Source organism: Achromobacter sp. 77, from assembly GCF_020541125.1.
Taxonomy (GTDB): domain Bacteria; phylum Pseudomonadota; class Gammaproteobacteria; order Burkholderiales; family Burkholderiaceae_B; genus Achromobacter; species Achromobacter mucicolens.
Window position 1 is genome coordinate 1,809,124 of the sequence record NZ_CP059848.1, and the last position, 57,671, is coordinate 1,866,794.

The 57,671-nt window shown below is 64.2% G+C and carries 44 protein-coding genes, 2 tRNA genes and 3 rRNA genes (2 of these 49 only partly in view); 26 read left to right on the forward strand and 23 right to left on the reverse strand.

From position 1 onward, the window contains the following. A protein-coding gene (locus tag H4P35_RS08375) for a diguanylate cyclase (RefSeq protein WP_255616273.1) crosses the window boundary here: on the forward strand, positions 1–772 show its 3' portion. The gene continues 551 nt to the left of window position 1, outside the view; the window shows 772 of its 1,323 coding nt (coding positions 552–1,323); the start codon falls outside the window, past its left edge; the stop codon is at positions 770–772. An 81-nt stretch (positions 773–853) separates the two neighbouring features. Here the strand turns inward: H4P35_RS08375 and H4P35_RS08380 are convergent, their stop codons facing one another. Further along, a complete protein-coding gene (locus H4P35_RS08380) occupies positions 854–1,555 on the reverse strand; it encodes a DUF3053 domain-containing protein (RefSeq protein WP_056320219.1) in 702 nt (233 codons plus the stop codon). Positions 1,556–1,949: 394 nt separating this feature from the next. After that, positions 1,950–3,413: a ribonuclease G gene (gene rng / locus H4P35_RS08385; protein WP_226849450.1), complete on the reverse strand. Its 1,464-nt coding sequence runs from the start codon at positions 3,411–3,413 to the stop codon at positions 1,950–1,952. Positions 3,414–4,304: 891 nt separating this feature from the next. Between rng and H4P35_RS08390 the strand changes: the two genes are divergently transcribed. The 5 genes from H4P35_RS08390 to rrf all read left to right on the forward strand — a co-directional run bounded on the left by H4P35_RS08390 (position 4,305) and on the right by rrf (position 9,642). Beyond that, a 16S ribosomal RNA gene (locus H4P35_RS08390) occupies positions 4,305–5,835 on the forward strand. 132 nt (positions 5,836–5,967) lie between these two features. After that, positions 5,968–6,044 (forward strand) — tRNA-Ile (locus tag H4P35_RS08395). A 24-nt stretch (positions 6,045–6,068) separates the two neighbouring features. After that, positions 6,069–6,144, forward strand: a tRNA-Ala gene (locus H4P35_RS08400). A 297-nt stretch (positions 6,145–6,441) separates the two neighbouring features. After that, a 23S ribosomal RNA gene (locus H4P35_RS08405) occupies positions 6,442–9,326 on the forward strand. A 203-nt stretch (positions 9,327–9,529) separates the two neighbouring features. After that, a 5S ribosomal RNA gene (gene rrf / locus H4P35_RS08410) occupies positions 9,530–9,642 on the forward strand. Together the 16S, 23S and 5S rRNA genes with 2 tRNA genes alongside form the textbook arrangement of a ribosomal RNA operon. A 242-nt stretch (positions 9,643–9,884) precedes the next feature. Here the strand turns inward: rrf and H4P35_RS08415 are convergent. Both H4P35_RS08415 and H4P35_RS08420 read right to left on the reverse strand, forming a co-directional pair. Continuing rightward, positions 9,885–11,255, reverse strand: coding sequence for a sigma-54 dependent transcriptional regulator (locus H4P35_RS08415; protein ID WP_152385447.1), 1,371 nt, complete (start codon positions 11,253–11,255; stop codon positions 9,885–9,887). A 50-nt stretch (positions 11,256–11,305) separates the two neighbouring features. Then, positions 11,306–13,240, reverse strand: coding sequence for an ATP-binding protein (locus tag H4P35_RS08420; RefSeq protein ID WP_226848605.1), 1,935 nt, complete (start codon positions 13,238–13,240; stop codon positions 11,306–11,308). A gap of 294 nt (positions 13,241–13,534) precedes the next feature. Here H4P35_RS08420 and H4P35_RS08425 point away from each other — a divergent pair, with 294 nt between their 5' ends. Beyond that, on the forward strand, positions 13,535–14,875 hold the full coding sequence (locus tag H4P35_RS08425; RefSeq protein WP_180100777.1) for a dicarboxylate/amino acid:cation symporter: 1,341 nt from the start codon (positions 13,535–13,537) through the stop codon (positions 14,873–14,875). A gap of 133 nt (positions 14,876–15,008) precedes the next feature. Here H4P35_RS08425 and H4P35_RS08430 read toward each other — a convergent pair whose 3' ends face one another. From H4P35_RS08430 to H4P35_RS08460, 7 genes are all read right to left on the reverse strand, one after another. Continuing rightward, positions 15,009–15,635, reverse strand: coding sequence for a nucleoside triphosphate pyrophosphatase (locus tag H4P35_RS08430; RefSeq protein WP_152383891.1), 627 nt, complete (start codon positions 15,633–15,635; stop codon positions 15,009–15,011). A 31-nt stretch (positions 15,636–15,666) separates the two neighbouring features. Then, on the reverse strand, positions 15,667–16,137 hold the full coding sequence (gene rlmH, locus H4P35_RS08435; RefSeq protein WP_180100776.1) for a 23S rRNA (pseudouridine(1915)-N(3))-methyltransferase RlmH: 471 nt from the start codon (positions 16,135–16,137) through the stop codon (positions 15,667–15,669). 7 nt (positions 16,138–16,144) lie between these two features. Then, positions 16,145–16,555 (reverse strand): ribosome silencing factor, encoded by a 411-nt coding sequence (rsfS, locus tag H4P35_RS08440; RefSeq protein ID WP_056315579.1) that lies wholly within the window; start codon positions 16,553–16,555, stop codon positions 16,145–16,147. 64 nt (positions 16,556–16,619) lie between these two features. Further along, complete coding sequence (nadD, locus tag H4P35_RS08445) at positions 16,620–17,207, reverse strand: nicotinate (nicotinamide) nucleotide adenylyltransferase (protein ID WP_056315582.1); 588 nt, start codon at positions 17,205–17,207, stop codon at positions 16,620–16,622. Next, the gene (gene hemF, locus H4P35_RS08450; RefSeq protein WP_128827914.1) at positions 17,204–18,115 is read right to left on the reverse strand and encodes an oxygen-dependent coproporphyrinogen oxidase; all 912 of its coding nucleotides are present in this window, start codon (positions 18,113–18,115) and stop codon (positions 17,204–17,206) included. The genes nadD and hemF overlap by 4 nt, the downstream gene beginning before the upstream one ends. Before the next feature lie 12 nt (positions 18,116–18,127). Next, positions 18,128–19,435, reverse strand: coding sequence for a phosphoribosylamine--glycine ligase (gene purD, locus H4P35_RS08455; RefSeq protein WP_056315584.1), 1,308 nt, complete (start codon positions 19,433–19,435; stop codon positions 18,128–18,130). Positions 19,436–19,498: 63 nt separating this feature from the next. Next, a complete protein-coding gene (locus H4P35_RS08460; RefSeq protein WP_056315585.1) occupies positions 19,499–20,230 on the reverse strand; it encodes a YebC/PmpR family DNA-binding transcriptional regulator in 732 nt (243 codons plus the stop codon). Positions 20,231–20,389: 159 nt separating this feature from the next. On the opposite strand from H4P35_RS08460, the gene H4P35_RS08465 reads away from it, so the two are divergent. The 3 genes from H4P35_RS08465 to H4P35_RS08475 all read left to right on the forward strand — a co-directional run bounded on the left by H4P35_RS08465 (position 20,390) and on the right by H4P35_RS08475 (position 24,119). Next, complete coding sequence (locus tag H4P35_RS08465; RefSeq protein ID WP_056315589.1) at positions 20,390–21,928, forward strand: helicase HerA-like C-terminal domain-containing protein; 1,539 nt, start codon at positions 20,390–20,392, stop codon at positions 21,926–21,928. Between the two features lie 130 nt (positions 21,929–22,058). Then, a complete protein-coding gene (locus H4P35_RS08470) occupies positions 22,059–23,126 on the forward strand; it encodes a tartrate dehydrogenase (RefSeq protein WP_226848606.1) in 1,068 nt (355 codons plus the stop codon). Between the two features lie 33 nt (positions 23,127–23,159). Beyond that, a complete protein-coding gene (locus H4P35_RS08475; protein ID WP_152383894.1) occupies positions 23,160–24,119 on the forward strand; it encodes a hypothetical protein in 960 nt (319 codons plus the stop codon). Between the two features lie 64 nt (positions 24,120–24,183). Here the strand turns inward: H4P35_RS08475 and H4P35_RS08480 are convergent, their stop codons facing one another. The 5 genes from H4P35_RS08480 to H4P35_RS08500 form a co-directional block, all read right to left on the reverse strand. After that, entirely contained in the window at positions 24,184–25,797 is a 1,614-nt protein-coding gene (locus H4P35_RS08480; RefSeq protein ID WP_226848607.1) for a DHA2 family efflux MFS transporter permease subunit, read from the reverse strand. Next, positions 25,794–26,987 carry an efflux RND transporter periplasmic adaptor subunit gene (locus H4P35_RS08485; protein ID WP_226848608.1) on the reverse strand — a complete coding sequence of 398 codons (1,194 nt, stop codon included), beginning with the start codon at positions 26,985–26,987 and terminating at the stop codon, positions 25,794–25,796. The genes H4P35_RS08480 and H4P35_RS08485 overlap by 4 nt, the downstream gene beginning before the upstream one ends. Positions 26,988–27,008: 21 nt before the next feature. Beyond that, complete coding sequence (locus H4P35_RS08490) at positions 27,009–28,424, reverse strand: efflux transporter outer membrane subunit (RefSeq protein ID WP_226848609.1); 1,416 nt, start codon at positions 28,422–28,424, stop codon at positions 27,009–27,011. A gap of 94 nt (positions 28,425–28,518) precedes the next feature. Next, positions 28,519–29,043, reverse strand: coding sequence for a MarR family winged helix-turn-helix transcriptional regulator (locus H4P35_RS08495; RefSeq protein ID WP_180100771.1), 525 nt, complete (start codon positions 29,041–29,043; stop codon positions 28,519–28,521). 31 nt (positions 29,044–29,074) lie between these two features. Further along, a complete protein-coding gene (locus H4P35_RS08500) occupies positions 29,075–29,962 on the reverse strand; it encodes a DMT family transporter (protein WP_180100770.1) in 888 nt (295 codons plus the stop codon). A gap of 69 nt (positions 29,963–30,031) precedes the next feature. Between H4P35_RS08500 and H4P35_RS08505 the strand changes: the two genes are divergently transcribed. Beyond that, on the forward strand, positions 30,032–31,009 hold the full coding sequence (locus tag H4P35_RS08505; RefSeq protein WP_226848610.1) for a DMT family transporter: 978 nt from the start codon (positions 30,032–30,034) through the stop codon (positions 31,007–31,009). A gap of 50 nt (positions 31,010–31,059) precedes the next feature. After that, on the forward strand, positions 31,060–32,049 hold the full coding sequence (locus H4P35_RS08510) for a quinone oxidoreductase (protein WP_056315608.1): 990 nt from the start codon (positions 31,060–31,062) through the stop codon (positions 32,047–32,049). Positions 32,050–32,160: 111 nt separating this feature from the next. Here H4P35_RS08510 and H4P35_RS08515 read toward each other — a convergent pair whose 3' ends face one another. Together H4P35_RS08515 and glnE are read right to left on the reverse strand one after the other, a co-directional pair. After that, positions 32,161–32,835, reverse strand: a complete 675-nt coding sequence (locus tag H4P35_RS08515) for an epoxyqueuosine reductase QueH (protein ID WP_142049734.1) — start codon at positions 32,833–32,835, stop codon at positions 32,161–32,163. A 48-nt stretch (positions 32,836–32,883) separates the two neighbouring features. Then, the gene (gene glnE / locus H4P35_RS08520) at positions 32,884–35,661 is read right to left on the reverse strand and encodes a bifunctional [glutamate--ammonia ligase]-adenylyl-L-tyrosine phosphorylase/[glutamate--ammonia-ligase] adenylyltransferase (RefSeq protein ID WP_226848611.1); all 2,778 of its coding nucleotides are present in this window, start codon (positions 35,659–35,661) and stop codon (positions 32,884–32,886) included. 103 nt (positions 35,662–35,764) lie between these two features. Here glnE and H4P35_RS08525 point away from each other — a divergent pair, with 103 nt between their 5' ends. Beyond that, positions 35,765–39,400 (forward strand): YhdP family protein, encoded by a 3,636-nt coding sequence (locus H4P35_RS08525; protein ID WP_226848612.1) that lies wholly within the window; start codon positions 35,765–35,767, stop codon positions 39,398–39,400. An 83-nt stretch (positions 39,401–39,483) separates the two neighbouring features. On the opposite strand, the gene rho is transcribed toward H4P35_RS08525, so the two are convergent. Continuing rightward, the gene (gene rho / locus H4P35_RS08530) at positions 39,484–40,743 is read right to left on the reverse strand and encodes a transcription termination factor Rho (protein WP_043541410.1); all 1,260 of its coding nucleotides are present in this window, start codon (positions 40,741–40,743) and stop codon (positions 39,484–39,486) included. 117 nt (positions 40,744–40,860) lie between these two features. Next, positions 40,861–41,187, reverse strand: a complete 327-nt coding sequence (gene trxA / locus H4P35_RS08535) for a thioredoxin TrxA (RefSeq protein WP_056315616.1) — start codon at positions 41,185–41,187, stop codon at positions 40,861–40,863. A gap of 324 nt (positions 41,188–41,511) precedes the next feature. On the opposite strand from trxA, the gene H4P35_RS08540 reads away from it, so the two are divergent. From H4P35_RS08540 to H4P35_RS08555, 4 genes are all read left to right on the forward strand, one after another. Beyond that, positions 41,512–43,473, forward strand: a complete 1,962-nt coding sequence (locus H4P35_RS08540; RefSeq protein ID WP_226848613.1) for a DNA topoisomerase IV subunit B — start codon at positions 41,512–41,514, stop codon at positions 43,471–43,473. Next, the gene (locus tag H4P35_RS08545) at positions 43,473–44,072 is read left to right on the forward strand and encodes a YcxB family protein (RefSeq protein ID WP_062842054.1); all 600 of its coding nucleotides are present in this window, start codon (positions 43,473–43,475) and stop codon (positions 44,070–44,072) included. Before H4P35_RS08540 ends, H4P35_RS08545 begins: the two co-directional genes overlap by 1 nt. Positions 44,073–44,117: 45 nt before the next feature. After that, positions 44,118–46,448, forward strand: coding sequence for a DNA topoisomerase IV subunit A (gene parC / locus H4P35_RS08550; RefSeq protein WP_226848614.1), 2,331 nt, complete (start codon positions 44,118–44,120; stop codon positions 46,446–46,448). A 79-nt stretch (positions 46,449–46,527) separates the two neighbouring features. Beyond that, on the forward strand, positions 46,528–47,730 hold the full coding sequence (locus tag H4P35_RS08555) for a DUF418 domain-containing protein (protein WP_226848616.1): 1,203 nt from the start codon (positions 46,528–46,530) through the stop codon (positions 47,728–47,730). 49 nt (positions 47,731–47,779) lie between these two features. Here H4P35_RS08555 and H4P35_RS08560 read toward each other — a convergent pair whose 3' ends face one another. After that, positions 47,780–49,120, reverse strand: coding sequence for an aspartate aminotransferase family protein (locus tag H4P35_RS08560; protein ID WP_226848618.1), 1,341 nt, complete (start codon positions 49,118–49,120; stop codon positions 47,780–47,782). A gap of 17 nt (positions 49,121–49,137) precedes the next feature. Then, positions 49,138–50,100 (reverse strand): MurR/RpiR family transcriptional regulator, encoded by a 963-nt coding sequence (locus tag H4P35_RS08565; protein WP_226848620.1) that lies wholly within the window; start codon positions 50,098–50,100, stop codon positions 49,138–49,140. Between the two features lie 275 nt (positions 50,101–50,375). Between H4P35_RS08565 and H4P35_RS08570 the strand changes: the two genes are divergently transcribed. The 6 genes from H4P35_RS08570 to H4P35_RS08595 all read left to right on the forward strand — a co-directional run bounded on the left by H4P35_RS08570 (position 50,376) and on the right by H4P35_RS08595 (position 55,243). Beyond that, the gene (locus tag H4P35_RS08570; protein WP_062842049.1) at positions 50,376–50,924 is read left to right on the forward strand and encodes a MarR family winged helix-turn-helix transcriptional regulator; all 549 of its coding nucleotides are present in this window, start codon (positions 50,376–50,378) and stop codon (positions 50,922–50,924) included. Then, positions 50,921–51,481 carry a diaminobutyrate acetyltransferase gene (ectA, locus tag H4P35_RS08575; protein WP_056315633.1) on the forward strand — a complete coding sequence of 187 codons (561 nt, stop codon included), beginning with the start codon at positions 50,921–50,923 and terminating at the stop codon, positions 51,479–51,481. Before H4P35_RS08570 ends, ectA begins: the two co-directional genes overlap by 4 nt. Before the next feature lie 123 nt (positions 51,482–51,604). Continuing rightward, the gene (ectB, locus tag H4P35_RS08580; RefSeq protein ID WP_128827927.1) at positions 51,605–52,912 is read left to right on the forward strand and encodes a diaminobutyrate--2-oxoglutarate transaminase; all 1,308 of its coding nucleotides are present in this window, start codon (positions 51,605–51,607) and stop codon (positions 52,910–52,912) included. Beyond that, entirely contained in the window at positions 52,909–53,307 is a 399-nt protein-coding gene (locus H4P35_RS08585) for an ectoine synthase (RefSeq protein ID WP_008165124.1), read from the forward strand. The genes ectB and H4P35_RS08585 overlap by 4 nt, the downstream gene beginning before the upstream one ends. Before the next feature lie 14 nt (positions 53,308–53,321). Beyond that, positions 53,322–54,248, forward strand: coding sequence for an ectoine hydroxylase (gene thpD, locus H4P35_RS08590; protein WP_056315639.1), 927 nt, complete (start codon positions 53,322–53,324; stop codon positions 54,246–54,248). Between the two features lie 122 nt (positions 54,249–54,370). Then, positions 54,371–55,243 carry an MOSC domain-containing protein gene (locus H4P35_RS08595; RefSeq protein ID WP_226848622.1) on the forward strand — a complete coding sequence of 291 codons (873 nt, stop codon included), beginning with the start codon at positions 54,371–54,373 and terminating at the stop codon, positions 55,241–55,243. Between the two features lie 59 nt (positions 55,244–55,302). Here H4P35_RS08595 and sugE read toward each other — a convergent pair whose 3' ends face one another. Continuing rightward, positions 55,303–55,620, reverse strand: coding sequence for a quaternary ammonium compound efflux SMR transporter SugE (sugE, locus tag H4P35_RS08600; RefSeq protein WP_056315644.1), 318 nt, complete (start codon positions 55,618–55,620; stop codon positions 55,303–55,305). Between the two features lie 207 nt (positions 55,621–55,827). On the opposite strand from sugE, the gene panD reads away from it, so the two are divergent. The 3 genes from panD to H4P35_RS08615 form a co-directional block, all read left to right on the forward strand. Beyond that, a complete protein-coding gene (gene panD / locus H4P35_RS08605; RefSeq protein ID WP_226848624.1) occupies positions 55,828–56,196 on the forward strand; it encodes an aspartate 1-decarboxylase in 369 nt (122 codons plus the stop codon). Between the two features lie 70 nt (positions 56,197–56,266). Further along, positions 56,267–57,313, forward strand: coding sequence for a CDP-6-deoxy-delta-3,4-glucoseen reductase (locus H4P35_RS08610; protein ID WP_226848626.1), 1,047 nt, complete (start codon positions 56,267–56,269; stop codon positions 57,311–57,313). A gap of 127 nt (positions 57,314–57,440) precedes the next feature. Next, positions 57,441–57,671, forward strand: the 5' end (the start) of a protein-coding gene (locus tag H4P35_RS08615; RefSeq protein ID WP_152383911.1) for a D-amino acid dehydrogenase. It continues 1,026 nt past the right edge of the window; 231 of the gene's 1,257 nt are visible here — the first part of the coding sequence; its start codon is at positions 57,441–57,443; its stop codon lies beyond the right edge, outside the window.

Here is a 57,671-nt window from a genome sequence, read left to right on the forward strand (position 1 = left end):
ATACCTGATTGGCCGCGAGGGCGCATTTGTCGGCGTGCTGTCGCCCGATGGCGTCAATCGTCTGTATGCGTTCGACGCCATCGAGCGCACGCCGCTGGTGATCGACGTGGCGTTGGCCGTCGACGATCTGCTCGAACCCTGGGTGCGCCGCGCCGCCCTGATCGTGCCCGTGACCTTGGCGCTCTTTGCATCGGTGATGGCGCAGATCCTCCTCTTTCGGCGCGAGATGCGCTGGCGGCAGGCGTTCGAGGCGCAATTGGCGCGTCAGGCCCAGACGGACGGACTCACCGGTATCGCCAACCGGCGCACCTTTGACGAGGTACTCGATCGGGAATGGGCGGCCGCGCGTCGCGATCGCGCGCCGCTGTCGCTGCTGTTCCTGGATGCCGACCGCTTCAAGCTTTACAACGACCGCTATGGCCACCAGGAAGGCGACGCACTGCTCAAGATGCTGGCGCTTGCGCTTCAGAACAAGGCTCGCCGGCCTCGCGATCTGGCAGCCAGATACGGCGGCGAAGAGTTCGTGGTGCTGCTGCCCGACACGCGCCGCGAACAGGCGCTGGTCATCGCCGAAAGTATCCGGCGCGCGGTCCAGGACCTGGCCATTCCGCACGAAGACAACGAAGGCGGTATCGTCACCGTCAGCGTCGGCGTGGCCACGGTCGTGCCGCTAGGCGACGACGTCTCGGCCGCCCTTGTGGAAGCCGCCGATGCGGCCGTTTACCAGGCCAAGGCCGCGGGCCGCAATCGCGTCGCGTCGGCGCCAGCCTGATTATCGACATGGCAAGAAAAACCCCGCCGCACCTTTCGGTGACGGCGGGGCGATGCGTGGCGCAGCGTGCTTGAGCGGTGCTTAACGGCCCATGATCACGGCCTGCAGGCGCGTCTGTGCCTGCTGCACATTTTTGGCCTGCGCGTTCATCTCTTGCAGCAGCTTGTTCAGCTCGGCTTGCACGGCAGGATCGGTCACCGTCACGCTGTTGCCCGAGATCTCGATCTTCGATTTGTTCGCTTCCACGTAGTCGGCGATCTTCAGGGTGACGTCGTAGGTGGCGTTGATCTGCGGCAGCACGTCGCCAAAGGTGTCGGCCGGCAGGGTGATGGTCTTCTCGTAGGCCTTGTCGTAAACGGCCTTCAGGTCCTCAGGCTGCTTGAGCTGGGCGTGAGCCGCGTCGGCCTTGGCGCGATGCTCCTTCAGCGCCGCGTTCATGTCGTTCAGACCGGCACGCACGGACTTCAGGTCCTCGCGGCGCGTGACGATATCGTTCACCGAGCGCACCTGACCCTTCTGCAGGATCCCCGACAGCGGCTTGACCGACGCATCCATGCCGGCATTGAAGTCGGTGATGATGGCGTAGTGGGCCGCGTAGTCGCCGAAGGACTTCTTTTCTTCCTCCGTCAGCTTCGGCACACGCACGCCCGGCTTGTCCACGATGCGCGTCTGCAGGAACTGCGTGAACGCCGCGCGCTGCTCGGGCTCCTTGTCGCCGCAGGCTGCCAGCATCAGCGGCAGGGCCGCGACCAGTACCAGGAACGGACGGAATAGGGACTTCATTGCAATGACCTCCGAATGACTAAGGGAAAAGCGCCGAGGCGGTAACCGACCCGGCAAAGCGCCCGCAGCTTATCGATAACCCTTACTTGTCGCCATCCGTTTCAGAAATCATTTCAAACGAATTGTTAAGTCACAAAATCCACACATATCGAGTTGAAGCCCGTTCGCGATTCGGGTATAGCCTCTCGTCCTCGCATGCGCGCAGAATGCGGACCTGATGAAGAGCGGCCGCCAGCGCGGTTGTCAGCTCAAACGAGCGCATTAACTGGCGCGCAAACACATCGCCATTTCGGCTGCCCGATGGCCCCATCCTGTCGCACCGGAAATGAAAAAAGCCGCGCTTGCAGGCGCGGCTCTTCTGTCGGTCCGATGACTAGGCATTCTTCTTATGCCGTCAAACGAGGATGATGTCGTACTTCTCCTGCGAATACGCCGCTTCCACTTCCAGCGACACGCGCTTGCCTACAAAGTCGCCCAGCATTGCCAAATGCTGGCTTTCCTCTTCCAGGAAAAGGTCCACCACTTCCTGCGAGGCAAGAATGCGAAACTCCTTGGGATTGAATTGCCGGGCCTCGCGCAGAATCTCGCGCAGGATTTCATAACAGACCGTGCGCGGCGTACGCACATTGCCGCGCGACTCGCACATGGGGCAGGGCTCGCAAAGCTGGTGCGCCAGCGAGTCGCGCGTGCGCTTGCGCGTCATTTCCACCAGCCCCAACTGCGTGAATCCATTGACGGTCATGCGGGTCCGATCGCGCGACAACGCCTTCTTCAGCTCCGCCAGCACGGTGTCGCGGTGTTCCTGTTCCTCCATGTCGATGAAGTCCAGGATCACGATTCCCCCCAGGTTGCGCAGGCGCAGCTGCCGCGCAATTGCCTGTGCCGCCTCAAGGTTCGTCTTGAAGATCGTGTCGTCGAAATTGCGGCCCCCCACAAACCCGCCGGTGTTGACGTCCACCGTGGTCAACGCCTCCGTCTGGTCAATGATCAGATAGCCGCCCGACTTCAGGTCGACCCGGCGCGACAGCGCGCGCGCAATCTCGTCATCCACGTTGGCGGTGTCGAACAGAGGGCGCTCGCCGCTGTAATGCTTGATGCGGTCAACCACCGAAGGCGTGTACACACGCGCCCATTCCAGCATCGCGGCAGTCGTCGTGCGTGAATCCACCAGGATCGACCCGGTCTCGGGGCCGACCATGTCGCGCAATACGCGCTGGGCAAGCGTCAGGTCCTGGTGCAACAGCGCGGGGGCGGGCTGGGTGCGGGCCGCCGCCTGGACACTCGTCCACAGCTTGCGCAGATATTCCACGTCGGCAGTTAGCTCCGCGTCGTTGGCGCCCTCGGCCTGCGTGCGCACGATGAATCCGCCTTTTTCGTCCGAGGGCATCAGCGCTTGCAGACGTTCGCGCAACTGGATGCGTTCGGACTCGGAATCGATCTTCTGCGAAATGCCGATGTGCGGATCGTGCGGCAGGTACACCAGCATCCGCCCGGCCATGCTGATCTGCGTCGACAGCCGCGCGCCCTTGGTGCCGAGCGGATCCTTCACGACCTGCACCATGAGGGTCTGTCCCTGAAATATCAGCTTTTCGATTGGCGTCGGCGTCAAACCCTGGCTGCGCTCGGTGCGATTCTCGCGCAGGTCCGCAATATGAATGAACGCCGCCCGCTCCAGCCCAATGTCGATGAACGCGCTCTGCATGCCGGGCAGCACCCGCACGACCCGACCCAGATAGATATTGCCGACGTGGCCCCGCTGGATGCTACGTTCGACGTGCAATTCCTGAACCGACCCCTGTTCCACCAGCGCAACGCGGGTTTCAAACGGGGTGACGTTGATCAGGATGTCTTCGCTCAGGGCGATCGCAGGGGGCATGAGGTATCTGTCTCCAATCAGATGCGGCTTACAGGCGAATAGTAAACGTACATACTAGTCCCACAAGCAGGGGCTACCGCTATCTATATATAGGCGCGGCCACTCACGGCCCGTGCCTCCTTCGACGGAGCAGGTCGCCGGCGCCAGCCTGACTGCCTTTCCATCAACAAATTTGCGACACTGGCATGACAGCCCAAAATTCTGTGCTATAGTCTCGCTCCTTCGCAGCTCAGACAGTTTTGAGACGCGAAGCCAAGCAAGTGCAACAGGCGAGGGGGCAACCCAATCTCACCTGCCGCAGCGGCAATCAGTAATGAGCGCCAAGCGGTTATTGCAAGGATCGGCGCAAATCAGGCAAAAGCCAGTTACAAGATCTGCAAAAATTGTGCTATAGTTTTGGGCTTGGCAGTTACTGAAAAATTAGGGTTTGCCCTGATGTTTCAATAACTGCTAGGGCAGGACGAAAGTCCTGGCGAGACCTGAAGAGGTCGCCGCAAGTAAGTGACGCAACGGCGTAAAGCAAAAGCGAAGCTGACTTGACAAGCGATAAAAACTTCTTCATAATCTCGTTTCTCTGCTGCAACGACAGCGACGACGCAAAAGCGAAGTTAGCCGAAGTTGAGGGCAGAAACCAGTAGTACAGAATTTAGCAGTACCGCTCTTTAACAATTAAACAACCGATAAGTGTGGGCGCTTGATGCGAGTGCAGCGATTGGGTTTCGGCCTTATCGCAAGCACAAGAAATCAAGTGCTCACTAGAAGTGAAGTACCTTAAACGTCAAGTTTAAGAACATACCTCACTTCCTTTGAGTAGTGACGTATGACCTGGTTTGGATTTATTCAGACCAAGAATACGAAACAAATACAGAGATTAAACTGAAGAGTTTGATCCTGGCTCAGATTGAACGCTAGCGGGATGCCTTACACATGCAAGTCGAACGGCAGCACGGACTTCGGTCTGGTGGCGAGTGGCGAACGGGTGAGTAATGTATCGGAACGTGCCTAGTAGCGGGGGATAACTACGCGAAAGCGTAGCTAATACCGCATACGCCCTACGGGGGAAAGCAGGGGATCGTAAGACCTTGCACTATTAGAGCGGCCGATATCGGATTAGCTAGTTGGTGGGGTAACGGCTCACCAAGGCGACGATCCGTAGCTGGTTTGAGAGGACGACCAGCCACACTGGGACTGAGACACGGCCCAGACTCCTACGGGAGGCAGCAGTGGGGAATTTTGGACAATGGGGGAAACCCTGATCCAGCCATCCCGCGTGTGCGATGAAGGCCTTCGGGTTGTAAAGCACTTTTGGCAGGAAAGAAACGTTCCGGGTTAATACCCCGGGAAACTGACGGTACCTGCAGAATAAGCACCGGCTAACTACGTGCCAGCAGCCGCGGTAATACGTAGGGTGCAAGCGTTAATCGGAATTACTGGGCGTAAAGCGTGCGCAGGCGGTTCGGAAAGAAAGATGTGAAATCCCAGAGCTTAACTTTGGAACTGCATTTTTAACTACCGAGCTAGAGTGTGTCAGAGGGAGGTGGAATTCCGCGTGTAGCAGTGAAATGCGTAGATATGCGGAGGAACACCGATGGCGAAGGCAGCCTCCTGGGATAACACTGACGCTCATGCACGAAAGCGTGGGGAGCAAACAGGATTAGATACCCTGGTAGTCCACGCCCTAAACGATGTCAACTAGCTGTTGGGGCCTTCGGGCCTTGGTAGCGCAGCTAACGCGTGAAGTTGACCGCCTGGGGAGTACGGTCGCAAGATTAAAACTCAAAGGAATTGACGGGGACCCGCACAAGCGGTGGATGATGTGGATTAATTCGATGCAACGCGAAAAACCTTACCTACCCTTGACATGTCTGGAATGCCGAAGAGATTTGGTAGTGCTCGCAAGAGAACCGGAACACAGGTGCTGCATGGCTGTCGTCAGCTCGTGTCGTGAGATGTTGGGTTAAGTCCCGCAACGAGCGCAACCCTTGTCATTAGTTGCTACGAAAGGGCACTCTAATGAGACTGCCGGTGACAAACCGGAGGAAGGTGGGGATGACGTCAAGTCCTCATGGCCCTTATGGGTAGGGCTTCACACGTCATACAATGGTCGGGACAGAGGGTCGCCAACCCGCGAGGGGGAGCCAATCCCAGAAACCCGATCGTAGTCCGGATCGCAGTCTGCAACTCGACTGCGTGAAGTCGGAATCGCTAGTAATCGCGGATCAGCATGTCGCGGTGAATACGTTCCCGGGTCTTGTACACACCGCCCGTCACACCATGGGAGTGGGTTTTACCAGAAGTAGTTAGCCTAACCGTAAGGAGGGCGATTACCACGGTAGGATTCATGACTGGGGTGAAGTCGTAACAAGGTAGCCGTATCGGAAGGTGCGGCTGGATCACCTCCTTTCAGAGCTTACGTGCTCGTGTTAAGCGTCCACTCTTATCGGTTGTTTGATATAGCTGGGATCAGTTGTAGGCTTGGGTCGAGGGAATCTTCCCTAGGTCTTCAGCTTCCTGACTACTGATCCGAGAAGGTTTTGGGTCTGTAGCTCAGTCGGTTAGAGCACCGTCTTGATAAGGCGGGGGTCGTTGGTTCGAATCCAACCAGACCCACCAGGTATTTCGCGGCAAGCGAAATATGGGGGTGTAGCTCAGCTGGGAGAGCGCCTGCTTTGCAAGCAGGATGTCATCGGTTCGATCCCGTTCACCTCCACCATTGATTCTCATTGATCGCCGGTGGCGATGTAGAGGCCAACTCATAGTGTCGTCAGTCACGACGTTATGAGTTGGGTTTTACCCAACAGCTATATTTGTTCTTTAACAATCTGGAAGAAGCACAACGAAAATGTGTTCATCAAGTAATCAGCGTTGCTGATGAAGATGGGCACGGGTTGTGATTGCATTATTTTTTGTTCCAAGTTCTCAAGACTGAGGTGATAAGCCTCAGACTGCTTTGAAACTTATGAACGGCACAAACGCTAATACTCAGGTCCTATAGCCTACAGCGTTATAGGATCAAGCGACTAAGTGCATATGGTGGATGCCTTGGCGATCACAGGCGATGAAGGACGTAGTAGCCTGCGAAAAGCTGCGGGGAGCTGGCAAACAAGCTTTGATCCGCAGATGTCCGAATGGGGAAACCCACTGCAGCAATGCAGTATCCCTAGCTGAATACATAGGCTAGTGGAAGCGAACCGGGTGAACTGAAACATCTCAGTAGCTCGAGGAAAAGAAATCAACCGAGATTCCGAAAGTAGTGGCGAGCGAAATCGGATGAGCCTTTACGTTTTAGCGCGCAGGATAGTCGAACGGAATGGAAAGTCCGGCCGTAGCAGGTGATAGCCCTGTAGACGAAATTCTGTGTGTGGAACTAAGCGTAAGACAAGTAGGGCGGGACACGTGAAATCCTGTTTGAAGATGGGGGGACCATCCTCCAAGGCTAAATACTCGTGATCGACCGATAGTGAACCAGTACCGTGAGGGAAAGGCGAAAAGAACCCCGGAAGGGGAGTGAAATAGATCCTGAAACCGTATGCATACAAACAGTAGGAGCCTCCTTGTGGGGTGACTGCGTACCTTTTGTATAATGGGTCAGCGACTTACATTCAGTGGCAAGGTTAACCGAATAGGGAAGCCGTAGCGAAAGCGAGTCCGAATAGGGCGATTTAGTCGCTGGGTGTAGACCCGAAACCAGATGATCTATCCATGGCCAGGTTGAAGGCACGGTAACACGTGCTGGAGGACCGAACCCACTAATGTTGAAAAATTAGGGGATGAGCTGTGGATAGGGGTGAAAGGCTAAACAAATCTGGAAATAGCTGGTTCTCTCCGAAAACTATTTAGGTAGTGCCTCAAGTATTACTGCGGGGGGTAGAGCACTGTTATAGCTAGGGGGTCATGGCGACTTACCAAACTATGGCAAACTCCGAATACCCGCAAGTACAGCTTGGGAGACAGAGCACCGGGTGCTAACGTCCGGACTCAAGAGGGAAACAACCCAGACCGCCAGCTAAGGTCCCGAATTATCGCTAAGTGGGAAACGAAGTGGGAAGGCATAGACAGTCAGGAGGTTGGCTTAGAAGCAGCCATCCTTTAAAGAAAGCGTAATAGCTCACTGATCGAGTCGTCCTGCGCGGAAGATGTAACGGGGCTAAGCGATAAACCGAAGCTGCGGGTGTGCACTTTTAGTGCACGCGGTAGGAGAGCGTTCTGTAAGCCTGCGAAGGTGGCTTGTAAAGGCTGCTGGAGGTATCAGAAGTGCGAATGCTGACATGAGTAGCGATAAAGGGGGTGAAAAGCCCCCTCGCCGTAAGTCCAAGGTTTCCTGCGCAACGTTCATCGGCGCAGGGTGAGTCGGCCCCTAAGGCGAGGCAGAGATGCGTAGCTGATGGGAAGCTGGTTAATATTCCAGCACCGTCGTACAGTGCGATGGGGGGACGGATCGCGGAAAATCATCAGGGTGTTGGATGTCCCTGTTGCTGCATCGAAGATGGCGCTTAGGCAAATCCGGGCGCGTAAATCAAGGGTGTGGCACGAGCGAGCATTGCTTGCGAAGTGATCGGAAGTGGTTCCAAGAAAAGCCTCTAAGCTTCAGCTGTACGAGACCGTACCGCAAACCGACACAGGTGGACGGGATGAATATTCCAAGGCGCTTGAGAGAACTCAGGAGAAGGAACTCGGCAAATTGATACCGTAACTTCGGGAGAAGGTATACCCCGGTAGTGTGAAGCGCCTGCGCGCTTAGCATGATGGGGTCGCAGAGAATCGGTGGCTGCGACTGTTTATTAAAAACACAGCACTCTGCAAAGACGAAAGTCGACGTATAGGGTGTGACGCCTGCCCGGTGCCGGAAGGTTAAGTGATGGGGTGCAAGCTCTTGATCGAAGCCCCGGTAAACGGCGGCCGTAACTATAACGGTCCTAAGGTAGCGAAATTCCTTGTCGGGTAAGTTCCGACCTGCACGAATGGCGTAACGATGGCCACACTGTCTCCTCCTGAGACTCAGCGAAGTTGAAGTGTTTGTGATGATGCAATCTACCCGCGGCTAGACGGAAAGACCCCATGAACCTTTACTGTAGCTTTGCATTGGACTGTGAACCGGCCTGTGTAGGATAGGTGGGAGGCTTTGAAGCGTGGTCGCTAGATCACGTGGAGCCATCCTTGAAATACCACCCTGGTTTGTTTGCGGTTCTAACCTTGGTCCGTTATCCGGATCGGGGACAGTGCATGGTGGGCAGTTTGACTGGGGCGGTCTCCTCCCAAAGTGTAACGGAGGAGTTCGAAGGTACGCTAGGTACGGTCGGAAATCGTGCTGATAGTGCAATGGCATAAGCGTGCTTGACTGTGAGACTGACAAGTCGAACAGGTGCGAAAGCAGGACATAGTGATCCGGTGGTTCTGAATGGAAGGGCCATCGCTCAACGGATAAAAGGTACTCTGGGGATAACAGGCTGATACCGCCCAAGAGTTCATATCGACGGCGGTGTTTGGCACCTCGATGTCGGCTCATCTCATCCTGGGGCTGTAGCCGGTCCCAAGGGTATGGCTGTTCGCCATTTAAAGAGGTACGTGAGCTGGGTTTAAAACGTCGTGAGACAGTTTGGTCCCTATCTGCCGTGGGCGTTGGATACTTGACGGAGCCTGCTCCTAGTACGAGAGGACCGGAGTGGACGTACCTCTGGTGTACCGGTTGTCATGCCAATGGCATTGCCGGGTAGCTAAGTACGGAAGAGATAACCGCTGAAGGCATCTAAGCGGGAAACTCGTCTGAAGATTAGGTATCCCGGGGACTTGATCCCCCTGAAGGGTCGTTCGAGACCAGGACGTTGATAGGTCGGGTGTGGAAGCGCAGTAATGCGTTAAGCTAACCGATACTAATTGCCCGTGAGGCTTGATCCTATAACACTGATGGTTATTGACCTGGTGATATAGCGTTCCAAGTGTCGTTCAATACAAAATACTGGCTGCACCGTCAGCAGCCAGCCAACACAATTACACCCCACCGTGCGCTGATCATCGAGCCCCAGGCTCTGATCGCCACGCGTTGCGCTTCTTCCAAGATTGGAGCTGTTGCCTAACCCGCAACTGCTCAACCAGTTACGCCTGACGACCATAGCAAGGTGGTCCCACTCCTTCCCATCCCGAACAGGACAGTGAAACGCCTTTGCGCCGATGATAGTGGACGGACGTCTGTGAAAGTAGGTCATCGTCAGGCTTTTATTGCTCAAAACCCCGCAGGTATCCCCTGCGGGGTTTTGTCTTTGTGGCGTCGGGAATACTGCATTGGGATTCCAGCATCGGAAATGCGGGTATCAGGAATGCTGCAAAGGAATACGGCGACGGAATTTATTAAAAACCCCCTCGCGGCTGGCGCCGCGAGGGGGTTTTGTTTTTGGTGTCGTAAAGGGATCTGTGCGCCGCGCGGGTCTTGAGGGCGATTGCGGTGTGGGACTTGCGCTAGACGGCGCCGCGAGGCGCGGCCACGTATTCCTGGCGGTCGATGCCGTGGCGCTGGAGTTTGTCGTAGAACGTTTTGCGGGGTATGCCCAGGGTGTCGAGCGTGGCTTTGATGTCGCCGCGGTGTGCGGCGAGGGCATCGCGGATGATCTGTGCCTCGTAGTTTTCCATGCGTTCGGGAAGGCTGAGCGAGCCGGCGGGCGCCGGAGCCGTATCAGGTGCCGGGCCATTGAGGACGCCCAGCACGAAGCGTTCTGCGAAGTGGGCGAGTTCACGCACGTTGCCGGGCCAGTCGTGCGTCATGAGGTGCTGACGGATCGAGGCGGGCATGTCGGGGATGTCGCGATGAAAGCGGCGCGCGGCGTGGCCGAGATAGTGTGCGAAGAGCAGCGGGATGTCTTCGCGGCGCTCGCGTAGCGGGGGCAGCCGGATCGTGACGACGTTCAGGCGGTAGAAGAGGTCCTCGCGGAACTTGGCGCGGATGGCGGGGCTGCCCAGGTCTTCTTTAGTAGCGGCGACCACGCGCAGGTCGAGATTGCGGACTTCGTTGCTGCCAAGCGGGGTGATCTGGCGGGATTCGAGCACGCGCAGCAGCTTGACCTGGACGGCGAGCGGCATGCTTTCGATCTCGTCGAGGAACAAGGTGCCGCCGCTGGCGTGTTCGATGCGGCCGATGCGTTTCTTTTGTGCGCCGGTGAAAGCGCCGGGCTCGTGGCCGAAGAGTTCGCTTTCGATGACGCTTTCTGGCAAGGCGCCGCAGTTGATGGCGACGAGCGGCCGGTGCCGGCGGCGGCTCAGGCGGTGCAGGGCTGTGGCGACGACTTCCTTGCCGGTGCCGGTTTCGCCTTCGACGAGCACGTCGACGTCGGCGTCCGCGATATGGCGCAAGGTCTGCTTGATGCGTTGCATGGCGGGCGTGGTGCCGATGAACGGCACCTCGTCGGCCTCGACGTTGAAAGCGGCTTCGCGGAGACGGCGGTTTTCGAGGACCAGCCGCCGCTTTTCGGCGGCGTGGCTGATGGCGGCGACCAGGCGGTCGGCGGGGTAGGGCTTGGACAGGAAGTCATACGCGCCTTCGCGCATGCACTGAACGGCTGTGGCGATGTCGCCATGGCCGGTGATCAGGATGACAGGGATATCCGGATCAATGTTGCGCAGCCGCTGGAACAGTTCAAGTCCGTCCATGTCCGGCATGCGGATGTCGGTGACCACCACCCCATCGAAGTTGCGGTCCAACGCCGGCAACGCGGCGCGGGCACTGCCGTGGGCCGCCACCGAGATGCCGTGCAGCTTCAGGGTTTGAAGCGCGGCGCGGCGCAGTTCGTCGTCGTCGTCGATGAAGACGGCGTGAGGGGCCACTGGCCGCTGCATGGGATCGTCGGTGACGATCGTGGCGGGGAGCTGGAGATCAGGGGCGCGCGTCATGTGGAGTGCTCGGTGCGGTGGGTCTGGTCCGGCGCCTTGCGCAGGGTCAGGATGAACAAGGCGCCGCTGCCGGGCGCATGGGGAGACGACAAACTGGCGTCGCCTGCGCGCGCGGCGCGCAGTTCGCCGCCGAACTCGGCGACGATGTCGCGGCTGATGACAAGGCCCAGGCCCAGGCCATCGGGTTTGGTCGTGTGAAACGGGGTGAACAGGCGGGCGCGGGCCTCGTCGGAGAGTCCGGGACCGTTGTCGTGAACCTGTATCTGAACGGATTCGCCCAGGTCTTGCAGGGCGATGACAATCCGGCCGTTTTCCGTGCCTTCGAGGGCCTCGAGCCCGTTCTGCAAAAGATTGACCAGCACCTGTTCAAGCCTGACCCGGTTCGCCTGGACGCGGCAGTTGTGGTTGCGGGGCGGGCTTTGCAGCGTGACGCCCTGGCGCCGGGCACGCGGGCCAACGAGCAGGATTGCGCCTTCGAGCGCCTCCATCAGATCCGTCGGGCCGACAGTCGCACCGGCCTTGCGCGAAAAGGCGCGTAGCTCGCCGGTGATGTGGCCGATGCGATCGGTCAATGCAGCGATGGTGCCGAGGTTTTCCCGGACGGCGCCTTCGTCGTGGCGCCGCAGAAATTCGGTGGCGTTGTCTGCGTAGGCGCGTATGGCGGCGACGGGTTGGTTGACTTCGTGCGCGACGCCGGCGGCCACCTGGCCCAGCAATGCCAGTTTGCTGGCCTGCACCAGTTCGTCCTTCATGGTGTGAAGCTGCGTTTCGGCGCGTTGGCGCTCGTCCATTTCGCCGACTAGCTTGGCGTTCACGTCGCGCAATTGCGCGGTGCGCTCGTCGACCAATGCCGCGAGCTGTTGCTGGACGGCTGCTTGCTGCTCGGCCCGCTCCTGGTTGCGGTGGCGGCGGTAAAGCACCACGCCGATCAGCGCCGCGAGCACGCCTTGGGTGAGCAATGCCCCGAGTTGGGCATTGGCGCTGGCCTGGTTCATGGCCGCCTGGATGGGGGACAACTGGTGCAGTGTCCAGCCGGGCGATTCGGTGACCGGCAGGGTGGTGTGCAGCAAAGGCGTGCCAGCGGCGGCGCGGGGCAAGGCGTCGTCGATGCGGACGAGTTGCCCGTTGCTGGCGGCTTGCAGGCGCGGCGAGACAGGCAGCGGCTGAAACTTGGCGTCGCCAAACTGCAGGCTGGTGCGCAGCGTTTGCGCCAGCGCAGGCGGCAGCGGCGACAGGACTCTGAAACGCCAATCTGGAATATTGCCGAGCAGCACCACGCCGTGCTCGTCGGTGACGAAGATGACGGCGTTGGCCTGACGCCAGTCGGCTTCGAGATCCCGGAAGTCGACCTTCAAGACCACCACGCCCAACATCGCGCCCTGCGCGTCGTCGACCCGACGCGACAGATACAGGCCGGCTTCGTGACTGACGGTGCCGAGCGCGAAATGTTCGGCGGCGCCGTGCGCGACCGACCCTTGAAAATAAGGGCGGAATTCGTAGCCGATTCCGACGAAAGTGGCGGGCTCGCGCCAGTTGCTGGCGGCGATGGCCAGACCTTTCTTGTCCAGAACGTAGATGGCGGAGGCGCCAACCCCGCGGCTCAGGGATTCGAGTTTCTCGTCCAGGGCCTCGATTTGCCTGGTGCTGCCGCCTTGCAGTGCGGCGCGCAAGTCGACGTCCTGAGTCAGCACGAAGGGCAGTGCGCGGAATTTGTCGAGGTTGTTGCGCAATAAAGCGGCATTTATCTGGCCCGTGCTGCGCGCCTGGATGGCGGCCTCGCGAAGGGCGCCGTCACGCGCCCACTGCGTTGCCGCGTGCAGCGTGAACGTGACCACGGCGACAGCCAGCAGCGTCAGGGCCACGCGCCACGGCCAGGGCAACCTGCGCGGTTCAGCGGGCGGGGAAAGGGGGGAGGAGGTGGAGCCGGTCATGGTGTGCGGTTTTCCGCACATTTTAGCGGGTTTCTGTGCGAAGTTTCGCCGCTTTAAGTGACCGAATATTCCGGCTGAGATTTCAAAAACTATTTATTTTCAAGGGCTTATGCGCGGCGATGACGCCGCTCCCCACCTGGCATGGGTATTGCATATATACCGCCAAGCCGCGCGACGCATCACCCGCGGTGAAATCGGCTGGCGGCAGGATCGCATGGCCATAAAAGAGAAAACGCCCCGACGTCGCACGCGCCACGCTGCGCGGAGCAAGGGGCCCTGGTGGGGACAATCCCAATGATCGAAGTGGATCAAAGCGCGCCCGCGCGCAAGCTCAAGTTCTATCAAATCCTGTATGTGCAGGTGATTTTCGCCATCGTGGTGGGTATCTTGCTTGGCGCGTTCAAGCCGGAGCTGGGCCAGCAGATGCAGCCGCTGGGCGATGCGTTCATCAAGCTGGTGAAGATGATCATCGCGCCGGTCATCTTCCTTACGGTGGCCACGGGCATCGCGGCAATGAGCGACCTGAAGAAGGTCGGGCGCGTGGCCGGCAAGGCCATGCTGTATTTCCTGGTGTTCTCGACGCTGGCGCTGGTCGTCGGCATGGTGGTCAGCCATATCGTGCAGCCCGGCGCCGGCATGCACATCGATCCGTCGACGCTCGATCAAAAAGCTGTGTCCGGTTATGTCGCAAAGGCGCATGACTCGACCATCACCGGCTTCCTGATGAACGTGATTCCCACGACGATCTTCAGCCCGTTCGTGGGTGGCGACATCCTGCAGGTGCTGTTCGTGGCGGTGCTGTTTGGCATTTCGCTGGCCATCGTGGGCGAGCGCGGCAAGCCAATCCTGAACTTCATGACGGCGTTGGCGCAGCCCATCTTCAAGATGGTGGCGATCCTGATGAAGGCCGCACCCATCGGCGCCTTTGGCGCGATGGCGTTCACCATCGGCAAGTACGGCATCAAGTCGGTCGTGAACCTGGCGATGCTGGTGGGCACGTTCTACGCCACGTCGGTGCTGTTCGTCGTGGTCGTGCTGGGCCTGGTTGCCCGCTACAACGGCTTCTCGATCCTCAAGCTGGTCCGCTACATCCGCGAAGAACTGCTGCTGGTGCTGGGCACGAGTTCGTCGGAAGCGGCGCTGCCCACGCTGATGCAGAAGATGGAGCGCGCCGGCTGTTCGAAGTCGGTCGTCGGCCTGGTGGTGCCCACCGGCTATTCGTTCAACCTGGACGGCACCAACATCTACATGACGATGGCGGCGCTGTTCATTGCGCAGGCCTGCGACATTCCGCTGTCGCTGGGCGACCAGATCCTGCTGCTGCTGGTGGCGATGCTCAGCTCCAAGGGCGCGGCCGGCGTGACCGGTGCGGGTTTCATCACGCTGGCGGCGACGCTGTCGGTGGTGCCGTCGGTGCCGGTTGCCGGCATGGCGCTGATCCTGGGCGTGGACCGTTTCATGTCGGAATGCCGCGCCCTGACCAACTTGGTGGGTAATGCCACCGCGACGGTGGTCGTCGCGCGTTGGGAAGGCGAGCTGGACCAGGAGCAGTTGCATGCCGCGCTGGACAGCGCCAGCACACCCGCCACGCCGCAGCCCCAGGTTGCCCTTGGCGAGCCTGCGCGGCAAAGCTGATCGTCTGGGCGCGCTGTGCGGATTTCCGCCAGCGCGCCCGTGCCTGATCCGCGCGCGGCAGTGCGCAGGGTCAAAAAGAAATCCTCCGATGCCTCGCGGCACGGGGGATTTTTCTTGGGGATGCGGACGGAGATCAGGGCACCTGGATGCCCGCCTCCCGCAGCAGGTTGGCCGTTTCAAAGAGGGGCAGACCCATGACGCCGGTATAGCTGCCGGCGATGTGCGAGACGAAAGTGCCGGCCAGGCCCTGAATGCCATAGGCGCCGGCCTTGCCGAAGGGCTCGCCGCTATCGCAGTAGCGGCCAATTTCGTCCTCTTGCAAGGCGCGCATGCGGACATGGGTGATGGAGACCGCTTCGAGCAGGCGGTCGCCGCTCCAGACCGCGACCGCGGTATGGACCTCGTGCGCGGCGCCGGACAGCGCGCGCAGGATGCGGATGGCGTCGTCGCGGTCGGCGGGCTTGCCCAGCACCTCGCCGGCCAGGATGACGGTCGTATCGGCCGCGAGCAGCGGCAGTTCGGGCAGCGCTTGCGCGCGCATCCAATCGCGGCCCCGCAAGGCCTTGTCACGAGCGGTGCGCTGTACGTAGTCGGCGGCGCTTTCGCCGAGGTGTTGCGGCTCGTCCTCGCCGGGCGGGGCGGGCACGCGCAGGACTTCGTGTGCCAGGCCGATTTGCGTCAGCAACTCGCGGCGGCGCGGGCTGGCAGAGGCGAGATACAGGCGCGGGGACGAACTGGGGGAGTGGGCGGTGTCGGTCATGCGGAGCAGGCCAGGCGCCGCGGGGCGGCGGTCAGGCGCGGTGATAGGGGTGGTTGGTCATGATGGCCCAGGCGCGGTAGAGCTGTTCGGCCAGAACCACACGCACCATGGGGTGAGGCAGCGTGAGGGAGGACAGGCGCAACTGCCCGCTGGCGGATGCCTTGAGCACGGGATCCAGCCCGTCGGGGCCGCCCACGAGAAACGCGACATCCTGTCCCCCGGCGCGCCATTGTTCCAGCTTTTGCGACAGCGCCATCGTGGTGAGGTCGCGGCCACGTTCGTCCAGGGCCAGGCGCAGCGCATTGGCGGGCAGGGCCGCCTCGATGCGCTTGGCCTCGGCCGCCATCATCTGGGCGGGCGTTTTGCCGGTGGTGCGGGGCTCGGGCTTGATTTCGCGAAGCTCCAGCGCGCAGTCGGCCGGCAGGCGTTTGGCGTAGTCGTCCCAGGCGGTCTGCACCCAGTCCGGCATCCGCGTGCCCACCGCGACGACGATCAGCTTCACGGTGCGATCAGTCTTCGTTGTCGTCGTAACCGTTGCCGCTGTCGCTGGCGACAGGAGCGGGACGGGTCGATTCGGGGAGGAGCTTCACGCGCACCGGCTTGCCGCCCCAGATTTCTTCGAGGTTGTAGTACTGGCGGATGGCCGGCTGCATGATGTGCACGACGACATCGCCCAGGTCGACGACGACCCATTCGCCGGTGTCTTCGCCTTCGATGGTGATGCCGGTGAGCGACATGGCGCGGCCGCGATCGGCGACGCTGGACGCGAGGGCGCGCGTCTGGCGGTTGGAGGTGGCGCTTGCAATCACGACGCGATCGAACAGGCTGGTCAGATGCGTGGTGTTGAAGACCTTGATGTCTTGCGCCTTGACGTCTTCGAGGGCGTCGATGACGGCGCGTTGGAGTTTCTGTATATCCATAGCTGCAAATATAACCCGCGCAGTGGCAACGGCGGCTTGCCGGTGGCGCTAGGCGGGGAGGGGTTTATCGGTAGAGTTTGTGCGCCGCAATATAAGCGGCGACGGATGCATCGAGCAGTCCGTCAGTGGATTCGCCTTGCGACAGGCGCCGGCGGATCTCGGAAGCCGATACCGGCATGGGGGGAAATGGCAGCTCTTGCAGGACGCGACCCTGTTCCTGCAGCCACTGCGCCAGTTCCGGCGGCGCGCTGAGGGCTGTTCCGGGGCGGGTGGCCACGGCCAGGTCGACCAGGCTGGCGATGTCGCGCCAATTGCGCCAGGTGCAGAAGTTGGCGAGCTGATCGGCGCCCAGCAGCCACACGTAGCGCGCGTCCTGCGGCAGCGCGCGCAGCGTGTCGATGGTGTAGGTGGCGCCGCCCCGCTCGATTTCGATGGGGTTGACCGCCAGCCCCGGATGGCCGGCGATGGCCAGATCCAGCATGGCGCGGCGCTCTTCGCCGGTGGCGTTCAGCGCGGCGCGCTGCCAGGGATTGGCGGCGGGAATGAGCTGCACCTGGGCCAGCCCGAGCGACTGCAAGGCGTTCTGGGCCAGCGCGATATGCGCGACGTGGACGGGGTCGAAGCTGCCGCCCAAGAGGCCGATGCGTTTCAAACCCAGTCCCGCGGTTTCAGGTAGTCGGCCAGTTCGGCTTCGGGCGTGCCAGGCTGCGGTTGCCAGTCGTAGCGCCACTGCGCGATGGGCGGCATGGACAGCAGGATCGATTCGGTGCGGCCGCCCGATTGCAGGCCAAACAGCGTGCCGCGGTCAAAGACCAGGTTGAATTCGACGTAACGGCCCCGGCGGTAGGCCTGGAAATCGCGTTCGCGCTCGGTGTAGGCGATGCCGCGGCGCTTGTCGACGATGGGCAGGTAGCTGTCCAGAAAAGCGTCGCCAACTGACCGGGTCAGCGCAAAGGACGCGTCGAACCCGGGGGCGTTCAGGTCGTCGAAAAATACGCCGCCGATGCCGCGGGTTTCGTTGCGGTGCTTGAGGAAGAAATATTCGTCGCACCAGCGCTTGTAGCGCGGGTAGTAATCGGGGCCGTGGGGCGCCAGCGCGTCCCGGCATACCGTGTGGAAATGGCGCGCGTCTTCTTCGAACGGATAGTACGGGGTGAGGTCGATGCCGCCGCCGAACCAGAAGACGTCGGCCTCGTCATGGCCGGGCCGCGCCGCCGCGACGAACATGCGCACGTTCATGTGTGTGGTGGGCACGTACGGATTGCGCGGATGCAGCACCATCGATACGCCCATGGCTTCCCACGAGCGGCCCGCGAGCTCCGGGCGATGCGCGCTGGCGGACGGCGGCAGCTTGGAGCCCTTGACGTGGCTGAACAGCACGCCGGCGCGCTCGAAGAGTTGGCCCCCTTCGAGCAGGCGCGACAGCCCGCCGCCGCCTTCCGGCCGCACCCATTCGTCGGCGCGGAAGGGGCCGCCTTCGGCCGTTTCCAGCGCGCCCACGATGCGGGCTTGCAGGCCGGTGAGGTAGTCCCGGACGGCGGAGACGGGCAGAGCGGTCATGGGCGGTTCCGTTTATGCGTTGGACTTGGGCTTTTGCTGCGAGGGCTTGAGCGCGCGCCAGCCGATGTCGGTGCGGTACTGGCGGCCATCGAAGTGGATGCGGTCGATGGCTTCGTAGACGCGATCGCGCGCCATCTTGACGGAGTCGCCCAGGGCGGTGACGCACAGCACGCGGCCGCCGGTGGTCTTGATGTCTTCACCGTCGAGCTGGGTGGCGGCGTGAAAGACCATGCAGTCTTCGGCATCGGCGGGCAGGCCGCGGATGACGTCGCCGGTGCGCGGCGTGTTGGGGTAGTTGTGGGCGGCCAGCACGGCGCCCAGGGCGGTGCGGCGGTCCCAGACGATGTCGGCCTGGTCGAGCGTGCCTTCGACGGCGTGCTCGAGCGCGTCGAGCAGGTCGCTCTTGACGCGCATCATGATGGGCTGGGTTTCGGGGTCGCCCATGCGGCAGTTGAATTCCAGCGTCTTGATTTCGCGGTCGGGATCGTCGCCCGGGGCGATCATCAGGCCGGCGTACAGGAAGCCCGTATACGGAATGCCGTCGCGCGTCATGCCCTGCACGGTCGGCAGGATGATTTCGCGCATGATGCGGTGATGCAGTTCGGGGGTGACGATGGGCGCGGGCGAGTAGGCGCCCATGCCGCCCGTGTTGGGACCGCGGTCGCCGTCCTGCAGGCGCTTGTGGTCCTGGCTGGTGGCCAGGGCGAGCACGTTGCGGCCGTCGCACATGACGATGAAGCTGGCTTCTTCGCCAACCAGGCATTCCTCGATGACGACGCGCGCGCCGGCTTCGCCCATGGAGCCGTCGCCCAGCATGGCGTCGACGGCGGCGTGCGCTTCTTCGAGGGTGGCGGCAACCACGACGCCCTTGCCGGCGGCCAGGCCGTCGGCCTTGATGACGATGGGCGCGCCTTCCTGGTCGATGTAGGCGTGGGCCTTGGCCGGGTCGGTAAAGGTTTCGTAGCGCGCGGTCGGGATGTTGTGCCGGACCATGAAGGCCTTGGCGTAATCCTTGGAGCTTTCAAGCTGCGCGGCGGCCTTGGTGGGGCCGAAAATCTTCAGGCCACGGGCGCGGAAGACGTCGACGACGCCGGCGGCCAGCGGCGCCTCGGGGCCGACGACCGTCAGGGCGATGCCCTCGCGCTGGACGAAGTCGGCCAGTTCCTCGGCATTGGTGAGCGGGATGTTCTCCATCTGCTCGGCCCGTTGCGTGCCGCCGTTGCCCGGAGCGACGTACACCTTATGTACGCGCGGGGAGCGGGCCAGCCGCCAGGCGAGGGCATGTTCGCGGCCGCCCGAGCCAATAACCAGGAGTTTCATGTTGCGTGAGTCTGAAGAGGCGCGCAGGCGGGCGGAGCCGCCGGCGCGCCAGGAAAGGGAGATTTACTGCGCTTCGTCGAAAATGACGGTCGTATAGACTTCCTGCACGTCGTCCAGGCTTTCCAGGGCGTCGAGCAGCTTCTGCATCTTGACGGCGTCGTCGCCGGCCAGTTCGGTTTCGTTCAGGGCTTTCATGACGATGCCGTCGACTTCGGCCTTCAGGCCGGCGTCGTCGAAGGCCTTGCGCACGGCTGCATAGTCGGACGGGGCGCAGACGACTTCGATCACGCCTTCTTCGTCGGTGGTGACGTCTTCGGCGCCGGCCTCGAGCGCGGCTTCCATGACCTTGTCTTCGGGGGTGCCGGGGGCGAACACGAATTGGCCGCAGTGCTTGAACATGAAGGCGACGGAGCCTTCCTGGCCGAGGTTGCCGCCGTTCTTGGAGAACGCGTGGCGGACTTCGGCGACGGTGCGGGTGCGGTTGTCGGTCATGCAGTCGACGATGACCGCTGCGCCGCCGATGCCGTAGCCTTCGTAGCGGACTTCTTCGTAGGCCTCGCCGTCGGCGCCGCCGGCGCCGCGCTGGATGGCGCGCTGGATGTTGTCCTTGGGCATGTTGGCGTCGGTCGCCTTGTCCCAGGCCATGCGCAAACGGGGGTTGCTGTCCGGGTCGGGGCCGCCGGCGCGCGCCGCCACGGTGATTTCACGAATGATCTTGGTCCAGAGCTTTCCGCGCTTGGCGTCTTGGCGCCCTTTGCGGTGCTGAATATTGGCCCATTTGCTGTGTCCGGCCATGGCTTCCCAGGAAAATGTGTCTGCAAAGACGGCATTTTACCGTGCCGGCGGCCCTCCCGTGCGGCAAGAGGGCCGCTTGTGTCCATATAGCCACGCGCACAAGCCGCGCGGCAGGCTCTACACTTGGGCATCCATTTGATCCCTGGTCCGGAGCCGCTCATGCCCACCCCCCTTGTCATCGCCAAGAACGCGCAGACCGAGTTGGCGCTGCTACCGGCGCTGGCCAACCGCCACGGATGCATCACCGGCGCCACGGGCACGGGCAAGACCGTCACCCTGCAGGTCCTGGCCGAATCCTTTTCCCGGATCGGCACGCCGGTCTTCATGGCGGACGTGAAAGGCGATCTGACCGGTATTTCGCAGGCCGGCGTGCCCAGCCCCAAGCTGCAGGAACGCCTGAAGAACCTGGGCCTGGCGGAACCCGCCTGGGGCGCCAGCCCCGTTGCGCTGTGGGACGTCTTTGGCGAGCAGGGGCTGCCCGTGCGGGCGACCATCACCGACATGGGGCCGTTGCTGCTGTCGCGCATCCTGGAATTGAACGACACGCAGGAAGGCGTCCTGACCCTGGTTTTCAAGGTGGCGGACGATGAAGGGCAACTGCTGCTGGACCTGAAGGACTTGCGGGCGATGCTGCAGAACGTGGCCGACCGGGCCGGCGAGTTGAAGACCCGTTACGGCAACGTGTCCGCGGCCAGTGTCGGCGCCATCCAGCGCGGCCTGCTGGCGCTGGAATCCCAGGGCGCGGAGAAGTTCTTTGGCGAGCCGATGCTGGACGTGGCCGACCTGATGCGCGTGGACGCGCAGGGCCGGGGCATCGTCAACGTGCTGGCGGCCGACAAGCTGATGCAGGCGCCGCGCCTGTACGCCATCTTCCTCTTGTGGCTGCTGGCCGACCTCTACGAAAAGCTGCCCGAAGTGGGCGACATGGATCAGCCCAAGCTCGTCTTCTTCTTCGACGAGGCGCACCTGCTGTTCAACGACGCCCCGCAGGCGCTCCTGACGAAGATCGAGCAGGTCGTGCGCCTGGTCCGCTCCAAGGGGGTGGGCGTTTATTTCGTGACGCAGAATCCGCTGGATATCCCGGACACCGTGCTGGGGCAGTTGGGCAATCGCGTCCAGCATGCCCTGCGGGCGTTCACGCCGCGCGACCAGAAAGCCGTCAAGACCGCCGCGCAGACCATGCGCCCCAATCCGGGCCTGGATATCGAGGCCGCCATCACGGAGCTGGGCGTGGGCGAGGCGCTGGTGTCGCTGCTGGATGCCAAGGGGCGGCCCATGCCGACCGAGCGGGCGTATATCGTGCCGCCGGGCAGCCGTATCGGACCGGCCACAGACGCCGAGCGGCAGGCGCTGCGCCAAGGCAACCCCCTGGCGGCCAAGTATGAAAAGGCGGTTGACCGGGAGTCCGCCTATGAAATCCTGGCGGGACGCGCGGCGGTTCCCGCCGAACCGGGCGCCGCTCAGAACGCGCCGGCCCGGGCGGGGCAGCCGGCCCCCAAGACAGGCGAGCCGCCTGCCGCCGACAGCGGCGGGCTGATGGACAGCCTGAAGGACGTGCTGTTCGGATCGACCGGACCGCGCGGCGGCAAGCGCGACGGTGTGGTGCAGACCATCGCCAAAAGCTCGGCCAGGTCCATCGCGCGGGAACTGACGCGCGGCATTCTGGGATCGTTGCTGGGATCGAAGGGCCGGCGCTGAGCCGCATGGACGCGGATCGTTCCATGCCGCCGTCCATTCCCGCCACCCATTTGGGGGCGGGGTTTTGTGTTGCGCACATTTATGCCTAAGATTGCGGGCGGTGTATCAATGAAAACCAAAGGAAGACACGGTGGCTAAGAAACACAAAATTGCAGTGCTCCCAGGAGACGGAATCGGCAAGGAGGTCGTGCCGGAAGGTTTGAAGGTGCTGGATGCCGTGGCGGCGCGGTTCGGTATCGACTTCCAGTGGGACCATTTCGAGTGGAGCTGCGACTACTACGCCAAACACGGCAAGATGATGCCGGACGACTGGAAGGACCAGATCGGCCAGCACGAGGCCATTTTCTTCGGCTCGATCGGTTGGCCCGCCACGGTGCCCGACCACGAGGCGCTGTGGGGCTCGCTGTTCAAGTTCCGCCGTGAATTCGATCAGTACATCAATCTGCGTCCGGTGCGGCTGATGCCCGGCGTGCCCTCGCCGCTGGCCGATCGCAAGCCTGGCGAGATCGATTTCTTCATCGTGCGCGAGAACACGGAAGGCGAATACTCCAATAGCGGCGGCCGCCTGTTCGAGGGCACCGACCGCGAAGTCGTCATCCAGGAAAGCGTCTTTACGCGCATCGGCGCCGAGCGCGTGCTGAAGTTCGCATTCGAGCTGGCGCAAAAGCGCGGCAAGCACCTGACCGCCGCCACCAAGTCCAACGGCATTTCCATCTCGATGCCCTGGTGGGACGAGCGCGTTGCCGACATGGCCGGGAACTATCCCGATGTGCGCTGGGACAAATATCACATCGACATCCTGTGCGCGCACTTCGTGCAGCATCCGGACTGGTTCGATGTGGTGGTGGCTTCCAACCTGTTCGGCGATATCCTGTCCGACCTGGGGCCGGCTTGCACGGGCACCATCGGCATTGCGCCGTCGGCGAACCTGAACCCGGAACGGAAATTTCCGTCGCTCTTCGAACCGGTGCATGGCTCTGCGCCGGACATTTATGGCAAGGGCATCGCCAACCCCATCGGACAGATCTGGAGCGGGGCATTGATGCTGGATTTCTTGGGGTATCCCGACGCGTCGGCCGCCGTGGTCAAGGCAATCGAAACCGTGCTGGCCGATGGCCCGCGGACGCGGGATATGAAAGGCAACGCTTCGACAGCCGAGGTCGGTGACGCCATTGCTTCGCTGGTCCGGGGCGGTTAAGTGCAGTTGCGGGCAGGCCTGTCTGGTTAGTAGATGAACGACTCGATGTTTTCTCCTCCCTCCGATCACGTGGGCGGCGGGCGGGCCGACCGGTTTGTCCGCAAGCTTTTCCGCATGCTGCGTTCGCGCACGCAGCGGCACAATCAGCATCTGTGGCCATTCGTGCGGATCTGGCGGGACAAGGATGGCGCGATCAGCGCCTATCGTGCATTCGGCCGTTCATTGCGCATCACTCCCTTGTCGCAGGGCTACGACCCTGCCGACAAGGTGGTGCACCTGATCCTGAGCGGCCCTTCGATCTCCGAGATTCCGTATGACCGCATGAATATCGGCGTGGCGATGGGCGTCAATGGCTCCATCGCGCTGTCGCGCAAGTTCGACCTGCAGTTCAAGTACTACTGCATCATCGACCAGAACTTCGTGCGGGACCGCATTGAGCTGGTGCGCGATATCGTCGGGCGCGACCTGACGCTGTATGTGTTTCCCGAGGTTCTGCGCTACATCATGCAGGGCATTCCGCAGGAGCAAATCCGCTGCCGCATCTGCATCATCGAGCTGATCTCCCGGCGCGCCTACGAGCGCAGCGTTGCGCCAGCAGTGCTCAAGCGCATTGCCGCCGCCTCGCCTGATGTTGAGCTGCTGGACGCCAAGCAGGGGCTGGGCTACAGCTTCGATGCGTCGCTGGGCGTGTTCGATGCCGATACCGTGGCCTATGCGGCGCTGCAGGTCTTGATGTCCGGCGGCGCGCGCGAGGTCTACGTGCATGGGCTGGACCTGACCGTGCAGGGCGGATTGCGTTTCTACGATGAAGGCGGCAAGCCTCAGACCAGCCGGCTGACGCGTAACTTTCCGAAGTTCATCGAGCCGTCATTCCGCTTTGCGTCGCCGCTGTGGCGCGAGCGCGGGGTGTCCGTGTTCAATCTGTCTCCGGTCAGCGCGCTGTCGGCCGACATCATCGAACGCAAGGATTGGCAAACGCTGCTCAGGGACTGAGCCGCATGGATCAAAATGAAAAGGCGCCGCGAGGCGCCTTTTTCATTGGGGCATGCCGCGCGGATCAGTGCGCGCCCGCCGCCGCCTCCGCCGCGCCGCCGCTACCCGCCTTGGAAGACCGCGGCCGCGCAAACCACACCAGGCCCGTCAGCAGCAGGAAGATGATCGCCGACGCATAGAACACGTCCGTCGCCGACATGGTGAAGGCCTGCGCGTTGATCATCCCGTCCACCATCGTAAGCGCCTGCTGGTGCGAGACGCCCAGGCCGTTCTGCAAGGTATTCATGGTCTGGTCGAACGCCTGTTGGCCGGGCTTGGCGATTTCGGTCAGCTGCGCGTGATGCAGGGTGGCTCGGTTTTCCCACAACGTCGTGGAGATCGACGTGCCGAACGCGCCCGCCGTCAGCCGCAGGAAGTTCGACAGGCCCGACGCGGCCGGGATGCGCCAGGGCTCGATGCTCGAGAGGGTAATCGACGTGAGCGGCACGAAGAACGCCGCCATCGCCGCACCCTGGATGATCGTCGGGATCATCAGCGTGCGCACGTCCGTCTGCGTATTGAACCCGGAGCGCATGAAGCAGACCAGCGCAAAGATCAGGAAGGCAACCGTGACGAGTTGCCGCGGATCGCGCGTGGCCAGCATCTTGCCCACGATGGGCGTCAGCAGGATCGCCAGAAGTCCCACGGGGGCAGTGACGAGGCCCGCATAGGTTGCCGTGTAGCCCATATTGCTTTGCAGCCACAGCGGTAGCAGCACGACGTTGCCGAAGAAGACGCCATACGCCACCGCCAGCGTCAGTGCGCCAACCGTGAAGTTGCGGACCTTGAACAGGCGCAGGTCCACGACGGGGTGCGCGTCGGTGAGCTCCCAGATCAGGAAGAAGACGAAGGCCACGAAGGCGATCGCCGCCAGCGCGATGATGGTGGGGCTGGCGAACCAGTCCAGCTCCTTGCCCTTGTCCAGCATGATCTGCAGCGCGCCCACCCAGACCACGAGCAGGACGAGGCCAAGCTTGTCGATGGGCAGCTTGCGCGTGACCGATTCCCGGTTGCCGTAGATGCGCCAGCTGATCCAGGCGGCCAACAGGCCCACCGGCACGTTGATGTAGAAGATCCAGGGCCAGGTGTAGTTGTCTGAAATCCAGCCGCCCAGCAGGGGGCCGGCCACCGGCGCCACCAGCGTGGTCATGGACCAGACCGCTAGCGCCATGCCCGCCTTGGACTTCGGAAAGCTGGCCAGCATCAGCGTCTGCGACAGCGGAATCATCGGCCCGGCCACGGCGCCTTGCAACACGCGGAAGGCGATCAGCGCCTCTAGCGACGGCGAGAAGCCGCACAGCCAGGAGGCGAGCACGAAGAGCAGCGTGGAGATCAGGAACAGGCGCACCTGGCCGAATCGCTGCGTGAGCCAGCCGGTAAGCGGCACCGTGATGGCGTTGGCCACCGCGAACGACGTGATCACCCAGGTGCCCTGGCTGGTGCTTACGCCCAGGTCGCCCGAGATGGTGGGGATGGAGACGTTCGCGATGGACGTGTCCAGCACGTTCATGAAGACCGCGGTCGACAGGGCGATCGACCCGATGATGCGGGTCGCGCCTTCCAGAGGCGGATGGGTGCCCGGCGGGCGGGCGGCGTCGGGGGGCGCGCCGGCGCCCGCGGGCTGGGCGGCTGTGCTCATGATGCGATGTTGGCGGCGATGATCTTCGCGATCATCGCATCGACTTCATTGTGGGCGGGTTCGAAGGCGCGGGTCGACCAGGCCGGTTCCTTGCGCGCCACTTGCGTGAGCGGGGCGCCGTCGTCCTTGCCCACGTCGACTTCCACGTCCATCGACAAGCCCACGCGAAGCGGATGCTGCTTGACGTCTTCGGGGTCCAGCGTGATCCGCACGGGGACGCGCTGCACCACCTTGATCCAGTTGCCGGTGGCGTTCTGGGCGGGAAGCAGGGCGAAGGCGCTGCCCGTGCCGGCGTCCAGGCCGGCGACCGTGCCGTGGTAGGTGACCGAGCTGCCGTACAGATCGGCCACCATCTTGACTGGCTGGCCGATGCGCATCTTGCGCAACTGGCCTTCCTTGAAGTTGGCTTCGACCCAGACCTGGTCCAGCGGCACCACGGTCATCAGCGCGGCGCCGGGAGCAACGCGCTGGCCGACCTGCGCGGTGCGGCGCGCGATCACGCCGCCCACGGGGGCGGGGAGCACGGTGCGTGATTGGGCAAGCCACGCGTTGCGCAACTCGGCGGCCGCCTGGCGCACGTCGGGGTGGTCCGCCACCGTGGTGCCTTGCGTCAGGGCCTGGTTGGTCGCCAGCTTGGCCTGCGCGGCGGCCAGCGCCGCCTTGGCTTGCGCCACGCCGGACTGGGCCGACTTGAGCGCGACCTCGGCGTGCAGGATTTCCTCGCCGCTGACGCCGCCCGACTTGGCGAGCTGCTGGCGGCGCTTGACGTCGCTTTGGGCGCGGGTCAGCTCGGCCTGGGCGCGCAGGATGTCGGCATTGCGCAGGTCGACGTCGGCCGCCAGCGCATCGTTCTGCACGTAATAGGTCTGCACCTGGCGCACGGTCTGCGCCAGCTTGGCTTGCGCCTGCTGCAGGGCGACGTCGGTGTCGGCGGGATCGAGGCGGACCAGCGGCTGGCCGGCCGTGACGGTTTCGGTATCGTCGGCTTCGATGGCGACCACGGTGCCGGGCACCTGCGGCGTGATCTGCACCAGGTTGCCGTGCACGTAGGCGTCGTCGGTGCTTTCGAAGTGCGCGCCGAACAACGCCCACCAGATGCCATAGGCGATCGCGATGACGATGAAGGCTCCGGTCGCGAGCAGCAGCAGGCGTTTACGGGCGGGATGGGTTGTGGGAGTGGCAGCGTTCATGACGTCTGAATCCGGGATCGTTCAATGAATGGAGTTCGGGGCCGGCTCGGCCGGGGCCGCGTAGCCGCCGCCCAGGGCGGTGGCCAGGTTGGCGTCGAGCTGATAGGCGCGGATGCGCAGGTCCGTGTCAAGGCGCGCCTGCGTCAGCACGCCGGTCTGGGCGATCAGCACGGAGATGTAGTTACCCATGCCCGCCTTGTAGCGGTCGACGGCGAGCGCGTAGGCGGCCTCGATGGCCTCGCGCGCCTGGCGTTGCTGGGCTCTTTCCTGATCCAGCAGGCGCAGGCCGTCCAGGGCGTCGGCGACCTGGTGCGCGGCGTCCAGCACGGTCTGGTTGTAGTCCGACACCGCCAGGTCCGCGTCGGCACGGCGGCCCGCCAGGTTGGCGTTGAGTTCGCCGCCGTGGAAGATGGGCAGCGTGATCGCCGGACCGATGCCGGCCATGCGGGCGTCGGCGCCCAGCAGGTTGCCGGTGCCAATGGCCTGGAAGCCGACGAAGGCGACCAGGTTCACGTTGGGGTAGAACTCGGCCTTGGCCGCGTCGATGGTGTGGCGCGCCGCCTCGGCGCGCCAGCGGGCGGCCGTGACGTCGGGGCGATGCCCCAGCAGGTCGAGCGGAACGCTGGCCGGCACGGCGCCTGCCGGCGCGGTCAGCGTCACCTGAACCAGATCCTGTCCGCGCTGCGGGCCGGCGCCGGCCAGCGCGGCGACCTGATTACGCAACTGGGCGATCGTCGTGTCGGTCTGGGTCAGTTCGACCTTGCCGGAGGCCAGCGACGATTCCGCCTGCTTGACCTCGACCTGGGTGTCCAGGCCCGCGGAATAGCGGCCCTGCGTCAGCGACAGCACTTCGGCGCGCTGCGCGATCACCCGGTTCAGCACGTCGCGCTGCGCAAAGGCGTTCTGCAGGTTCAGGTAGGCGCGCACGGTGGCGCTGGCGAGCAGGTTGCGCGCGGCCTGCGCATCGGCGCTGGCGGCCTCCTGCTGCGACACCGCGGACTGCAGGCGTGAGCGATTCTTGCCCCAGAAGTCCAGTTCATAGCTGAAATCCAGCGCCAGCCGGTTGTCGCTGACGACAGAACCGCCCAGCGGCGCGGGGTAGATGTAGTCCTTGGACAGATGTTCGCGATTGAGCGTGTAGCCTGCGTCCACCCGCGGCAGCAGCGGGGCGCGCGCCATGCCGACAGCGGCGTTGGCCTTGGCCAGGCGCGCCTGCGCGGCGCTCATCGACGGACTGTTTGCCAGCGCTTCGGTCATCAGCGCATTGAGCTGCGAATCCCCGTAGCGTTCCCACCACTGCGCGGCGGGCCATTCGGTGGCCTGCCCGGTCAGCCCGAGTTTGGCGGCGTCAAGCTCGGCGATGGGCTTTGGCGCCGGCTCCATCAGCGCGCAACCGGTGAGGGCGAGCACCAATGCGATAGATAAAAGGCGTTTCATCCTGACTGTTAGCTGAAAGTAATTGATTGATCTGTATTTGCCTAGGCAACGATTATGCCAAATAAAAACCCCGGCTCCCGCGCGGGGTATGGCGTCAGCGCTCGGGGGCGGCGCCGGAGGCGGACCCGTTGGCGATCATCCGGCGCATGAAATGCATGAGCTGGGTGACTTCGTCGGTGGAGAAACCGCGCAGGTGGTGGTTCAGCGCACGGGCGATGTTGGCGGGGATGAGGCGGGCCTTGGCCTCGCCCAATTCGGTCAATTCGATCTTGACCACCCGGCGGTCTTCCTGGCTGCGGTTACGGCGCAGCAGGCCCTTGGCTTCCAGGCGATCCAGCGCGCGGGTCATGGCGCCGGTGTCCATGTCGTTCAGGCGGGCCAGTTCGGCGGGCGTGTCGGCGCGGCCCAGGAACACCATGGCCAGCGGGCGCCATTGCATCGCGGTGAGATCGAGCGGCGCCATCTCCTGGTCGAGCATCCGGGTCAGGGAGTGATAGACCAGCTTGATGAGGTAACCCGCGTTGTCTTCCGCCATGCACCGGGTGTCGTTGCGGTAATGGATGGGAGCGTCGGATGGCTCGGAGGATGCGGGCGAGGGCAGGGAAGGCGCGTCAGTCATGCGCCGAATTTTACTGCCTAGTCAGTTATTGTCAAGGCTGTATTTTCGGGGCCGGCTCTGGCGCCGACGGCTGCTTGCGCAGCCCCGACCACACGATGGCCGCCACGATCAGCGCGGCGCCGGCCAGCATGCGCGGGGTGGGCTGCTGGCTGAAGAGCATCCAGGCGAATGCGATGGCGTAGACGGGTTCCAGGGCGATGACAAGCCCCGCGCTGCGGGCATTCAGGCGGGTCAGGCTGGACACGAACAGGTAATGGGACAGCCCGGTGCAGAAAACGCCCAGGAGCGCCAGCCAGAACCAGTCCAGCGCATGCACGGCGGGCAACTGGCCGACCGCGAACGGCACCATCACCAATGCGACCACCACGTTTTGCCAGCAGGCCACCTGCATCGGGTCCATGCCGGAGGCCGAGCGGCGGTTGCTCAAGGCGAGCAGGGCAAAGGTCAGGCCGGACAGAATGCCCCACGCCAGCCCGATGGTGCCTTGGTCGGCAAGGTCGAACGACGGCGTGACGAGCACCAGGCCGGCGGTCACCAGGCCCAGCAGCAGCCATTCGGCCAGGCGGACGCGTTCGCGGAAGAGGAGCCCTTCGAACAGCGTGATGAACGCGGGAAAGCTGGCAAAGCCGAGCGTCGCGATGGCGATGCCGCCCACCTTGACGGAAATGAAGAAAGTGACCCAGTGCGCCGCGAGCAGCGCGCCGGCGATCACCAGCACGAACAACTGAGCCGGCGTAAGCGCGCCCAGCAGCGGTTTGCGGCGCATCCGCGCAAAGATGCCCAGCGACACGACCGCGAATGCCGCCCGTCCCAACGTGATGACCGCGGCGCTGGCCTGGATCAGTTCGCCGAACACGCCGGTCAGGCCGAATAGCACGGCGGCAAGATGGATATAGGTGAGCGCGCGGTGTCGAGTCATGCTGCGAAAGAAGCGGATTGCATCAGAGAAGGCGTGCAATTATTTTTGCGGTGAATTTAAAATCATCGCATGAATCGTATTGCCAAGCTTACGGCGCTCCCGCTGGCGTCCAGCCGCGCTGCCGGGATCGCCATGGCGGTGCTTGGCGCGATCCTCTTTTCCGCCAAGGCCATCGTCGTCAAGTTCACCTACCGCTACGGTATCGACGCGGTCACGCTGATCGCGTTTCGCATGCTGTTCGCGATGCCGTTCTTCGCGGTGGTGGCGTGGCGCCAGTCGCGCCGCGCGGCGCGGGGCGAGATCGTGACGATGACCACGAAGGAGCGCCTGCAGGTGTGCGTGCTGGGCCTTCTGGGTTATTACCTGTCCAGCTTCCTGGACTTTCTGGGGCTGCGTTACATCACCGCCAGCCTCGAACGCCTGATCCTGTTTCTGTCTCCCTCGCTCGTCGTGCTGCTGTCGGCCCTCTGGTTCAAACGCCCGATCGAACGCCGGCAATGGCTGGCCATGGTGCTGTCCTACGCGGGCGTGGTGCTGGTGTTCGCGCACGATCTGTCCTTCGGCGGGGGCAGCGAGGTGCTGTTAGGGTCTTTGTTCGTTTTTGGCTCGGCCGCAAGCTATTCTGTGTACCTCATCTGTTCCGGGGAACTGATCAAGCGGATTGGCCCGACGCGGCTGGTGGCCTATGCCATGCTCGTGTCGTGCGTGGCCTGCATCATCCAGTTCTTCGTCGTGCATCCGCCGTCGATGCTGATCCAGCCCGCCGCGGTCTACGGTTACTCGATCATTCACGCCACCCTGAATACGGTGGTGCCGGTGTTCATGCTGATGTGGGCGGTCTCGCTGATCGGGGCGCCTACCGCGTCGCTGCTGGGCATGGTGGGGCCGGTGTCGGTGCTGTTTCTCGCGTCGTGGTTCCTGGACGAGCCCATCACGGTGTGGCAAATGGGCGGAACCGTCCTGGTGCTGGCGGGGGTGTTTGCGTTGATGGGCGGCGGCGCCGCCCGCGCGCCCGCGGGACAGGACGGCAGGCAATCCCCCCGGTGAAGTCTGCAATTTTGGTCAATTCGCGTTATTTCCAATGAAAGGAGGCCAGCATGGCCAGCAATCTCGTCAAGGCAATTCGTATCGAGCAGCACGGTGGTCCCGAAGTCCTGAAGCTGGTCGAGGTGGAAGTGCCGCCGCCGGCCGCCAACGAAGTCACGATCGAGCAGCACGCCGCCGGCCTGAATTTCATCGATATCTATTTCCGCACGGGCTTGTATCCCCATCCGCTGCCGCATGGCCTGGGCTTTGAAGGGGCGGGCGTGGTCACCGCCGTGGGCGCCGACGTCAAGCACCTGAAGAAAGGCGACCGTGTCGCCTACGGCCAGAGCCCCATTGGCGCGTACGCCAAGGCCCGCAATGTGCCGGCTTTGCAGGTCGTCAAGGTGCCCAAGGGCATCGGCTTTGACGAAGCGGCCGCGCTGATGCTCAAGGGCCTGACGGTGCAGTACCTGTTCCGCCAGACCTACCGCCTGCAAGGTGGCGAAACCATCCTGTTCCATGCCGCAGCCGGTGGCGTCGGGCTGATTGCGTGCCAATGGGCCAAGGCCCTGGGCGTCAAGCTCATCGGCACGGTGTCCAGCCCCGAAAAGGCGGAACTGGCTCGCGAAAATGGCGCCTGGGAAACCATCGACTATTCGCGCGAAAACGTGGTCGAACGCGTGCTGGAACTGACGGGCGGCAAGAAGGTGCCGGTCGTGTATGACGGCGTGGGCAAGGACACGTGGGAAACCTCGCTGGACTGCATCGAGCCGCGCGGCCTGATGGTCAGCTTCGGCAATGCATCCGGTCCCGTGGCAGGCGTGAACCTGGCCGTGCTGAACCAGAAGGGCAGCCTGTACGTGACGCGCCCCTCGCTGGGCATCCACGTGAACACGCTGGAGAAGCTGCAATCGGCGTCCGAAGAGCTGTTCGACCTGGTGCTGAAAAAGAAGATCAAGGTCCGCATCGACCAGCGTTACGCGCTGGAGCAGGCGGGCGAAGCGCAGACGGCGCTGGCGTCGCGCAAGACGACGGGCGCGACGGTGCTGACGCTGGACTGATTGCAGTACTGATCGCACCACAAAGCAAGGCGGCGCCCCGTGGGGCGCCGCGACAGGCCTGGAGGACGCGCGATGCGCGGACTGCCGGGCTTTTTTTTGATCAGCCGCCGATCAGAGCTTTTCCTCGTTGATGAGGTCTTCCTTGCCGTAGAACTTCACGCCGATGTGAATGCGCTCGCGGCCTTGCGACCGGCGGTGGCGGTTGGTATCGCGCAGCGAATAGACGCAGCCGCAGTATTCCTGCTGGTAGAAGTTCTCGCGCTTGCTGATTTCGATCATGCGGGCCGAACCGCCGCCCTTGCGCCAGTTGTAGGTCCAGTAGATCAGATCGTCGTAACGCGCGGCGGCGCGTTCGCCGCAACCGTTGATCTGGTTCATGTCCTTCCAACGCGAGATGCCGAGCGAGCTGGTGATGGTGTCAAAGCCATGCTCGTGGGCGTAGAGGGCGGTGCGTTCGAAGCGCATGTCAAAGCACGCCGTGCAGCGCTCGCCGCGCTCGGGGGCGTCTTCCATGCCCTTGACGCGGTCGAACCAGTTGTCCATGTCGTAGTCGGCGTCGATGAATTCGATGCCGTGCTGCTCCGCGAAGCGGATGTTCTCCTGCTTGCGGATTTCGTACTCTTTGACCGGATGGATGTTCGGGTTGTAGAAGTAGATCGCGTAATCGATCCCGGAGGCCGTCATGGCCTCCATGACCTCGCCAGAACAGGGCGCGCAGCACGAATGCATCAGCACCTTGCTGCGGCCGGCGGGCAGGTCGAGTTTGGGGCGGACGAGTTCAGACATGGCGGTGGGGCAAAAGCGGAAAAGCCCTTATTTTACGACGAGTTGCCGTCACCCCAGCACCGTCGTCCACAGTTCCCGCACCGCGGCGCGTTCCGGCTGGAGCTGATCGGGCGCCACGCGGGCCTTTTCCACGCCCTGCAAGCGCAACTGATGCTGCACGCGCCGCAGGGTGCGGTAGGCGTCGCCCGACCGCGCGGCCAGCTCGGGCGGGATCAGCCCCACTTCGGCGGCCAGGCGCAACAGCGTGATGTTGCCCAGGTTGCGCACCAGCACCGGATGTGTGCCCGCGTGACACAGCACCAGGTATTGCGTCACGAATTCCACGTCGACCATGCCGCCGCGGTCGTGCTTCAGGTCGAAGCGGTCCGAGGTGTTCGGATGGCCGGCATTGATTTTCTCGCGCATGGCCAGCACTTCGTCGCGCAGCGCCGCCGTGTTGCGCGGCAGCACCAGGATGTCCTCGCGGATCTTTTCAAACCGCGCACCCACGTTGGCGTCGCCGGCCGCGAAACGCGCGCGGGTCAGCGCCTGGTGTTCCCAGGCCCAGGCGTGCTTGTGCTGGTATTCCTCGAAGGCTTCGATCGATACCGCCAGCAGTCCCGCGTCGCCGTCGGGCCGCAGGCGCAGGTCGGTCTCGTACAGCCGCCCCGACGAGGTCATGGTCGACAGCCAGGACGACATGCGCCGGCCCAGCTTGGCATAGACCTCCGCGGCATCGTCGCGCGGGTCGTCGAAGAGGAACACGAGATCCAGGTCTGAGGCGTAGCCCAACTCCTTGCCGCCCAGTTTGCCGTACGCAATGACGGCAAAGCGCGGCTCGGCGCCTTCGGCTTTGTTCACGAGCGGCCACGCGCGGCGGATGGTCTCGGTCAGCAACAGATCCGCCAGCGCCGACAACTGGTCGGCCAGCTTTTCAACGGTGAGCTCGCCCTCCAGGTCCTGCGCCAGCAGCTGGAAGCTGGCCTGGCGCTGCACGTCGCGCATCAGGTTCATCTGGCGCTCGATGTCCGGGTCGCCGTCCGGCAGGCGGCAGGCGTCCAGGTCCGCCGTCAGCTGCCGCGCGATCTGGCCGAAGTCGAGCGGTTCAAAGAGCGTGCGCCAGTCGATCAGGCTGTCGAGCAGCAATGGGTGTTGCGTCAGGTACTGCGCGGCCCAGGGGCTGGCGGCCACCATGCGCGCCACGCGCGCCAGCGTGTCCGGGTATTCGGCCAGCAGCGCCAGGTACGCGCTGCGCTGCGCGATCTTTTCTATGAGGTCAAAGAGCCGCACCGCAGCCTCGCGCGGGGCGGGCGTCTGCAGCGCGGCGTGTAGCGCGGCCGGAAGCAGGACCTCCATGCGGCGGCGGCTGCTTTCGGGCAGGCTGCGCACGCGGTGGCTGCCCGACAATGTCTGGGCCCGGCGCACCAGGTCGTCCGCGTCCTGGCCAAACGCCTGGCGGATCTGGTCGGTAAGCTCGCTTTCGCTGTCGGGTTCTTCCTGGCTGGCCGGCGCCTCGCCCGGCGTGGGGGCAGGCGCCGCTTCTTCCTCGCCCATGCCCACCATGCGGAACACGTTGCGGAAGGTCTGCGACACGAAGTCGCGGTGCGCGGCCAACGTGCTCTCGAAGGCGTCGGGCGTCATGCCCAGCGCCTCGGCCAGGGCGGCGCGCAGGGCCGGGTCGCCGGGCAGCAGATGCGTCTGCTCGTCTTCGCGATATTGCAGCGCGTGCTCGGTGCGGCGCAGGAACCGGTAGGCCTCTTCAAGCCGGAGGGCGTCGTCTTGCGGCACCAGGCCGGCCACGCATTCAGCATGCAGCGCTTCCAGCAAGCCGCGCTTTTGCAGCGCCGGCATGCGTCCGCCGCGGATCAACTGCGCCAGTTGCACCACGAACTCGATCTCGCGGATGCCGCCGTCGCCCAGCTTGATGTTGTTGGCGCTGTCGATGCCATTGCGCGCCGACGCGCGGCGCTGCCAGTCCTGGCGGATGCGTTCGCGCAGCGCGCGCAGCGCGGCCAGCGCATCGAAGTCGAAGTACTTGCGGTAGACGAAGGGCACGCGCAGGCTTTCCAGTTGGCGGGCCTGCGCGGCGCTGTCGCTGTCTTCGAAGGCCTGCGCCGGCATCAGGCGCGCCTTCAGCCATGCATAACGCTCCCATTCGCGCCCCTGGCCGATCAGATAGTGCTCCAGCGCGTCCAGGCTCCAGGCCAACGGGCCGGCGTCGCCGTCCGGACGCAGGCGCAGGTCGGTGCGGAATACCTGGCCGTTGGCGTCCACCTCGGACAGCACCGGCATCATGCGGCGCGTAAGGCGGCCGTAGAACTCGTGATGGCTGATGCGGCGGGGTCCGTCGGTTTCGCCTTCCTCGCCATAGAGCATGATCAGGTCGATGTCGGACGACACGTTCAGCTCGCACCCGCCCAGCTTGCCCATGCCCACGATCAGCATTTCCTGGGGCTTGCCCGTGGCCGGGTCGCGCGGCACGCCGTGCACGGCCGCCAGTTCGGCGGCCACGCTGCGGTAGGCGGCTGCCACCGCCATGTTCGCCAGCGTGGTCATGGCGCCCACCACTTCTTCAAGCGGGGCCTGCCCGGACAGGTCGCGCACGATCAGCACGCTGAAGACGCGTTCGCGCAGCTTGCGCAGCACCATGCGGCAAACATCCACCGGCAAGGCGCCGGTCACGGCCGTGCCGGCCAGTTCGTTCTGCCATTGCGCCATCAACGCCGGTGTGACGGGTTGTTTCACCGCCTCGTCCAGCCACGCGGCCAGATCCGGGTGAGCGTCCAGACGGCGGCGCAGATGGCCGGACCAGGCGAGGGCAGGGGCAATAAGTGATGGTTTCGACATGGTGCAAAGGGCGGCAGACGGATGGACGTGTTTCAGGTATAAGTGGGGACGATACTGCAAGACATCTCCTCCTGCCCACTGATCCGTGTCTGTTCCAAAAAAAGTGCTCCGCAGCCTGTTCTGGGCCGCGCTGACCGTCTATGGCGTTGTCGCCATCGGGTTTCTGGGCGTGCGCTACTGGGTCCTCCCGCGGGTGGATCAGTGGCGCCCTCAGATTGAAGCCTACGCCAGCCAGGCGTTGGGCGCCCGCGTAACGATCGGCGCGATCAAGGCCAACTGGCAAGGGCTCAATCCCCGGCTCGATCTCGCCGCCGTCCAGGTCTACGACGACGAGACGGATCCGGTATTGAGCCTGCCGTCCGTGTCCGCGGTCGTGGCGTGGCGCAGCATCCTGTCCCTGTCGCCCACCCTGGTGCGGCTGCGGCTCGAAAAGCCGGAACTGACGCTGCGGCGGGACACGTCAAACCATCTGTGGGTCGCTGGCCAGAATATCGACCTGAATACCAGCGACCACGCTTCCGACCTGAACCATCCTGGCCTGCGCTGGCTGGCGGCGCAGCGCGAGCTGCTGGTCAGCGACGCCACGCTGCGCTGGCAGGACGAACTGCGCCAGGCGCCCGAGCTCACGCTGGAAGGCGTCGACTTCCTGGTGCGCAACGGCAGTCTCTCGCATCGGTTCGTGCTGCAGGCATCCGCGGGGCCGGCGCTGGCCCACAAACTGGAGCTGCGCGGCGAATTCAACCGCAGCCTGTTTGCCGCCGACGCCAAGAAGCCCGCCAACTGGAGCGGCCAGATCTTTGCCCAGGTCGATGACGTGGAGCCGCTGGCCTGGGCGCCCTGGATCGACGTGCCCCGGGTAGCCGGCCGCATCGCCGCGCGCGCGTGGTGGCAGCTCGACCACGGCAAGTTCACCAAATTGACGAGCGACGTCGCCGCGCGCGGCGTGTCTTGGCGCGCGTCGCCGGACGGGCCCGCCTTTCAGGGCGGTTCGGGCCAGTTGCGCATTGCCGCGCTGCCGGGCGATTTCGTGACGATCGATGGCCTGCCGATGGCGCGCAGCCCCGGCGCGGCCGACGTGACGGTCAAGGGCGCGGTGCACCAGTTGCGCGTGACGCTTCCGGGCGTCTTCGAGACGCCGACGCTGCGGGCCGACGACCTGGAGCTCGACGCCCAGGTCAAGGGGCCTGATGCGGACAACTGGTTCGTGGACGTGGCCCAGATGCGTCTGGCCAATGAAGACATGGATGTGCGTCTTCAAGGCCAGTGGCGCAAAGAGGGCAAGACCGCGGCGGGCAGCGCCGACGTGCGCGGCACGATGGTGCGCGGCTCGATGCCCGCCATCCACCGTTATCTGCCGCTCGAGGTGAACGCCGACGCCCGTGAATGGCTGGCGACTGGTTTGCCTGCCGGCCAGATGCATTCGGCGGCCATCACGCTCAAGGGGGATCTGGACGACTTCCCGTTCGGTGCGCCGGGCGCCACCGGCGAATTCGTCATCGCCGGCGCGTATTCCGGCGCGAAGGTCGACTACGCGCCGGCGGGCGAGAACCGCAAGGGCTGGCCGATGCTGGAAAACCTGTCGGGCAGTTTCCGCATCGACAAGGTGAGCCTGGCGCTGGACAGTGCGGGCGGCGCGGTGGCGCACACCGGCAAGGGGCACACCGTCACGTTGAGCGCCGTGAAGGCGGCCATTCCCAACATGGAGCATGACTCGGAACTGCGGGTCACCGGCGACACCTCGGGGCCGGTGGCGGCCTATCTGGCGCTGGCCGCGAATTCTCCATTGGGCGAGCTGCTGGACGGGGCCTTGGACGAGGCCCACGGCACCGGCGACTGGCGCATGCCGCTCGACCTGAAGGTGCCGCTGCTCAATACCGATGACACTCAGGTCCAGGGGCGTATCCGTTTCTCGGACAATTCCTTTACCTTCATGCCCGAGATCCCGCCGCTCAGCCAGATCCACGGTGACCTGGAGTTTTCAGAAAAGGGCGTGCAGACCAAGGGCATCCGGGCGCAATTCCTGGGCGGACCCGCCAACATCTACGGCACGCTGGCGCAGGGCACGGACGCGCTGCGTTTTGACGGCACCCTGTCGGGGCCCGGGCTGGCGCAGTTGAGCCGCGCCGCATCGATGTCGCGTTTCACCGGCCGCGCAGCCTACAAGGGCCGGCTGCTCTACCTGAAGGGCGGCGCCATCGACATATCGGCCGAGTCCGACCTGGTTGGCATGGCGATCGACATGCCGGCGCCCGCCGGCAAGCCGGCCAAGTCCGCGCAGTTGCTGAAGCTGCAATGGTCGCCGGCGCAGGACCGCGGCGCCCGCGACCGGCGCTGGCTGACGGCCAGCCTGGGCGATAACGTCAACGCCTTGTTCGAACGGGACCCCGCCGAGGGTTCGGCCGCCTACTTTTCGCGCGGCGCGCTGGGCATCGGGCGGCCGGCCAGCCTGCCGGAGCGCGGGCTGAGCCTTAACGCCAGCCTGCCCGAACTGGACATGGACGCCTGGGATGCCGTCTCCGAGGGATTCAACGTGGCGCCCGCGAAGGGGCGGCCGCCTTCCAAGCCCATCCTGCCGCAGCCCGAGCGCATCAGTCTGGCTGCCGGCGCGCTGCACACCAGCGGCTACACCCTCAATGACCTGACGCTGTATGCCACGCGCCCCGCGCCGGCGCGCTGGCGCGTCGAACTGGAATCGCGGCAGGCGGCAGGCACGCTGGAATGGCGCGAGGCGCAGGGCGCCATCGCCGGGCAGATCACCGCCCGCCTGAAGCATCTGTCCATTGCGGGCGAGGGCGACTCCAACCAGGCTGACAAGGCGCTGGCCTCCGGCAACGACCTGTCCGACATTCCCGCGATCGATCTGCAGGCCAATCAATTCTTGTTGTATGGCAAGAACCTGGGGGCGCTGCAGGTGACGGGCACCAACCTGGAGCGGGGGCGGCAATGGCGGCTGGACAAGCTGTCCATCACCAATGATTCGGCGGCCTTGAACGCCACGGGCAATTGGGGGCTTGAAGGGCCGAACCGGGGGCTGACCGTCGATGCCGTGCTCAAGCTGGAAAACGTCGGCGACTTCATGAGCCGGATCGGCTTTGAGAACGTCGTGTCCAACGGCAAGGGAACGATCCAGGGCAAGGCGACCTGGCGCAACCTGCCGTGGACGCACGATATCGCCGACGTGGTGGGCGATGTGGTCGTCAGCCTGGACAACGGCCGCTTCATGCACGTGAACTCCCGCACGGCGCGGCTGTTGGAGCTGCTGTCGCTGCAGTCGCTGCAGCGGCTGGCGCGGCTGGACGTCAATCCCACGAACCTGCTGCGGGACGGGTTTCCGTTCGACACCATCCGCGGCAACGTCAAGGTGGCCGACGGCACGCTGAATACCGAAGGCTACAAGATCAACGGTCCGGTGGCCGCAATCGTCCTGGCGGGCGGCGTGAACCTCGTCAAGGAGCGCTGGGACATGAAGGCGGTGGTGATTCCCAATCTGGACGCCAGCGGCGCGGCAATGGTCACCGCGCTGGCGGTCAACCCGCTGATTGGCCTGGGCGCGTTCGTCACGCAGTGGCTCCTCAAGCAGCCGCTGGCGCGCGCGATGACGATGGAATACGCCGTCACGGGAAGCTGGGACGACCCGCGCATCGAACCCATCGACGCCTCGGGCAAGGAGCCGGACAAGCAGACGCCCCGGCCGGCCAATTCCTCGCCGCGCCGGATGCCGGAGTTCATCGAGCACTGAGCAGCCGCCGACGCAGGACAGGACAGTCGCCCAAGAAAAAGCCGCCCTCGAAGGCGGCTTTTTCTTGGGTGCGGACGGTGCGCTTACTTCTTCTTCATCATGTCGAAGAATTCGGCGTTGGTCTTGGTGGCGCGCATCTTGTCCAGGATGAATTCCATGGACTGGACTTCGTCCATGTCGTGAATGAACTTGCGCAGCACCCACACCTTCTGGAGCAGGTCGGGGGCGATCAGCAGCTCTTCGCGGCGGGTGCCCGACTTGTTCAGATTGATGGACGGGTAGACGCGCTTTTCGGCCAGGCGGCGCTCGAGGTGGACTTCGGAGTTGCCGGTGCCCTTGAATTCTTCATAGATGACTTCATCCATGCGGCTGCCGGTTTCGATCAGCGCGGTGCCCAGGATGGTGAGCGAGCCGCCTTCTTCCAGGTTGCGCGCCGCGCCGAAGAAGCGCTTGGGGCGCTGCAGGGCGTTGGCGTCCACGCCGCCGGTCAGCACCTTGCCGGAGGCCGGCACGACGGTGTTGTAGGCGCGGGCCAGACGGGTGATCGAGTCCAGCAGGATCACGACGTCCTTCTTCATTTCGACCAGGCGCTTGGCCTTCTCGATGACCATTTCGGCCACTTGCACGTGACGGGTGGCGGGCTCGTCGAAGGTCGAGGCCACGACTTCACCGCGCACCGTGCGCTGCATTTCGGTCACTTCTTCCGGGCGTTCGTCGACCAGCAGGACGATCATGACCGCGTCGGGGTAGTTGGTGGTGATGGCGTGCGCAATGTGCTGCATCATCACCGTCTTGCCGGACTTGGGGCTGGCGACGATCAGGCCGCGCTGGCCCATGCCGATCGGGGCGAAGACGTCGAGGATCCGGCCAGTGAGGTTTTCCTCGCTCTTGATGTCGCGTTCCAGGCGGATGACGCGATTCGGGTGCAGCGGCGTCAGGTTCTCGAACATGATGCGATGCTTGATCGCCTCGGGCGCCACGCCGTTGACCTTGTCCACCTTCACCAGGGCAAAGTAGCGCTCGCCATCCTTGGGGGTGCGCACTTCGCCTTCGATGGAGTCGCCGGTGTGCAGATTGAAGCGGCGGATCTGCGACGGAGAAATGTAGATGTCGTCGGTGCTGGCCAGATACGAGGTTTCCGGCGAGCGCAGGAAACCGAAGCCGTCGGGCAGGACTTCAAGAACGCCGTCGCCGAAGATCTGCTCGCCTTGCTTGGCGCGCCGCTTCATGATGGCGAACATCAGTTCCTGCTTGCGCAGGCGGTTGGCGTTTTCGATTTCCAGGCCAGCGGCCATTTCGAGCAGCTGCGAGACGTGCAGCGCCTTCAGTTCGTTGAGGTGCATCGCGGTGGGTGTTGGGGGAAAAGTAAAGGAGGGCTCTGGCGGCGCGCCACGGACGGGCTCGCGCGGTACTGAATGAGCGCCGCCTATGCGGCGGCGCCCTCGGTTACAGCACGCGATTTACAACGCGCCGTCCAGGAATGCGGTGAGTTGCGACTTCGACAGCGCGCCAACCTTGGTGGCGGCAGCCTGGCCGTCTTTAAAGAGCATAAGGGTGGGAATGCCGCGGATGCCGTACTTGGTGGCCGTGCCCTGGTTTTCATCCACGTTCAGCTTGGCGATCGTCAAGCGGCCTGCGTATTCGGCGGCGACTTCTTCCAGGATGGGGGCGATCATCTTGCAGGGGCCACACCAGGCAGCCCAGTAGTCCACCAGCACCGGCTGGCCGGATTTCAACACATCGGCATCGAAGCTGGCGTCACTGACGTTCTTGATTTGGTCGCTCATGATGGTGATTCTCGGTTCGGCAGCAAAAGGCGCGTTAAGACGCGCCTTGCCGTTGTTCTTGTTTGTGGAATGGACTCAAGCATACCACTGTCAATAACAACAGGCATACCACTGTTAATAACAACAGGGTTTGCAGGATTTTGTGTAGGATGTTGCGGCGCAGCTGTCGCGATCCGGGCGGTCAAAGTCCGGAACGGCGGTTGTGACTGTCATCATCCTACCGAAATCGGACCTGGTCAGGTCGTGCGCATCCCACCCGGAGCCGCGCAGAATCTAGGCTTGTCCGTAAAATGTCGGTTTTTTTCCACAGATGTTGGGGATAACTTGGCCACTCCACGTTACAACGAGGCGTCCATCCGCGTCCTGAAGGGGCTGGAACCCGTGCGGCAGCGCCCGGGCATGTACACCCGCACCGAAAACCCCCTGCACGTCGTGCAGGAGGTCATCGATAACGCCGCAGACGAGGCCTTGGCCGGCTACGGCAAACAGATCCAGGTCACGCTGCACGCTGATGGCAGCGTGTCCGTCGAAGACGACGGCCGCGGCATTCCCGTCGGCCTGCATCCCGAAGAAAACGCGCCCGTCGTCGAACTCGTGTTCACGCGCCTGCACGCGGGCGGCAAATTCGACAAAGCCGGCGGCGGCGCGTACGCCTTCTCCGGCGGCCTGCACGGCGTCGGCGTGTCCGTCACCAACGCGCTGGCCACCCGCCTGGAAGTCGTCGTCTGGCGCGACAACGCCGTGAACCGCCTGGTGTTCAAGGGCGGCGACGTCGCCGAGCCCCTGGCGCCCTACGACCAGGGCGGCCGCAAGAAGTCCGGCACCCGCGTGCGCGTCTGGCCGGACGCCAAGTATTTCGACAGCCCCAATATTCCGCTGGGCGAGCTCACCCACCTCTTGCGCAGCAAGGCCGTGCTGCTGCCGGGCGTGAAGGTCACGCTCGTCAACGAGAAAACCGGGGACACCAAGACCTGGCAGTACCAGGACGGCCTGCGCGGCTACCTAGCCGAGGCCCTGGCGGGCGCCGAACTGATGGTGCCGTTCTTCGAAGGCGCGCAATACGCCGGCGCCGACCACGAAAACTTCGCCGAGGGCGAGGGCGCCCAATGGGTCGTGGCCTGGACCGAGGACGGCAACGCGGTGCGCGAGTCCTACGTCAACCTCATCCCCACGCCGGCCGGCGGCACGCACGAGTCCGGTCTGCGCGAAGGCCTGTTCGGCGCCGTGAAGGGGTTTGCCGAGCTGCACAGCCTGCTGCCCAAGGGCGTGAAGCTGCTGCCCGAAGACGTCTTTGCCCGCGCCAGCTTCGTGCTGTCGGCCAAGGTGCTCGATCCGCAATTCCAGGGCCAGATCAAGGAACGCCTGAACAGCCGCGATGCCGTGCGCCTGGTGGGCGGGTTCTCCAAGAGCGCGCTCGATCTGTGGCTGCACAGCAATGTGGAATACGGCAAGAAGCTTGCCGAACTGGCCATCCGGCAGGCGCAGGCGCGCCAGCGTTCCGCCCAAAAGGTCGAAAAGCGCAAGAGTTCCGGCGTGGCGGTCCTGCCCGGCAAGCTGACCGACTGCGAGTCCAGCGATGCCGCGCGCACCGAGGTATTCCTGGTCGAGGGCGATTCGGCCGGCGGCTCGGCCAAGATGGGCCGCGACAAGGAATTCCAGGCCATCCTGCCGCTGCGCGGCAAGGTGCTCAACTCCTGGGAGGTCGACCGCGACCGCCTCTTTGCCAACAACGAGATCCACGACATTTCCGTGGCGATCGGCGTGGATCCGCACGGGCCCAACGATACGCCCGACCTGTCCGGCCTGCGCTACGGCCGCATCTGCATTCTGTCGGACGCGGACGTCGACGGCTCGCACATTCAGGTGCTGCTGCTGACGCTGTTCTACCGCCACTTTCCCAAGCTCGTCGAGGCCGGCAACGTCTACGTCGCCAAGCCGCCGCTGTTCCGTCTGGACGTGCCGGCGCAGGGCAAGCGTCCCGCCCGCAAGATCTACTGTCTTGACGAAGGCGAGCTCGAGGCCGCGCAGGACAAGCTGCGCAAGGAAGGCGTGCGCGAAGGCGCGTGGGCCGTCAGCCGGTTCAAGGGCCTGGGCGAAATGAACCCCGAGCAGTTGTGGGAAACCACCATGAATCCGGACACGCGCCGCCTGCTGCCGGTGGGCTATGGCGACCAGACGCCCGACGACACCACCCGCATGTTCGACATGCTGATGGGCAAGGGCGAGTCCTCGCAACGCCGCGCGTGGATCGAGGAAAAGGGCAACCTGGCGGAGCTCGACATCTGATGACCGCGACCGTGCCCGGGCAAGCCCGCATGGTCGTCGACCTGACCGCCGACGACTACGCGGATTTCGCCGCCTATGTGTACAAACGGCCGGAACTGCGCCGCCGCCGTTACCGGTCCCATCTGCGCTTCGGCGTCCTGATGATCGTGGCCTTGCTTGCCTACCTGATCTGGCAGACCTGGGACGGCAAGGGGCCCAACTGGGGTGCGCTGCTGCCGGTGTATTTCCAGGGCCTGGCGGTGGGCCTGGGCATCCTCGCGTTGCTGGCCCTGGCGTACGAATATGTGCTGCCCGGCCTCGTGAAGATGAACACGCGCCGCATGCTGGCCAAGCAGCCCGACACCCTTTACCTGGGGCGGCACGAGCTGGACTTCGGGCCGGACGGCGTCACGGACACCACTGCCACCGCCTCCGGGCACATGGCGTGGTCCGACGTGCGGCGGGTCGAGGAAACCCCCGAGCACCTCTACGTCATCCTGGGCACGTTGCAAGGCGTGATCATCCCCAAGCGCGGGCAGGACGCCGCCACGCTGCAGGCCGTGCGCACCCAGATGCGCGCGCATGTCGCCGACACGCAGTTTTTGGCCCCGTCCGCCTGAGGCGCATTGACGCCGTTTCGATGAAATTGTCTACCTGAATACAACATGACCGACACCAATCAACCCGGCCTGTTCGACTCCAATCCGCCCGGCGGCGACGGCGATGGCAACGCCGCCATCACGCTGGCGCGCTACGCGGAGCAGGCCTATCTGGACTACGCGGTGTCCGTGGTGCGCGGCCGCGCGCTGCCCGACGTGGGCGACGGGCAGAAGCCCGTGCAGCGCCGCATCCTTTTCGCCATGCAGGCGATGGGGCTGGGCTCCGGCGCCAAGCCCGTCAAATCGGCGCGCGTCGTGGGCGACGTGCTCGGTAAGTACCATCCGCACGGCGACCAGGCGGCGTACGACGCCATGGTCCGCATGGCGCAGGACTTTTCGCTGCGCTATCCGCTGATCGACGGCCAGGGCAACTTCGGTTCGCGCGATGGCGACAACGCCGCCGCCATGCGTTACACGGAAGCGCGCCTCACGCCGATCGCCAAGCTGCTGCTCGACGAACTGGACGAAGGCACGGTGGATTTCGTGCCCAACTACGACGGCAGCCAGCAAGAGCCCCAGATGCTGCCGGCGCGCCTGCCCATGATGCTGCTGAACGGCGCCTCGGGCATCGCCGTGGGCATGGCCACCGAGATCCCCCCGCACAACCTGCGCGAAGTCGCGCAGGCCTGCGTCGCGCTCATCAAGCAGCCGCAGTTGCCCGACGAAGAGCTGTACGCCATGATCCCCGGCCCGGACTTCGCGGGCGGCGGCCAGATCATTACCCCCGCGGCCGACATCGCGCAGATCTACAGTGTGGGCCGCGGGTCCCTGAAGGTGCGCGCACGCTGGCAGTTCGAGGAACTGGCGCGTGGACAGTGGCAACTGGTCGTCAACGAGCTGCCGCCGGGCACCTCGGGCCAGAAGGTGCTGGAAGAAATCGAGGAAATCACCAATCCCAAGGTCAAGACGGGCAAGAAGAGCCTGACCCCGGAGCAGACGCAGGCCAAGGCGGTCATGCTGAACCTGCTGGATGCGGTGCGCGACGAATCCGGCAAGGACGCCGCCGTTCGTCTGGTCTTCGAGCCCAAGACCTCGCGGGTCGACCGCGACGAATTCGTCAACACGCTGCTGGCGCAGACCAGCATGGAAGGCAGCGCCAGCGTCAACCTGGTGTGCATCGGCACCGACGGCCGTCCGCGCCAGAAGGGCCTGCGCGACATTCTGGTCGAATGGCTGGCGTTCCGCACCAACACCGTGGTGCGCCGCACGCGCTTCCGCCTGGACAAGGTCATTGACCGCATCCACGTGCTGGAAGGGCGCATGGTCGTCTACCTGAACGTGGACGAGGTCATCCAGACGATCCGCGAATCCGACGAGCCCCGCGCCGCGTTGATGCAACGCTTCAAGCTGTCCGAACGGCAAGCCGAGGACATCCTCGAAATGCGTTTGCGCCAGCTCGCCCGCCTGGAAGGCTTCAAGATCGAGCAGGAACTGGCCGACAAGCGCAAGGAACAGGTCTCGCTGCAAGAACTTTTGGACAACCCCACAACGCTCAAGCGCCTGCTGGTCAAGGAAATCGAAGCCGACGCCAAGCAATATGGCGACGAGCGCCGCACCCTGATCGAGACGGCCGAGCGCGCCGTGCTTGAAACCAAGGTGCTGGACGAGCCTGTCACCGTGATCGTTTCGCAAAAGGGCTGGCTGCGCGCTCGTCAGGGCCACGGCCATGACGCCGCGCAATTCGGCTTCAAGCAGGGCGACGATCTGTACGGCGCCTTCGAGTGCCGCACCACCGACACGCTGATCGCGGTTGGCGACAACGGCCGGGTGTATTCCGTGCCGGTGTCCGGCCTGCCGTCGGCGCGTGGCGACGGCCAGCCGGTCACCACGATGATCGACCTGGAATCGGGCACGCGCATCGTCCACACCATCGCGGCCTCGGCCGACAGCCGCTGGCTGCTGGCAACGCGCGGCGGCTACGGGTTCGCGGCCAAGCTCTCCGACATGGTCAGCCGCCAGCGGGCCGGCAAGCAGTTCATCACCCTTGAGACGGGCGACGAATTGCTGCGTCCTGTGCCGTTGTTCGCCGGCGCCCAGCAACTGGCGCTGCTGTCGCAAAAGGGCAAGTTCCTGGTCTTCGGCCTGGACGAAGTGAAGTCGCTGTCGGGCGGCGGACGCGGCACCATCCTGATGGGGCTGGACGGCGCGGACAAGCTCGATCAGACCGTGCCGATCGGCACGTTGGGGCTGCGCGCCACCGGCATCTACCGCAACAAGATGACCGAGGACATCCTGGCGGGTGCGGACCTGGCGGTCTACGTCGGAAAGCGGGCCCGCAAGGGGCGCGCGCTGGACGTGCGGCCCAAGCAGCCGTTGCTGTCTCCGGTGCTGGGTTGAGGCCTGCCCGCCGCCTGACGCAGCAAAGGCCCGGCGGCGCGCGCCTTTTGCGCCGCCGGCACGCGATCCGGGGGCGGGCATGACCGGCGGCCACGCCGTCCGGCCGCGGCTTGCCCACGTCGATGCCCTGCGCGGCTTTGCGCTCTTCGGCATCCTGGTGGTCAACATCGGCGTGTTCGCCTTTCCGTTCTATGGCGGGGGCGTGGCCGATCCGGTCTATTCGCGCCCGGTCGACGTGACCGTCCGCTGGCTGATCGCCTGGTTGTTCGAGACCAAGTTCTACCTGCTGTTTTCCTTCCTGTTCGGCTACAGCTTCACCCTGCAGATGACGGCCGCCGAACAGGCCGATGCCGCCTTCGCGGCGCGCTTTTTGCGCAGGCTGGCGGGGCTGGCTGTCCTGGGCTTTGCGCACGCCATCCTGTTCTACCAGGGCGACATCCTGGTGACCTATGCCTTGCTGGGCTTCGCGCTGCTGCTGTGCCGGCGCATGGATCCGGGCCGTGCGCTGCGCGTGGCGCTGTGGCTGATCGCGCTGGCGTCGGCGGTGTGGGCGATCCTGGGCGCGCTGACATTTCTGGATCCGGCGCCCGCTGGATACGCCGCGCTGTACAAGGCCGAGGCGCTGGCCTCCATCGAGGCGTATCGCGGCACCATCGGCACCACGATCGCGCAGCACATCAAAGAGCTCACGGAAACCATCTGGTTCACCGTGCTGTTCGTGCAGGGGCCTTTCGTCTTTGCCATGTTCCTGGCCGGATATGCGCTGGGGCGGCGCAATGCGCTGGCGGACCCGTGGCGCTCGCGCCGCGCGCTTGGGCTGCTCTGCGCGCTGGGCCTCTTGCCGGGACTGGCCGGCGCCGCCGCCTACGCAACCAGCGCATTGCCGCAGGCCCGCGTGGTGTGGGAATTGCCGGGATTGGCCGTGGGCCTTTTCACGGCGCCGCTCTTGAGCCTGTCGTACGGTGCGGCGTTCCTGCTGGCGCTGCGCACGGGGCCGGGCGAACGCCTGGGGGCGTGGCTGGCGCCGGCGGGACGGATGGCGCTGAGCAATTACCTGATGCAGTCGGTCGTCTGCGCATTCCTCTTCACGGCCTGGGGCTTGCGGCTGTATGCCGCCGTGCCGCCCCTGGCCGCATTCCTCGCCGCGGTGGCCATCTTTGCCGCCCAGCTGCTGTTGTCCGCATGGTGGTTGCGGCGCCACGCCTACGGACCCGTCGAATGGTTCCTGCGCGCGCTCACGATCGGCGCCTGGCCGCCCTGGCGCCGCGCGGCGGCAGGCTGACCGAACCTGCGCAAAGCGGGTCTTTAGACTCCGCTTCAACGGCCGGCGTCTAATCGCCCGATTGCGCGATGGCGGCGTCGATGGCGCCGGTCAGCCGTTCGGTCAGTTGGTCCAGTTCGTCCTCGGAAATGATGAAGGGCGGCGCAAGCAGCACGTGATCGCCCTGGCGGCCATCGATCGTGCCGCCCATGGGATAGACCATCAGCCCCCGCGCCATGGCCTCGCGCTTGATCCGCGCATGCAGCGCCAGATCTGGATCGAAGGTCTGTTTGGTGGCGCGGTCCCGGACCAGTTCCACGCCCATGAAAAGGCCCCGGCCACGGATATCTCCGACGTGCGGATGGTCGCCCAACGCCTCCTGCAGCCGCTGCGCAAGGCCTGCGCCCATCACCCGCACCCGCTCCAGCAGCCCGTCGCGCCGGATCACGTCCTGCACCGCCAGCGAGGCCGCGCAGGCCAGCGCATGGCCAAGATAGGTGTGGCCGTGCTGGAAAAAGCCGCTGCCTTGCTGCATGGCCTGCACGATGTGCTGCTGCGCCATGACCGCGCCGATGGGCTGGTAGCCGCCGCCCAGGCCCTTGGCAATGGTGATGAGATCCGGCGTCACGCCTTCTTGTTCGACGGCATACAGGGTGCCGGTCCGGCCCATGCCGCACATGACCTCGTCGGCGATGAACAGCACGCCGTGACGGTCGCAGACCTCGCGGATCCGGCGGAAATAGCCGGGCACGGCCGTCACTGCGCCGGACGTGGCGCCCACCACGGGTTCCGCCACGAATGCCATCACCGAGTCGGGGCCGAGGCGCTGGATGGCCGCTTCCAGTTCCTCGCTCAGCCGTTCGCCGTACTGCTCGGCGGTTTCGCCGCTGTGCTGGTCGCGATAGGCATAGCAGGGCGACACGTGTTCGACCTCGATGAGCAGCGGCGCAAACTGCGCGCGCCGCCACGCATTGCCCCCGACCGCCAGCGCGCCCAGCGTATTGCCGTGATAGCTCTGCCGCCGCGCGATGATGTGGCGGCGCTGCGGCTGGCCGATTTCGACGAAATACTGGCGCGCCATCTTCAGCGCCGCTTCCACCGCTTCTGATCCGCCAGACACGAAGTAGGCATGCGATGTGCCTGCCGGGGCGTCGGCCACGAGACGGGCCGCCAGCTTTTCCGCGACCTCGGTCGTAAAGAAGCTGGTGTGGGCATAGGCCAGCGCGTCCACCTGCGCGTGCAGCGCGGCCTGGACGTCGGGGTGGTTGTGGCCCAGGCAGGACACTGCCGCGCCGCCGGAGCCGTCTAGATACGCGCGGCCGGCGCTGTCATGGATCCAGACACCCTGGCCGCGCACGGCGACGGCAGGCGTATTGCGAAGGGAGCGATGCAGGACGCGGGTTTGGCTCATGCTGCGAAGTTCCTGGGTCAGGTTGAGGAGGTTGCCGGCCCGAAGGCCTGGCCCGGGCGGCGCGCGGGTGCGCCATTCCAGTAAACGTTGTCGGCCCGCAGGCGCTGTTCCACCTCGGCCAGCCTGTCCAGCACGGCTTGGCCGCCGCGGGCCGTCAGGCGGGCGATCAGGTGTTCGGCCAGCCCCAAGAGCCCGGCCGTCGTGTGAAGGAACGAGCCCGGCCCCTGGCGCGCGGGCTGCGCGCGCACGCCGTCGCGGTCGGGTGGGGCAAACCGCAGGGTGTGGCGGGCGTCAAGCGCAAGCGGCGAGAGCGGATCGTCGGTCAGCGCCACCAGCGCCACGCCGCGCTGGGCCGCCTGGCGCGCGAGCTGGACGGTGGCCGTGGGATAGGGCGCCTGCGAGATGACGATCAGCGCGTCGCCCGCGCCCAGGTTGTCCGCCTGCTCGGCGGGCGCGCCGCCCAGCCCGTCAATGAGGACGCTGTTGCGGCGCACGAGCTGATAGGCATATCGCATCTGAAACGCGATGCCGAAGGCCGAGCGCGTTCCCAGGAAACCGACCTGACGCGCGTCCAGCAGGGTCTGCACGGCTGCGTCGAACGCTTGCGTCGAATTAAGCGCGCAGACCGAGGACAGGGCTTGTACTTGGACGTCGGTCAACGTATTAGGACCGGGTTCGGCGGAAGCGCTTGACGCGGCCTGCAGGGCGGCGGCGCGGTCGCGCATTCCCGGCTCGTCGCGTCCCGCCAGCGCGTCCTGGAACGGCCGGCGGAAATCCTCGTAACTGGCATAGCCCAATGCACGGGCCAATCGCAACATCGTGGCGGGCGCCACGCCCAACGCCTGCGACTGCCGGCGCATCGACCACAGCCCTACCTGCGCGGGATTGGCCACTACCCACTTCGCCGCCCGCTGCAATTCAGGCGGCAGATGTTCCAGCTTTTCTTGTAGGGCAGCAAGCAGGGAGGAGGGCAGAGGCATGAGAGGGCAGCGTCGTTCGTTCGCGTAAAAACATATGATAAATAAAACATCTTGAACAAAACATATGTTTTTTATCCGGGTAAGACTTGGGCCGGATCCCGCGCTGAGCCGCATCCACGTTGGCTCCGCTGGGTGCCAAGTCCAGTCATAGTGCCGTCATCCTCGCCAAATCAGCGTTCATTTATTTACATCGTGCCGGCGTTTTTGTTTGACTCGAATAAATCGGGCGCATATCATTCGTGTAGAAATGATTTTGTCCGAACCCATCGCAACCCATGACTGACGCCGCGAAATCCGAAACATCTCAGCAGTACGACCTGCGCATTTTGCGAGCCCTGCGCCGCATCACGCGTTCGATCGCGCTGCATTCGCGACAGTTGTCCGCGGTCAGCCACATCACTGCCCCGCAGCTGATGTGCCTGCGCACCGTGATCGCCAATGGCCCCATGACGGCCACGGCGATCAGCCGCGAGATGCACGTCAGCCCCAGCACGGTGGTCGGCATCCTGGATCGGCTGGAAGACAAGGCGCTGATCCGCCGCGAGCGGGGCCGTGAAGACCGCCGCATCGTATTTGTCACCGCCACGGAGGCGGGACGTGAATTGGCGCAAGGCGCGCCGTCGCCGCTGCAAAAGCATCTGGCTGACGCGCTCAATGCCTTGCCGGAATTGGAACAGGCCACCATCACCCTGTCCCTGGAGCGCATCGTGACGCTCATGGAACAGGAAGGTCAGGCCGCAGTCGACACGCATGGAGACGTGTCGTCGCCCATCCTAGAAGTGCCCACGGGCGGGGCACCACCAGAATCGGGAATCGTCGCATGAAGAAAAACGAACTGGACACCCCCACACTCTCAAGTGCCGTGGCGCCGGCGGTCAGCGCGCAGACCCATACCATGCGTCTGCCCGACCGCAAAGACGGCGCCGCGATCCACCGCCTCATTTCCGAGTGCCCGCCACTCGACCTGAATTCCCTCTACGCGTACCTGCTCCTGTGCGAGCACTTTCGCGACACCTGCGTCCTGGCTGAAAGCGCCGGAGGACGTATCAACGGTTTTATTTCCGCCTATGTGGACCCGTCCCGCCCTGACGTTCTGTTCGTCTGGCAGGTTGCGGTGCACGCCCGCGCACGCGGCCAACGCCTTGGCCGCGCCATGCTCCGGGAACTCTTGCAGCGCAAGAACCTGGCGCATGTCCGCTATCTTGAAACCACGGTGGGGCCTGACAACCAGGCTTCGCGCCGCACCTTTGCCGGCTTGGCAGCCGAGGTGGGCGCCCACGTTTCCGAACAGCCGTTCTTCGACCGGCAATTGTTCGGCGGCGCGGATCACGACGACGAGATGCTCTTGAGGATAGGCCCGTTCGCCTTGCCATCCCCGTAGGGGTGGTACAGGCCTGACGGTCTTATCGGTTTACCGGGACGATTCTGCTGTCCGGGTGCGCTTGCCGCACCCGGGTGGATCAGGCCGTCCGTCAATTTATGAGATGAAAAGGGAGGATTAATCATGGACTTGAAGATCTTTGACCGTATGGAGTCTGAGGTGCGGGGCTACATCCGGTCGTTTCCCGTGATATTCAATCAGGCCCGGGGCTCGACGCTCATCGATGAGGATGGCGCCGAATACATCGACTTCTTCAGCGGCGCAGGCACGCTGAACTACGGCCACAACAATCCTGTTCTCAAGGAAAAGCTGCTGGAGTATGTGCAGGCGGACGGTGTCGTCCACGGCCTGGACATGGCCACCAGCGCGAAGAAGCGTTTCCTGGAGACGGTGGATCGCGTGCTGCTCAAGCCGCGCAACTGGCAATACACGCTGCAATTCACCGGCCCGACCGGCACCAACGCCGTCGAAGCCGCGCTGAAGATCGCGCGCCAGGTCAAGGGCCGTCCCAACGTGATCTCGTTCACGCACGGTTTTCACGGCGTGAGCGGCGGTTCGCTTGCCGCGACCGCCAACATGAAGTTCCGTGACGCCGCCGGCTACGCGCTGGGCAACACGACGTTCATGCCCTACGACGGATACTTCGGTCCGGACGTGGACACCATGGCCTACATGGAACGCATGCTGGAAGATCCGAGCAGCGGCATGGACAAGCCGGCCGCCGTCATCGTGGAAACGGTGCAGGGCGAGGGCGGCGTCAACGTGGCCACGCTGCGCTGGCTCAAGGAACTGGAAAAGCTGTGCAAGCGCCACGACATGCTGCTGATCGTGGACGACATCCAGGTCGGCTGCGGCCGTACCGGCACGTTCTTCAGCTTCGAGACCGCCGGCATCCGTCCGGACATCATCACGCTGTCCAAGTCGCTATCCGGTTTCGGCCTGCCGATGTCGCTGGTGCTGATGAAGCCCGAGCTGGACATCTGGAAGCCCGGCGCCCACAGCGGCACCTTCCGCGGCAACAACCTCGCGTTTGTCACCGCAACCCAGGCGCTGGAAACCTACTGGACCAACGCCGCGTTCACCGCTGATATCCAGCGCAAGGAACGCCTGGTGGGCGACTGGCTGGAAAACCTGGTGCACAGCTATCCCAACGCCGGCCTGTCGGCTCGCGGCCGCGGCCTGATCCAGGGTCTGGTTTCCAACGGCAATCCGGCGCTGTCCAACCGCATCGCCCAATGCGCCTTCAAGAAGGGCGTCGTGATCGAAACGTCGGGCGCGCACGATGAAGTGCTCAAGCTGCTGCCCGCGCTGACGATCGAGGAAGAGCTGTTGGCCAAGGGCCTGGATCTGATTGAGGCTAGCGTGGCAGAAGCGCTGGCCGATGAGGGGCAGTCCGCCCGCATCCTGAAATTTGGAGGAAAACGTCAATGATCGTACGTAATGTCAAAGATGTGATCGGCACCGCCGACGAAGTCCGTACCGACACCTGGGTCAGCCGCCGCGTGCTGCTGAAGAAGGATGGCATGGGATTCTCGTTCCATGAGACCACCATTTTTCCGGGCGGCCGCACGCACATCCACTACAAGAACCACCTCGAGGCCGTGTGGTGCATCGAGGGCGACGGTTCGATCGAGACCATTGCCGACGGCAAGAAGTACGACCTGGGCCCCGGCGTGGTCTACGCCCTGAACGAACACGACGAGCACTGGCTGTGCGGCGGCAAGGAGCCGCTGCGCGTCATCTGCGTCTTCAACCCGCCGCTGACCGGCCAGGAAGTGCACGACAAGGAAGGTGTCTACGCGCTACCCGATGCGGTCGCGGCCTGAACAAGGAGGTACGCATGATCTCACCCGCGCAGGATCCGTACGCCTCCCGTACGGATCGCAGTTCCGCCATCATTTCCCGCCAGGACCCCGTCGTCTATGAAGACGGCAAGTACGCCAGCGCGCTGACCACCGAGCAGGTGGGCCAGTACGACCGCGACGGTTTCCTGCTGCTGGAAGACCTGTTCTCGGAGGCCGAAGTGCGTGCGCTGTCGGCCGAGGTCGAGCGCATGACGCGCGACCCGTCCATTGTGCGCCGCGAAGAGGCCATCACCGAGCCGGGCAGCAACGCCGTGCGTTCCATCTTCATGGTGCACGTGCTCAATCCCATGCTGGCCCGCCTGGTGCGGGATCCGCGCCTGGTCAACGTGGCGCGCCAGATTCTCGGTTCCGAGGTCTACATTCACCAGTCGCGCGCCAACATGAAGCCGGGCTTCAAGGGCAAGGAGTTCTATTGGCACTCCGATTTCGAGACCTGGCACGTTGAGGACGGCATGCCGTCGATGCGCGCGCTTAGCTGCTCGGTGCTGCTGACCGACAACAACGAGTGCAACGGCCCGCTGATGCTGGTGCCCGGCTCGCATCGCCAGTTCATTTCGTGCGTCGGCGAGACGCCGAACGAGCACTACAAGCAGTCCTTGAAGAAGCAGGAGTACGGGGTCCCGGATCCCGTCAGCCTGCAGCTGCTGGTGGAGCAGGGCGGCATCCGCACGATGACGGCCAAGGCCGGCTCGGTGGTGTTCTTCGACTGCAACACCATGCACGGCTCGAACAGCAACATTTCGCCGTGGCCGCGGTCCAACGTCTTCATGGTCTACAACAGCATGGAGAACACCCTGAATCCGCCCAAGTACGGGCTGACCCCGCGTCCCGAGCACATCGCGACGCGCAAGGGGTTCAAGGCGGTGACCCCGCTTGACACCTTGAAGCTGGTGGGCGGCTGAGCAACCGCCACCTGATCTGGCCCGGGCTTGTCCCGGGCTTTTTTTGTCTCTTTCGGGCGGCCCGGCGTGCCGCATTTCTTGTATTCTCTGCGGCATCCGTCACCCGTTGAGCCATCGCCGCCATGTCCGCCCGTATCCTCAGCCTGCATATCTATCCCGTCAAATCCTGCGCGGGCATCGACCTGACCGAATCGCCCATCGACCGGTCGGGGCTGGCTAATGACCGGCGCTGGATGGTGGTGGACGCGGCGGGCCAGTTCATGACGCAGCGGCAATGGCCAGCCATGGCGCTCATCCGCACGGCGCTCACCGCGCACGCGCTGCGGCTGTCGGCGCCCGGCATGGCGGACCTGGACGTCGCGCTGGACGGGTCGGGTCTGCACGGCGAGCCGCTCTCGGTTGGCGTCTGGAGCGACACCACCACGGCCCGGCGCGAAAGCGAGGCTGCCGCCCAGTGGCTGTCCCAGTTTCTGCAGACCCCGTGCGGCCTGCTCAAGGTGGACGCCGCGGCGCGCCGCGACGCCAAGCCCGATTGGGTGTCACGCTGGGTTGATGCACACCCCGATCTGGCCGACGCTTTCGTCGGCGAGCACTGCTTCGGATTTGCCGACGGGTTTCCGCTGCTGATCGCCAACCAGGCGTCGCTGGACGACCTGAATGGCCGCCTGAAGGCCAAGGGGGCGGATCCGGTGCCGATGGACCGTTTCCGTCCCAACATCGTGGTCGAAGGCGAATGGGAGGCCTTCGAGGAAGACCACACCGCCATGATCACGGCGGCTGGCGTGCGCATGGCGTTCGTCAAGCCGTGCACGCGTTGCTCGATTCCCGACATCGACCAGCGCACGGCCAAGCAATACGAGGAGCCGGGCCGCACGTTGGCGGGTTACCGCAATCTGGACATTGGGGTGGTGTTCGGCCAGAACGCCATTCTGGATGCGCCGGCGGGCGCGCGGCTGAAGGTGGGCGACGCGGTCGAGATCGAACTGGATTTCTGACCCGCCGCCCCGATGGGCCTGGGCTAGGCCTGAGCCTTATGCCTTGAGCGGCCTGAGCCTTATGGCGTGGACAGCTTCAGGCCAACCAGACCCAGCACGATCAACGCAACGCTGGCAATGCGCAGCCAGTTCGCCGATTCCCCGAACAGCACGATGCCTGCCACGAAGGCGCCGATCGTGCCGATCCCTACCCACACGGCGTAGGCGGTGCCCAGCGGCAGGGTTTTCATGGCCAAGGCCAGCAGCCAGAAACTGGCCAGCATGCCGGCCACGGTGCCAACGGACGGCCACAGCCGGGTGAATCCGTGCGTGTATTTCAGGCCGACGGCCCAGACGATTTCGAACAGGCCGGCCAATACCAGGATGATCCAGGTCATTCACGACTCCCAAGTTACGCTGCCGGCAAGCCGCCGGCATAAATGGGGTCGTCCCCGGAAAACGCGCCAACCGTTTGACGGTGCGCAGCAACGGGCCGTCCCGTTGCGGCAAAAATTATAGAATACCGGCTTTCGACGGCAAATCCGGATGCCGGGCATCAACCATGCAACACTTCGCGGTCCGGGCCGCGGAACCAGGAATTTTTTATGCAACGCATCATGCTGCGGGCAAAGCTGCACCGCGTCACGGTCACCGAAGCCGACCTTCACTACGAAGGGTCTTGCGGCATCGACGAAGACCTCCTCGACGCTGCCGGCATGCGCGAGTTCGAACGCATCGAACTCTACAACGTGACGAATGGCGAACGCTTCGACACCTACATCATCAAGGCCGCGCGCGGCAGCGGCGCCATCTCGCTGAACGGCGCGGCGGCGCGCCGGGCGCAGGTGGGCGACCTGCTGATCATCTGCACGTACGGCCCCATGTCCGAAGAAGATTCCGCCACGCACAAGCCCCAGGTGGTGCTGGTTGACGACGCCAACCGCATCAAGGAAATCCGCAAGTTCCCGGTATGACGCCGGGCCGGGCGGGGCGCCTTTCCGGCAATACCCGGATAGCGCTTCGTCGCCTCTGAACCGTTTCATCATGAGCTTCCAGGTCATCATTCAACCCAGCAAGCATCAATTCCCGGTCGAGCCCGGCCAGACCGTGCTCGACGCCGCATTGGCGGCGGGCATCGTCCTGCCTTACAGCTGTCGCAACGGCGCGTGCTCCACCTGCAAGGGCAAAGTGGTTTCCGGGAAGTTCGACGCCGGCCAGTACCCCGCGCAGATCCTGTCGCCCGAGGAACTGGCCGACGGCTACACGCTCTTCTGCCAGGCTCGCCCCGAGTCCGACCTCGTGGTCGAGTCCACCGAAGTCCGGCTGGCCAGCGACATCCAGATCCGCAAGCTGCCGTCGCGTGTCCAGACCATGGAGCGCGTGGCGCCGGACGTCACGGTCCTGAAGCTGCAACTGCCGGCCTCCGAGCAGTTCCGCTACTACGCCGGGCAGTATGTCGAAATCATTCTGAAGGACGGCCGCCGCCGCAGCTATTCGATGGCCGGCGCGCCGCACACCGGCAGCCCGCTGGAGCTGCACATCCGGCACATGCCGGGCGGGCTCTTCACCGATCACGTCTTCGGCGCCGGCGACACGCAGATGAAGGAACGCGAGATCCTGCGCCTGGAAGGGCCCTTCGGATCGTTCTTCCTGCGCGAAGACAGCGACAAGCCCATCGTGCTGCTGGCCAGCGGCACGGGCTTTGCGCCGGTCAAGGCGATCGTCGAACACATGATCCACAAGAACATCACCCGGCCCGTCGCGCTGTACTGGGGCGGCCGCCGTCCGCAAGACCTTTACATGGACGCGCTGGCGCGGTACTGGTCGGCCCAGCTGCCGAACTTGCGTTACGTCCCGGTGGTGTCCAACTCCCTGCAGGAAGACAACTGGACCGGCCGCACCGGCTTTGTCCACGAAGCCGTGATGCAAGACATCGCGGACCTGTCCGGGCATCAGGTCTATGCCTGCGGCACCCCGCTGATGGTCGATGCCGCGCGCCGTGAGTTCAGCGCGCAGAACGGCCTGCCACCCGAAGAGTTCTACGCGGACGCGTTCACGTCCGAGGCCGATCTGGCGAAGGCCGGTTCGTAAGTAATATGTTTTTTTATTACTTAGGCGGCTGCAAAACGGCAAGGTAAACTGCTTTGGCAGCGGCCTGCCGGGGGTACGCGGACATCGGGTCCGCGCACGCAACCGGCATGCAAGGAGCGATGCAGGCATGAAAGTAGCGGTATTGGGTAGCGGCATTATCGGCATCTCCAGCGCCTGGTGGCTCAGCCAGGCGGGTCATGACGTCGTGGTCATTGACCGCTGCACCGGTCCCGCACAGGAAACCAGCCTTGCCAATGGCGCGCAGATTTCCGTGTCCTACGCCGAACCCTGGGCCAATCCCCAGGCGCCGATGAAGCTGCTCAGGTGGATGTTCCGCGACGACGCGCCGCTGCTGTTC

What these genes read in the sequence shown, in the direction of transcription:
- H4P35_RS08380 (WP_056320219.1), bottom strand. Translation starts at nt 1,555, where the DNA reads ATGAAGTCCCTATTCCGTCCGTTCCTGGTACTGGTCGCGGCCCTGCCG.
- H4P35_RS08415 (WP_152385447.1), bottom strand. Translation starts at nt 11,255, where the DNA reads ATGCAGCGGCCAGTGGCCCCTCACGCCGTCTTCATCGACGACGACGAC.
- H4P35_RS08420 (WP_226848605.1), bottom strand. Translation starts at nt 13,240, where the DNA reads ATGACCGGCTCCACCTCCTCCCCCCTTTCCCCGCCCGCTGAACCGCGC.
- H4P35_RS08425 (WP_180100777.1), top strand. Translation starts at nt 13,535, where the DNA reads ATGATCGAAGTGGATCAAAGCGCGCCCGCGCGCAAGCTCAAGTTCTAT.
- H4P35_RS08430 (WP_152383891.1), bottom strand. Translation starts at nt 15,635, where the DNA reads ATGACCGACACCGCCCACTCCCCCAGTTCGTCCCCGCGCCTGTATCTC.
- rsfS (WP_056315579.1), bottom strand. Translation starts at nt 16,555, where the DNA reads ATGGATATACAGAAACTCCAACGCGCCGTCATCGACGCCCTCGAAGAC.
- hemF (WP_128827914.1), bottom strand. Translation starts at nt 18,115, where the DNA reads ATGACCGCTCTGCCCGTCTCCGCCGTCCGGGACTACCTCACCGGCCTG.
- purD (WP_056315584.1), bottom strand. Translation starts at nt 19,435, where the DNA reads ATGAAACTCCTGGTTATTGGCTCGGGCGGCCGCGAACATGCCCTCGCC.
- H4P35_RS08460 (WP_056315585.1), bottom strand. Translation starts at nt 20,230, where the DNA reads ATGGCCGGACACAGCAAATGGGCCAATATTCAGCACCGCAAAGGGCGC.
- H4P35_RS08465 (WP_056315589.1), top strand. Translation starts at nt 20,390, where the DNA reads ATGCCCACCCCCCTTGTCATCGCCAAGAACGCGCAGACCGAGTTGGCG.
- H4P35_RS08475 (WP_152383894.1), top strand. Translation starts at nt 23,160, where the DNA reads ATGAACGACTCGATGTTTTCTCCTCCCTCCGATCACGTGGGCGGCGGG.
- H4P35_RS08480 (WP_226848607.1), bottom strand. Translation starts at nt 25,797, where the DNA reads ATGAGCACAGCCGCCCAGCCCGCGGGCGCCGGCGCGCCCCCCGACGCC.
- H4P35_RS08485 (WP_226848608.1), bottom strand. Translation starts at nt 26,987, where the DNA reads ATGAACGCTGCCACTCCCACAACCCATCCCGCCCGTAAACGCCTGCTG.
- H4P35_RS08490 (WP_226848609.1), bottom strand. Translation starts at nt 28,424, where the DNA reads ATGAAACGCCTTTTATCTATCGCATTGGTGCTCGCCCTCACCGGTTGC.
- H4P35_RS08495 (WP_180100771.1), bottom strand. Translation starts at nt 29,043, where the DNA reads ATGACTGACGCGCCTTCCCTGCCCTCGCCCGCATCCTCCGAGCCATCC.
- H4P35_RS08500 (WP_180100770.1), bottom strand. Translation starts at nt 29,962, where the DNA reads ATGACTCGACACCGCGCGCTCACCTATATCCATCTTGCCGCCGTGCTA.
- H4P35_RS08505 (WP_226848610.1), top strand. Translation starts at nt 30,032, where the DNA reads ATGAATCGTATTGCCAAGCTTACGGCGCTCCCGCTGGCGTCCAGCCGC.
- H4P35_RS08510 (WP_056315608.1), top strand. Translation starts at nt 31,060, where the DNA reads ATGGCCAGCAATCTCGTCAAGGCAATTCGTATCGAGCAGCACGGTGGT.
- H4P35_RS08515 (WP_142049734.1), bottom strand. Translation starts at nt 32,835, where the DNA reads ATGTCTGAACTCGTCCGCCCCAAACTCGACCTGCCCGCCGGCCGCAGC.
- glnE (WP_226848611.1), bottom strand. Translation starts at nt 35,661, where the DNA reads ATGTCGAAACCATCACTTATTGCCCCTGCCCTCGCCTGGTCCGGCCAT.
- rho (WP_043541410.1), bottom strand. Translation starts at nt 40,743, where the DNA reads ATGCACCTCAACGAACTGAAGGCGCTGCACGTCTCGCAGCTGCTCGAA.
- trxA (WP_056315616.1), bottom strand. Translation starts at nt 41,187, where the DNA reads ATGAGCGACCAAATCAAGAACGTCAGTGACGCCAGCTTCGATGCCGAT.
- H4P35_RS08545 (WP_062842054.1), top strand. Translation starts at nt 43,473, where the DNA reads ATGACCGCGACCGTGCCCGGGCAAGCCCGCATGGTCGTCGACCTGACC.
- parC (WP_226848614.1), top strand. Translation starts at nt 44,118, where the DNA reads ATGACCGACACCAATCAACCCGGCCTGTTCGACTCCAATCCGCCCGGC.
- H4P35_RS08555 (WP_226848616.1), top strand. Translation starts at nt 46,528, where the DNA reads ATGACCGGCGGCCACGCCGTCCGGCCGCGGCTTGCCCACGTCGATGCC.
- H4P35_RS08560 (WP_226848618.1), bottom strand. Translation starts at nt 49,120, where the DNA reads ATGAGCCAAACCCGCGTCCTGCATCGCTCCCTTCGCAATACGCCTGCC.
- H4P35_RS08565 (WP_226848620.1), bottom strand. Translation starts at nt 50,100, where the DNA reads ATGCCTCTGCCCTCCTCCCTGCTTGCTGCCCTACAAGAAAAGCTGGAA.
- H4P35_RS08570 (WP_062842049.1), top strand. Translation starts at nt 50,376, where the DNA reads ATGACTGACGCCGCGAAATCCGAAACATCTCAGCAGTACGACCTGCGC.
- ectA (WP_056315633.1), top strand. Translation starts at nt 50,921, where the DNA reads ATGAAGAAAAACGAACTGGACACCCCCACACTCTCAAGTGCCGTGGCG.
- ectB (WP_128827927.1), top strand. Translation starts at nt 51,605, where the DNA reads ATGGACTTGAAGATCTTTGACCGTATGGAGTCTGAGGTGCGGGGCTAC.
- H4P35_RS08585 (WP_008165124.1), top strand. Translation starts at nt 52,909, where the DNA reads ATGATCGTACGTAATGTCAAAGATGTGATCGGCACCGCCGACGAAGTC.
- thpD (WP_056315639.1), top strand. Translation starts at nt 53,322, where the DNA reads ATGATCTCACCCGCGCAGGATCCGTACGCCTCCCGTACGGATCGCAGT.
- H4P35_RS08595 (WP_226848622.1), top strand. Translation starts at nt 54,371, where the DNA reads ATGTCCGCCCGTATCCTCAGCCTGCATATCTATCCCGTCAAATCCTGC.
- sugE (WP_056315644.1), bottom strand. Translation starts at nt 55,620, where the DNA reads ATGACCTGGATCATCCTGGTATTGGCCGGCCTGTTCGAAATCGTCTGG.
- panD (WP_226848624.1), top strand. Translation starts at nt 55,828, where the DNA reads ATGCAACGCATCATGCTGCGGGCAAAGCTGCACCGCGTCACGGTCACC.
- H4P35_RS08610 (WP_226848626.1), top strand. Translation starts at nt 56,267, where the DNA reads ATGAGCTTCCAGGTCATCATTCAACCCAGCAAGCATCAATTCCCGGTC.